Below are 56,957 nucleotides of genomic sequence, written 5' to 3'. Positions count from 1 at the left end.
CGTCATCGAGGACGCGGCCTGCGCGTCGGGCTCCACCTACAAGGGCAAGCCAGTCGGCGCGAACGCGTTGATGGCCGCCTGGTCGTTCCACCCGCGCAAGCTCCTCACCACCGGTGAGGGCGGCATGGTCACCACCGACGACCCCGACTGGGCCGTCCGGCTCAAGCGCCTGCGCGAGCACGGGATGAGCGTCAGCGCCGCGGACCGCCACAACGGCGGCAGCGCCGTCATCGAGCAGTACCTCGAGACCGCGTTCAACTACCGGATGACCGACATCCAGGCCGCGGTCGGCCTGGTGCAGCTGTCCAAACTGGACCTGATCATCGCTCGTCGCCGTGAGTTGGCCGCGCGTTACCACGAGTTGCTGAAGGACACCGGCGTCGAAGCGGTGCAGGACCCGGAGTACGGGACGACCAATTACCAATCCTTTTGGGTCTGGTTGCCGGAAGGTGGTCCGGACCGCCAGGAAGTCCTCTCCGGACTCGCCGAACGCGGTGTCAGCGCACGGCGCGGAATCATGGCGTCACACCTCGAACCCGCCTACTACGGCCACGACAGCGCGCCGCTGCCCGTGACGGAGGCCTTCACGGCCAAAACCCTGATCCTGCCGCTGTTCCACGAGATGACCGAGTCCGAACAGGACCAGGTCGTGTCAGCGTTGTCGGACACTCTCCACACATCCCGACTGACCGTGCGTGGTTGAAACATAAAGATTTCGAGATTGCCAGAACTTTTTTGTGTTGACACGTAACAGCTTCAACCAGATCGCCGACGTTCGGAGTAGCAGCCCTGTGCTGTCCAGCGTAGTGCGCGGATCACACACGGTAACTCCGTCCGAGAGGTGAAACCCAATGGTGGCTCAGCAGTCGCGTCTCGTGCGGGTGCTAGTGATCACGGCGTTAATAGCATCCACGATGTTCGTGCTCGGCGTGTTCAACGCCCCCAACGCCAATGCCGCCCCGTGTGACTTCCCCGTCACGAACAAGGTCGCGTGCGAGAACACGCAGACCGGCGCGGACGACTGGCAGGCGCAGTACCGGGACGACTCGATCCTCGGGTACACGACGGACATCAGCTACAACGTCGGTCAGACCGTCAGCTTCAAGATGCTGACCTCGGCGTCGTCGTACAAGCTCGATATCTACCGAATGGGCTGGTACAACGGCAAGGGTGCCCGCTACATGGGCACCGTGCAGCGCAACACCCCGCAGAACCAGCCACCCTGTCTGAGAGACGGGCCGACCGCGTTGATCGACTGCGGCAACTGGGCCGTGTCGCTCACGTGGAACATCCCGTCCAACGCGGTCTCCGGCATCTACTACGTGCGCATGACGCGCAACGACACCGGTGCCGAGAACGAGATGGCGTTCGTCGTCCGCGACGACAGCTCGACCTCCAAGGTGTTCTTCCAGACCTCCGACGCCACCTGGGTCGCCTACAACCGCTACGGCGGCAACAGCCTCTACTTCGGTGACGGCCCCGGCCAGGGCGGCAGCGCGTACAAGGTCAGCTACAACCGCCCGTACACCGGTGGCGACGGCGACGAGAACTTCATCTTCAACGCCGAGTACCCGATGCTCAGGTTCCTGGAGCGCAACGGGTACGACATGAGCTACACGACCGATGTGGACTCGGCGCGCCGCGGCAACCTGATCAAGAACCACAAGGTCTTCATGGCCGTCGGCCACGACGAGTACTGGTCGAACGAGCAGTGGAACAACGTGATGGCCGCTCGCGACGCGGGCGTGCACATGGCGTTCCTGACCGGCAACGAGATCTTCTGGAAGACCAAGTGGGAGAAGAGCATGGACTCCTCCCAGACCGACTGGCGCACCATCGTCTGCTTCAAGGAGACGAAGGGCACCCAGAACGACGGCGAGAACACCTGGACCGGCACGTGGCGCGACCCGCGCTACAGTCCGCCCCAGGACGGCGGCAGGCCGGAGAACGCGTTGCTCGGCAACATGTTCACCGTCAACGGCCGGCGTGACGACTCGCTGCAGGTGCCGGCCGCGTACGGCAAGATGCGGCTCTGGCGCAACACCGACCTGCAGAACCTCGCCTCGGGCACCACGTACACGTTCCAGCCCGGCACGCTGGGCTACGAGTGGAACACCGTGTACGACAACGGCTTCCAGCCCGCCGGCGTCGCCCAGATGTCGCGCACCACGGTCAACCTCGACGGCTACTACGCGCTGAAGAACTTCGGCGACGAGTACGGCGGCGGTCCCGAGACCCACGCGATCACGTACTACCGCGCACCCTCGGGCGCGCTGGTGTTCGGCGCGGGCACGGTCCAGTGGGCGTGGGGCGTCGACGACGAGCACGCGTTCCTCACCAACACCCCGACGTCGGACAAGCGGATCAAGCAGGCGACCGTCAACTTCCTCGCTGACATGGGCGTGCAGCCCTACCAGCTCTGGGGAGCCGACCAGCTGACGATCTCCGGCGCCATCAACGACAACGCCGCGCCCGGCGTGCAGATCACGAACCTCCCGGCGCAGTCGACGGTCGGCCAGCCCTACACCTTCAGCGGCACCGTGATCGACGCCGCCGGCAAGGTCGCGGGCGTCGAGGTCTCCACCGACGGGGGCACGCGCTGGCACTACGCGAACTGGCAAGCGGGCCAGACGACGTGGAGCTACACCTACACGCCGTCGCAGTCCGGCACCGCGCAGCTGCGGGTCCGCGCGGTCGACGACTCGCTGAACCTCTCCACCCCGGTGAGCGCGACGCCCGGCGTCGGTGCCCGCACCTGCCCGTGCGGCATGTTCTCCGGCCAGGAGGTCCCGAAGGTCACCTCCGCCGACGACAGCTCGCAGCTCGAGCTCGGCGTGAAGTGGAAGGCCGCGAGCAACGGCTACGTCCGCGGCGTGAAGTTCTACAAGGGCACGGGCAACACCGGCACGCACACCGGTTCGCTCTGGTCCGCGGCCGGCGACCTGCTCGCCACCGGCACGTTCGTCAACGAGAGCGCGACCGGCTGGCAGACGCTGCTGTTCCCGTCGCCGATCGCGGTGAACGCGAATACGACCTACATCGTGTCGTACTACACCCCGACGGGGCACTTCGCCTACGACAGCGGCGGGTTCTACCAGCAGCAGGCGTACATGGAGCCCATCACCGGCCTGAAGTCCGGTGTGGACGGACCGAACGGCGTGTTCCGCTTCGGCGCCGGCTTCCCGAACAACACGTTCGACAACACCAACTACTGGGTCGACGTGGTCTGGGCGACGGACCCCGGTCCCGACACCCGCGCACCGATCCAGACCGCGATGTCCCCGGTGTCCAACGCCGGTTCCGTCGCGCTGAACACCGCGGTGTCCGGCACGTTCGACGAGAACGTCACGCTCAGCTCGGCACAGGTCACCGTGACCGGCCCGAGCGGCGCGGTCACCGGCACGAAGACGATCTCGAACGACGCCCGCACGATCACGTTCACGCCGTCCGCACCGCTGGCGGCCGCCACGGCCTACACCGTCACGATGAGGGCGGCCGACGCGGCGGGGAACCTGTCCGCGCAGGCGAGCTGGACGTTCACGACGGGGTCGCCGAGACCGGCCACCTGCCCGTGCACGGTCTGGGACGACTTCGCGGGACCCGCGGTGATCGACTCGGGTGACACCGGCCAGGTGGAGCTCGGCACGAAGGTCCGCTTCGACGGCAAGGGCGAGGTGCTCGGCGTCCGCTTCTACAAGGGCACCGGCAACACCGGCACGCACACCGGTTCGCTGTGGACGGCCAACGGCCTGCTCCTCGCGACCGGCACGTTCTCCGGTGAGACCACGTCCGGCTGGCAGAAGCTGATGTTCAACTCGCCGGTCCAGGTGCAGGCGAACACGACCTACGTCGTGTCGTACAACGCGCCCAACGGCCGGTACTCGGTCACCTCCGGCTACTTCAACGGCCAGGAGGCGAGCTACCAGTCGCTGCACGCGCTGCAGAACGGCGCTGACGGCGGCAACGGCGTGTACAAGTACGGCACGGGCTTCCCGACCGGCTCGTACAACGCCACGAACTACTGGGTCGACGTCATCTACCGCAACGGCCTCAACGGTGACACCACGCCGCCGTCGATCACGAGCCGCACGCCGGCCGTGAACGCGACGAACGTGGGTCTCCAGAGCCCGCTCACGGCGACGTTCAACGAACCGGTCGACCCCGCGTCGGCGCAGATCTGGCTGACGGACCCGAAGGGCGCCAAGCTCACCGGCTCGGTGTCGCTGTCCGGTGACCAGAAGACGGTCACGTGGACGCCGACCGGCAAGCTCGTGCCCGGCACGCAGTACAAGGCGCACGTGGGCATCGCGGACGTCAACGGCATCGCGATGCCGGCGCCCGCGGAGTGGACCTTCACGACCACGACCACGCCGACCTGTCCGTGTTCGTTGTTCAGCACGGCGACCGTGCCCGATGAGACGTCCGCGGACGACTCGGGGGCGTACGAGCTCGGCGTGCGGTTCAGCCCGACGCAGTCCGGTCAGATCACCGGTGTCCGCTTCTACAAGGGATCCGGCAACACCGGCACGCACACGGGCTCGCTGTGGAGCGCCTCCGGTCAGCGGCTCGCGACCGGCACGTTCTCCGGTGAGACCGCGACGGGCTGGCAGACGCTGACGTTCGCGCAGCCCGTGGTCGTCAGCTCCGGCCAGACCTACACCGCGTCGTACACGACCACCACCGGCCACTACGCGGTGAACGGCGGGTACTTCGGCACGGGTCCGGTCAACTCCGGTCCGCTGACGGCACCGCAGGAGCAGAACGGCGTGTTCGTGCCCGGCTCCGGGTTCCCGACGATGACCTACGGCTCCGGCAACTACTGGGTCGACGTCGTCTACCAGCCCAACGCCGACAACGTGGCACCGGTGGCGCAGTCGCACACGCCGCTGACCGGCGCGACGGACGTGGCGCTGAACTCCACCGTCACGGTGTCGTTCGACGAGGCCGTCGACCTCAACTCGGCGCAGTTCGACGTCACCGACCCCGGTGGCGCGAAGATCGCCGGCACGAGGTCGCTCTCGGCGGACAGCCGGATGATCACGTTCACACCGGCGGCCAGGTTCGCGGCGTCCACCGTGTACTCGGTGAGCGTCAAGGCCGCGGACACGTTCGGCAACATGATGGCGAGCCCGGTCACGTGGTCGTTCACGACGGCGACGACGCAGACCTGCCCGTGCTCGCTGTTCAGCGCGGCGACGGTGCCGACGACCACCTCGGCCGACGACACCAGTCCGTACGAGCTGGGCGTGAAGTTCACCTCCAGCACCAACGGCCAGGTCACCGCGGTGAAGTTCTACAAGGGCGCCGGCAACACCGGCACCCACACCGGATCGCTCTGGTCCGCGGACGGCCAGCGCCTCGCGACCGGCACGTTCTCCAACGAGACCGAGTCGGGCTGGCAGACGCTGACGTTCAGCACACCGGTGTCGATCACGGCCGGGACCACGTACGTGGCCTCGTACACGACCACCACGGGTCACTACGCCGTGAACTCGGGCTACTTCGGGTCGGTGACCTCGCCGCCGCTGGCAGCCACTGCCTCGGCCGGTGTCTTCACCTCCGGCTCCGGGTTCCCGACGTCGTCCTACAACGGTGGCAACTACTGGGTCGACGTGGTGTTCCAGTGACCGCGACGCCGTTGCTGCTGATCGGAGCAGGGGGACTCGCCCGCGAGGTGCTCGCGGCGGTCCGCCTCCTCCCGGAGGTCTGGAACCCCGTCGGGGCTCTGGACGACTCCGCCGCCCTGCACGGCACCCTGCTCGACGGGGTGCCCGTGCTGGGCGGGCTCGACAGCCTCGGCGACCACCAGGACGCGGCCGTCGTGGCGTGCATCGCCAACGCACGGCGGCCGTTGTCCCGGTCGGGTCTTGTTTCCCGTCTCGGGTTGCCGGACGAGCGGTGGGCGACCATCGTTCATCCGGCGGCCGTGACGTCCGGCGCTTCCCTTGGCGCCGGAACGGTTCTGCTGGCCGGGGTCGTGATCACGACCCCGCTGTCGGTCGGCAGGCACGTCGTGGCGATGCCGCACGTGCTGATCACCCACGACGACGAGGTGTCGGACGGCGTCACGTTCGCCGGCCGCGCCTCGCTCGGCGGGGGAGTGTTCGTGGGGGAGTCCGCGTACCTGGGACAGGGAGCCATGGTGCGCGAGGGAGTGAAGATCGGCGCCGGTGCCGTGGTCGGCATGGGAGCCGTTGTCCTGCAGGACGTTCCGGCAGGAGAGACGTGGGCCGGCGTTCCGGCCCGCCCGTTGCGTGGGGAGAGCGCGTGATCGAGATTCCGCTGGTGGACCTGCGTGCCCAGCACGAGCAGGTGGCCGACGAGGTGGCCGACGGCTGGGCAGAGGTGCTCAAGACGACGGCCTTCATCAACGGCCCGCAGGTCGCCCGGTTCGAGTCGGAGTTCGCTGCCTACCAGGAAGTCCCGCACGCCATCGGTGTCGGCAACGGCACCGACGCCATCGAGCTGGCGCTGCGTGCACTGGGGGTCGGGCACGGCGACGAGGTCGTCCTGCCCGCCAACACCTTCATCGCCACGGCCGAGGCCGTCGCCCGCTGCGGCGCGACGCCCGTGCTCGTGGACTGCGTCGACGACACGCTGCTGATCGACGCTTCCGCAGTGTCCTCTGTGGTCACTTCGCGCACGAAGGCCGTCGTGCCCGTGCACCTCTACGGCCAGGCCGCCCCGGTCGAGCTGCTGCCCCACGGCCTACCGGTCGTCGAGGACGCCGCCCAGGCCCAGGGCGCCCGCCGCAACGGCGTCGCCATCGGCGGCCTCGGCGTCGCCGCCGCCACGTCGTTCTACCCCGGCAAGAACCTCGGCGCGTACGGCGACGGCGGCGCGGTCCTGACGACGTCCGACGCCATCGCCGAGTCGGTCAAGTTGTTGAGGGAGCACGGCTCGCCGCGCAAGTACGAGCACCCGGTGCTGGGCTTCAACAGCCGCCTCGACACGCTCCAGGCCGTCGTGCTGTCCGCGAAGCTGCGCCGCCTGGAGGGCTGGAACCAGGCCCGCCGCGCCGCCGCGTCCCGCTACACCGACATGCTGGCTTCCGTCGAAGGCGTCCGGACCCCGGTCGTCCTGGACGGCAACCTGCCCGTCTGGCACCTCTACGTCGTCCGCGTGCCGGACCGCGACCGCGTGCTCTCCGCTCTGCACGCCGCGGGTATCGGCGCCGGCATTCACTACCCGACGCCGCTGCACAAGACGGGCGCGTTCGCCTCCTTGGACGGCTCGTTCCCCGTCGCCGAGCAGTCGGCGTCCGAGATCCTGTCGCTGCCGCTGTTCCCGGAGATCACCGAGTCGCAGCAGACCCGAGTGGTCGAGGCGCTGACGGCGGCGCTGAGGTGACCGGCGTCCGCGTGCACCCGCACGGGTTGTGCGAGTCCACCGACGTGGGCGACGGCACGCGGGTGTGGGCCTTCGCGCACGTGCTGCCCGGTGCCCGGATCGGCCGGGACTGCAACATCTGCGACGGCGCGTTCGTCGAGTCGCGTGCGGTGCTCGGGAACAACGTGACGGTCAAGAACGGGACCCTCGTTTTTGACGGCGTCACGTGCGAGGACGACGTCTTCCTCGGCCCGAACGTGCTCTTCACCAACGACCTGCGGCCGCGGGCTCACGTGAAGAAGACCGGCGACGCCCTGGAGACCACCCTGGTTCGCCGGGGTGCCACTCTCGGCGCTGGTGCTGTGGTGGTGTGCGGGACCGTGATCGGTGAGCACGCCTTTGCCGCTGCCGGTTCGGTGGTCACGCGGTCGGTGCCGGCGCATGCGTTCGTCGCCGGCAACCCGGCCGTGGTCAAGGGCTGGGTCTGTGCCTGCGGTGCGCGGCTCTCAGACGACCTCTCGTGCCCGGAATGCGGCATCCGGCACGAGGAGACCCCGGACGGGTTGAAAGCGGTCTGAGGGACGTTTTCACCCGTACGAGCAGTCGGTTGGAGCCGCTTCAACACCTAGCGTCGCGCAGATGACCGCGATCATCTCCACTGCCTACAGCAGGGACCTGGGCGACGAGCTCCGGAGGCTCCGGGAGACCTGCACGAGGCTGGGCGGCCGCGCGATGGCCGCCCAGCTCGGGTGGGACCCGTCCAAGGTGTCGAACATCGAGAACGGCAAGGCGCGCGCGTCGGACATCGACCTCGCGCAGTACGTGGCGACGTGCGGCAAGGACCTGGACTTCCTCGAGGAGTTCCGCAGCCGCTACCGCCACGCCTTCGAGCCGTACATCGTGCAGGTACCCGAAAACCTTCGCACTCTCGCCATGACCGAATCGATGGCTACGAGCATCACAGCGTACGAGATCTTGTCTGTACCAGGCCTTCTTCAGACAGAGGCGTACGCACGCGCGATGTTCGAAGAGACCGGGTTCGAGTCGCCCGAGGTCATGGAGAAGGGCGTTGAGCTCCGCATGGAGCGCCAGACCATCTGGCGGCGGCCTTTCCGCCCTGACTGCGTGTTCTACCTGCATGAACTTGCGCTGCGGATGGACATCGGCAACGCCAAGATCATGGAGAACCAGTACCTCCGTCTGCTCTTCAACACGCACGTCCTGCGGATCGTGCCGACCCATGTCAAGGGTGCTGCGTTCCAGACGAAGTGCACACTGTTCGAGTTCGACAAGGCGCCACCTGTGGCTTACACGGACTCTGACCTGGCGAAGGTCTTCGCCCAGGATGCCGCAGCCATCCTGCGGTGCAGGGCGCTGTTCAAACGGCTGGATGCGGTCGCGTTGGATGCGGAACAATCGAAGGACAAGCTGGCCGAGTACGTCAGCGCACTTCGAGAGGACCGACATGACCCGCGAACGGATCTGGCGTAAGAGCTCCTACAGCGGTGGCACCCTCGACAGCGACTGCGTCGAGGTGTCACTCGCCCATGACGCGCTGGTCCGCGACTCCAAGAACCCGGCCGCCGAGGTCCTCACCTTCTCCACCCCGGCCTGGCAGCACCTGCTCAGCTGGCTGAGCTGACCAGCTTCCGCGTCCGGTCCGCCTCCTGCCGGGCGATCCGCAACAACGCCCCGGACACCCCCAGCAGCAGGAACGTCATCCCGGTGGCCACGCTGAAGCTCAACGAGTCGAACGTCGCCGCCCCCAGTGCCGAAGTCAGCATCGCCCCGACGAGGCACACGGCGAGCCCGCGCACGTTCTCGTCCTGGGACAACGACCGGGCTCGCAACGCGGCGAAGATCCCGCCCAAGAACAGCAGCACGTACGCGAGCAGCCCCAGATACCCGTTCTCGATCATCGTGAGCAGGTACTGGTTGTCGAGGATCGTGTACTTCGACGGCAGGAACGTGCCGAAGCCGCGGCCCAGCCACGGGTGCTTGGCGATCTCCAGCCACGCCCCGTCGTAGTCCTTCGTACGGCCCTGGAACGACGGGTCGTCCTCGATGTTGGAGAACATCGACGTCACCGTGCCGAACAGGCCCGGCACGACCGCCGAGGCGCCGCCCAGGAACACCGCGCCCACGCCCAGCAGCGGCAGGCCGCGCTTCCGTGGCAGCAGGATGCCCAGCACGATGCCCGTCACCACCAGGCCGATGATCGCTGTGCGGGACAGTGACAGGATCGCCATCAGGGCCAGCAGCGACAGCGCGGCCAGCCAGCGGCCGCTCGGCTCGCCGCGGTCCTTCGCCTGGAACAGGAAGTGCGCGGCGAACGGGACGCCGAGCACGCAGACCAGGCCGAACTCGATCGGGTGGTTCGTGGTGCCGGCCGGGCGGAAGAAGATCGACCGCGACTCCAGGGCCGAGTAGCCGTTGTCCTGCACGCGCAGGCCCGGCAGCGTGATGTACGACGCCAGGTCGAGGCCGATGCCGAACTGGATGAGGCCCACGAACGCGCCGACGGTCAGGCAGCCGACCATGACCCTGAGCATGCGGCTCAGGCGTTCGCCGCTGCGGATCGCGTCGATCACGAACACCGCGAGCGCCGACATCGCCACGATCCGGATGAGTGACGAGTCGGACACCGACAGCTCGTCCGCGGGCAGGTAGCGGCGGGTGGCGAGCGCGTACGTCATCAGGTGCAGCATCACGAACACGCCGAGCAGCGTGCGGACGGTGTTGCGGCCCTTGGCCAGGCCGAGGTGGTCGACGAGGTGCGCGGCGAACCACAGCACCGACAGGCACAGCGCCACGAACAGCGCCGGCGGCAGCGTGATGGGGACGAACGCGATCGTGAACCGGGCGGGAACGACGAGCAGCGCCAGCACGTAGAAGATCACGAGCGTGGCGCCGTCCGCGCGTTGCTGGGTCAGTCGTCTTTCGTCGGCCATGCCGGGTTCGTGGGCTTGGGCGCGGGGATGATGACCGTCTTCTGGTGGGCGTTCGGCACGCCCTGGGGACGCGCGGGCTGGCCGTTGCCGTTCGGCTGCGGTCGCGACGCGGGTGCGTGCGAGGGCACCGGCGTCGGCGGGGGAGTGTCCTTCTCGGACTCAGGCTCCTCGCCGGACTCCTTGTCCTTGCGCTTCTTCGCCCGGTTCATGATCGAGTCGGCGGCGAACGTCGAGGCGATGGTCAGCAGCAGCAACACGACCGTGGCCGCGCCGACGTACCGGACCTTGCCACCGATCTTCGCCGACGCCGTGGTCGGCTTCACCAGGATCTGCGCCGTGATGAACGTCTGCTCCGGCGCGTTCAACGCCTTCTGCTGCGCCGCGAGCTCGTTCACCGTCTTCTCGAGCACCTTGCCGACGAGTCCCTCCGCCGACTCGGCCGAGTCGGCCTCCGTCGAGATGAAGAGCAGCGGTCCGCCGACGGGGCCGGTGTTCGCGGTGTAGGTGGCCGTCGATCCCTTGCCCGCCAGCTCTTCCGCGGTCTTCGGGTCGCCCAGGATCTGCGTCAGGATCTGCGCGGTGGTCGTGAGGCTGCCGTCGAACTGCAGCAGCGGGTTGACCTTCACCACGTCCTCGGGCTTGGTCTTCTCCGAGTACCGGCCGCCGGCCGCGGGGGAGGTGAGGACCAGCACACCGCTCGACTCGTACCGGGTGGGAACGGTGACGTAGACGTACAGGGCGAGGACACCGGTGAGCAGCACTGCGGGCAGGGCGATGTACCACCGCCGCCGCAGCACTCGTACGGTTCCCCAGAAGTCCATCAAAAACCCCGATCCGCGGCTCGGTCTTGCGAACGCACTGTCCGCAGGGTATCGCCCACCTGGAAAATCGGGGTGAGCTGCCAACTGTTACAGCCGGTAGCGCGGCGGCGATGAAGGAGGGGAATCCAGGAGGCAGAATGCGTGTGCGACGACTGGCCGTGTCGGTTGCGGCCATCCTCGTTGTGATCGGCGGAACGGCGGCTTACGTTGTCACGGCCGCGACCGACGCCACCCCGCCCGCGGGCGCCGAGAAGGTGTCGCAGGCCAAGACCGGCGACCTGCTGTTCGTCGACCTCGCCGGTGGGCAGAACCGCGTCGAGAAGCTCGCCGAAGGGGGCGCACGCACCCCCACGGACCTCGCCTGCCAGCGGTTTTACGTCTCCGCCGGCACGAGCGTCTGCCTCAAGCTCTCCGGTCCCGGCCCGTCCTACGCCGCCGAGATCAGCCGCGACGGCAAGCCGGTCAAGACCGTTCCGCTGCCCGGCATCCCGAGCCGCGCGAAGGTCTCGAAGTCCGGCAACGTCGTCAGCTGGACGAGTTTCGTCACGGGCGACTCGTACTCCGTGCCCGGCGGATTTTCCACCCGGACGGGTTACTTCGACGTCCGCACGGGTGAAACGGTCGAGTCGATCGAACACTTCGCGGCCACTGTGGAGGGTGCTCCGCTCACCGCCAGTGACATCAACTACTGGGGCCTCACAGTCGGTTCCGACGACCTGACGTTCTACGCCACGCTCGCCAGCGGAGGATTCACCTGGTTGGTGAAGGGCGATCTCGTCAGCAAGTCCGTCACGTCGCTGCGCCGCGATGCCGAGTGTCCCTCGCTTTCGCCGGACGGCACCAAGGTCGCCTACAAGAAGCGCATCGGCCGGCTCGGGCCGTGGGACCTCGCGGTGCTCGACCTCGCGACCAACGAGGAGAAGCGGCTGCCGGGCACGGCGGGCATCGACGACCAGACCACGTGGCTGAGCAACACCGAGGTCGCGTTCGCCGCGGTGCCCAAGGACGCGCGGCTGCCCGCCGTTCACATCGCCCCCGCCGACGGTTCGAAGCCCGCGGAGGTCCTGATCCCCGACGCCACCTCGCCCTCGCCGGTGATGTAGCGGATCACGGGGCCAGCTCGCGGCCGAGCACCTTCTCCAGCTCGAGTCCTGCCGCATCCCAGGAACGTCCCTCCACACTGGACGCGGCCGCGCGGGCGGTCGCGTCGAAGTCCGGCGATGTGACCACTTCGGACAAAGCACGCGCCAGCGAGTGCGGGGTGGGTGCCGCGTACCGGACGTGGTCGTTGTCCAGGACTACGCGGTTGAAGTGCGCGTCGTTCACCACCGGGATGCATCCGGCGGCGAGCATCTCGTGCGGCACCAGAGAAACGTTCGTCATCGAGAGCGACAACCCGGCGAAGCAGCGGTTGTAGATCGCGTTCAGCTCGTCCGGCGTCACCAGGCCGTGGTCGACGAACTGCGGACCGAGCTGCCCGATCTTCTCGCCGTAGACGTGGATCTTGAGGTCCGGGTGCCGCTCGGCGAACAGCTCCAGCGCGAGCAGGCCGAGCTCGAACGCGCGCCGCGGGGCCTTGCGCCGGGCGTAGAAGACGATGCCGTCGCGCTGCTCGCCGCGCAGCGAGTACCGGTCGGCGTCGCAGCCGAAGTCGAAGTGGTCGGCGGGCATGCCGTGCTCGTCGAGGACCTTGTCCGCGAGGAACCGGCCGGCCGTGAAGCCGTGCATGCCCATCCGGTAGGTGTTCTCGGCGAGCGTGTACAGGCCGCCCTGCGGGTAGAACCACGGCTCGTAGTCCTGCACGAGGTAGAACCTCTTGCCCTGGCACGGGTCGTTGAACGCCGGATAGGCGGTGATCCACGCCGTCGCGAACACCGCGTGCGCGTCCGCCATCCCGTCCGTCACGTCGTGGATCGAGCCCTGGAAGAACGGGAACGCGGCGCGGATGCCGGGTTCGAGGTCGGCGACCGAGTTGCCGAACGTGTCGTACAGGTAGAGCTTGCACGTGTGGCCGACCGACTCCAGGTGCCGGATGAGCCGGAACATCGTCGTGTGGCCGCCGGACCCCTTGGACGGGGGAGTGGTCACCCAGTTGATCGTCAGCCGGCCGCCGGGCGGGATCGGCGGGATCCGCACGGGCTTGCGCTCGTCGACGTCGGCGCGGCGCACGTCCTCCATGCGCACGGGCAGGTCCTCGCCCTCGACGCCGAGCCGGCGGGTCGCGGCGGCGAGCAGCCGGGCGCCGAGCCGCTTCGGGCCCTGCTCCCGGACGATCTTCGTGACCTGCCTCAGGCGTCTCACGCGTTGGCCCTCTTCTTCAGCACGGCAAGGACTTCGTGTCTCATCGGGAACACCACGAGCGCGTAGGCGAGGCACGACAGCGCGCCGCCCACGAGGATCTGCAGCACCTCGCTGTCGATCACGTACCGCACCCCCAGCACCACGGCGACCATCAGCACGCCGCCGAGGAACGGCCGCAGCAACCGCGCGCCGAGAGCACCGGCCCGGATGCCGTAGGGCCGGAACGTGACGAGGTAGGCGGGCGTGATCACCAGGACCGCGACGATCACGTGCGCCGCCGCGACCCCGCGGATGCCGTCGAGGTGCGCGCCGAGCGCCAGCAACGGCACCAGCGCGCCCAGCCACACCAGGTGGATCCACAGGATCGCCTTGGACCGGCCGGCGGACGCCAGGAAGTCGTACCCGAGCTCCAGCGCCACCCGGACCGCGCCGAGCAGCACCAGCAACGCCAGCGCGGCCGCCGCGGGGGCCCAGCGCTCGCCGTAGACGACCCGGATGAGCGGGTCGGCCAGCGCGGCCAGCAGGACGCACGCGGGCACCGTGACGAGCGCCAGGAGCCCCAACGCGCGTCCGAACGCCTTCTGGAACAGCTCCGGGTCCTCGCGGACCTTCGAGAACGCGGCCAGCGACACGCTGCGGACCGGCGCGGAGAACGCCGCCACCGGCCAGCTCGCGAGGTTGAACGCCAGCAGGTAGAAGCCCAGCGGCACGGTGCCGAGCACCGCGCCGACGACGATGTAGTCGACGTTCATCACGCCGAAGATCAGCAGGCTCGACCCGGCGAGCGGCAGGCCGAACGCGAGCAGCTCCTTCGCCTGCGCGGGGTTCCAGCCCGGCCGGAACCGGTCCTTGGTGAGCCAGAACATGATGATCGCGGCGGACAGGTTCTGCGCGATCCGCTGCCACGCGAGGCTCCACGCGCCGAAGCCCATCAACGCGAGCACGACGGCGACGGCGGTGCCTGCCAGGAACGCGGCCGTGTCGGCGTAGAACTTGTGGTCCTGCCGGAAGTTGCGCTGCATCATCGCGCCAGGCACGGCGGTCCCGCCCGCGATGACCAGGGCGACGGACATGAGCTGGATGACGCCGGTGGCCTCGGGCGCGTCCATGGCGTTCGAGAACCAGGGCGCGCCCACGACGCAGATCAACGCGAGCAGGCCGCCGGACGCGAGGGACAGCGTCGTGACGGTCGGCGCCATCTCCTCGACCGGGCCGTTCGTGCGGACCAGCGCCGCGCTGACGCCGAGCTCGGAGACGCTCAGGACGATGTTGAGGACGACCAGGGCGACCGCGAAGACGCCGAACTGCTCGGGGGCGATCAGGCGGGCCAGCAGGATGCTGATGCCGACGGCGGCGAGGCGTTGGAGCAACGAGTTGATCGCGCTCCAGCGGATCGCCGAGGACACCCGGCCTTCGAGCTGCCCCTTGTCCTGCTCGACCGTGCTCACCACTCGCCCCGCCACTTCCACCGCTGCGTCCCGGCCCACAACTTCGCCCTCTTGTAGGCGTGCGGGGCGAGGAAGAGTTGCGTCCGGTTGAGGAAAGAGGGGCTGAACTTCTGGCGTCGCACCAGAGCGCGATGCTCCGGTAGCTCTTCGAGGTGCTCGTACGTCTCGCGCGCGAAGTCGAGCAGCTCCTTCTCGGTGCCGTCGAGCTGGTCGCGGTCGTGCAACCGGACGGCACGCCACAGCGCGTCGCCCGCGATGGCCTTGCGCGCCAACGTCCTCAGCCGCGCGGGCAGGCCGGGGTTCTGCTCCAGCACGAGGTCGAACACGTCCCGGCGCTGTTCGAGGTCGGCGAACACCGACTTGAACGTCGTGCGCATCATGGAGTTCTCGTGCACCCGGTAGTACGCGCCCGGCTTGCCGCTGACGTACCCGATGTCCGACACGGCGGCGATCCGCAGCCACATCTCCAGATCACCCGCGTGGGGGAGGTCCGAGCGGTAGCCGCCGACCTTCTGCTGGACCTTCGTGCGCACCACGACCTCCGGTGAGGAGATCACGTTGCGGCTGCTGCGGAAGCGGTTCTCGATCCACTCCTCGCCGCGCCAGACCTTCGACGTGGTCGGGAGCTGCGTGACCTTCGGCAACGCGTTGTGGTCGCTGTAGTACACAACGCGTCCGTAGACCATGCCCACTTCGGGGTTCTGCTCGAAGACGGCGGCCGCGCGCTGCAACGCTCCGGGCGCCAGCAGGTCGTCGGCGGACAGCAGCACCGTGTAGTCGGCGCTCGCCCAGTCGAGCAGGCCCTCGTTGTAGGTCGCGATGTGCCCCTTGTTCACCTCGTGCCGGTAGCCCTCGACGCGCTTGTCGGCGGCCATCAGCTCGGCCATCACCTCGGGGGTGTTGTCCGACGAGGTGTCGTCGATCACAAGCACGCGCACGTCCACGCCGGGCTGGTCCAGCACGCTGCGGACGCATGCCGGCAGGAAGTGCGCGTAGTTGTAGCAGGGGATCACGACGTCCACTGTGGGAAGCGTTGGCACAACCTGGGTATCGGTCTGCGCGCACATTCGTTAGCGGAACGTTTTGGGTCCATCAGGCGATGTACGCGATGACCGGAGTAAGGGGAGTCATGGCCGACCACGTCATCCTGACGCGCTTCAACCTGCCTTCGAAGGGCGCCGAAAGTTACGTCCGGGCAAAGGAAGGATGGCTGACCGAGCGCGTCGCGCTGTTCGAGCGCTACTGCCTGCCATCGGTTCTCGCGCAGACGGACAAACGGACGCGGTGGCTCATCTACTTCGACCCCGAATCACCGCAATGGCTCAAGGACAAAATCGCCTCCCACGGTGACGCGTACACGCCCGTTTACCGCGCGGAAGTGTCGCGGCAGGAGCTGAGATCGGACATCCGATCGCTGTTCCCGCGCACCGGTTCGGAACTGATCACCACCAACCTCGACAACGACGACGGTCTCGCCGTCGACTTCGTCGAACGCCTCTGCGCCGCGCCGCGCCCGACCACGACGGCGGCGTACTACCTGGTCAACGGCCTGATCAAGTCGCCTGGCGGCCTGTACCACCGCGTCGACCGGCACAACGCGTTCGTGTCGCTGCGCGAGTCGTGGGACGAGCCGGTGACGTGCTGGGCGCACTGGCACAACCACATGCACCTGCACTTCCCCGTCGTGGAGCTGGGCGGCGCGCCGGCGTGGCTGCAGGTCGTGCACGGCGGCAACGTCTCCAACCGCACGCGCGGCCGTCTCGTGTCGCCGGCGCCGTACCAGGCGGCGTTCGGCGACTCGCTGGACGACGTGTCCGCGCCGGGCTCGCTCGCGAAGGCCCAGGACCGGCTGGTCGACCAGCCGGTCCGGTTCGTGCGCGACTCCGGCCGGGTGGCCGCGAAGAACGCGGCCATGAAGGTGCTCGGCAAGGGCGGCTTCGAGAAGATCAAGCAGAAGCTGGCTGCTCGCGGTTGATTCCGTAACTGATGACGAGCGTCACGGTGAGTGCCACCAGCGCCACCGTGACGCCGGTCGAGATGCTGGAGTACTGCAGGAGCAGTCCAAAGGCGACAGACGAGACGAGCCGTCCCAGAGCCTGACCCGTCTGCACGACCGACAGCCCGGACGCCCGCAGCGACTCCGGCGCCGACTCGCTCACCTTCGCCGACAGCACGCCGTCCGTCGCCGCGTAGAACAACCCGTGCAGCAGCAGAGCCGCGACCGCGATGCTCTTCCCGCCCTCGGGGATGAACAGCAGCGCGTACACGCCCAGCAACAACCCGTGGCCGATCAGGAACATCCGCCAGCGGCCGATCTTGTCGGAGAGCTTCCCGAGCGGCGCGGCGGCCGCGAGGAAGACGACCGCCGTGCCGAGCGGGAGCAGGGGCAGGAAGCCCAGCGAGATGTTCGTGGCCTTCTGCACCAGCACGTAGACGAACGCGTCCGACACCGTCGCGAGCCCCAGCAGCCCGGCCGAGATGGTCGTGCGGCGGAACTGCCGGTCGGTGAGGAGCCCGAGCCCCGCGCGGAACGACGGCCGCGGGCCCTTCGGCTTCTCGGTCTTGGGCTCGCGCACGAACGACACCAGCACGATCAGCCCGATGACCGCGAACGCCGCCGACACCGCGAAGATCGGCCCCGGCACCATGCCGATCTGGGCGAGCAGCAGGAACGTGATGAGCGGCCCCAGCAACGCGCCGAACGTGTCCATGCTCCGGTGCACGCCGAACGCCGCCCCGAGCCGGTCCTCCGGCGTCGCCAGGGAGATCATCGCGTCGCGCGGGGCGGTCCGGATGCCCTTGCCCGCCCGGTCGGCGGCCATCAGCGTGCCGATGCCGAACGGTGAGGCGCCCACCAGCGGGAAGAACAGCTTGGTGGCCGCGGACAGCCCGTAGCCCGCGGCCGCGACGGCCTTGGGCTTGCGGAACTTGTCCGAGATGCCGCCACCGACCAGCCGCAGCACGGCCGTGGCGCCCGTATAGATGCCGTCGAGCAGACCGAACTGCGCGTACCCCAGCTGCAGCGTGAACAGCAGGTACACGGGCAGGAACGCCGTGATCATCTCGGCGGAGATGTCGGTCAGCAGGCTGACCGTGCCGAGCGCGAAGACGGTGCCCGGCAACCGCTTGCGGAAGTCGGTCTTCGAGGGGCGGGACGAGGCGACGTACATGAGTTGACCTACCAGCTGAGCGTTTGGTGCCACACCTCGAGCGACAGCAGCGTCCAGATGCGCGGCTGCTCGTTGCGGTCACCCGAGTCGTGGTCGTCGAGCAGCGACCTCACCGCGGCCCGGTCGAAGGTCTTGCCCACGAACGACGTGGGCCCGGTCAGCAGGTCGTACGCCATGTCCCGCAACCCGTCGCGGAACCAGGCGTCCAACGGCACCTTGAAGCCCGACTTCGGCCGGTCGACGACGTCGGCCGGCAGGTGCTTGCGCGCGACCTCCTTGACGACCCACTTGGTCGTGCCGCCGCGCACCTTCACGCTGCTCGGCAGGGAGAACGCCAGCTCGGCCACCCGGTGGTCGAGGAACGGCGGCCGCAGCTCCAGCGAGGCGGCCATCGACATGCGGTCGCCGCGCTCCAGGAGGTTGTCGGCGAGCCACGTGTGCGAGTCGGCGTAGAGCATGCGCCGCAACGCGTCCCCGCGCCCGTTCTCGTACGGCGCCAGCACCGACCGCGTGGCGGGCCCGCCCAGCAGCGCGGCCCGCTCGGCCACGGTGAAGGGCGCGAACCAGCCGCGCATGCGTTCGGCGTAGGACGGCTCGGCGATGGCGCGCAGCGCGATGCCCAGTCGGGCCTTGGACGCCGGCAGCGCCTTCTCCAGCCGTTTCAGCGCGAACGACGGCGCGACGCCTGCCAGCCGGGTGGCCTGCGCGAACCGGTACTTCGGGTAGCCGCCGAACAGCTCGTCGCTGCCCTCGCCGGACAGCACGACCTTCACGTCCCTGCGCGCCAGTTCGGCCAGCCGGAACACGGCCACGTCGGCGGGCTCGGACAGCGGCGCGTCGCGGTGCCAGGACAGCTTCGCCCAGCTGTCGCGGAAGTCGTCGGCCGTCACGATCACGTTGTGGTGCCGGCTGCCGACGATGCCGGCGACCTTCTCGGCCCAGTGGATCTCGTCCACGCGCGGGTCGCCGAAGCCCGCGGAGAACGTGTGCAGCTCCGCGTCACCCCGTTCCCGCGCCACCAGGGCCGTGATCAACGACGAGTCGACGCCGCCGGACAGGTAGGCCCCGACCGGCACGTCCGCGACCAGGGCGTCGCGCACGGAGGCCGTGAGCGCCTCGTCGACGAGCCGCACGGCCTCCTCAGGCGTCACCGACCGGATCTCCGACTCGCGCGGCAGCTCCCAGTACGGCTCGGTGCGCACCTCGCCGGACGCCGTGACGACCAGGTGGTGGCCCTGCGGCACCTTCCGGACGCCGCGCACGAGCGTGTACGGCGCGGGAACGGACCGGTGCGCCAGGTAGTCGTGCAGTGACTCCTGGTCGACCTCCGCCGCGCCGATCGCGGGCAGCAGCGCCTTGATCTCGGACGCGAACGCGAACATCGCCGAGTCCGCGTAGTAGTACAGCGGCAGGATGCCCAGCCGGTCGCGGAACAGGTGCGTCTCGCGCGTCGCCTCGTCGTGGATCGCGTAGGCGAACTGGCCGCGCAGCTTCGCCACCGCGGACGGGCCGTGCTGCTCGTACAGCGCCAGCAGGACCTCGGTGTCACCGTTCGTGCGGAACGGGTACGCGAGCTCCGTGCGCAGCTGCTGGTAGTTCAGGATCTCGCCGTTGAACGCGATCGTCGTCGTGCCCGACGCGCCCGCCATCGGCTGCGGCGAGCCCGCCAGGTCGATGATCGAGAGCCGGGTGTGGGCGAAGCCGATCGAGCCCTCCGACCAGAACCCGCTGTCGTCCGGGCCGCGGTGGTGCAGCCGCTTCGCCATCTCGGCGAGCAGCTCACGGGAGACGGGCGCGCCGTCGAACCGTCTGACGCCTGCGATTCCGCACATGGCTACCGTTCCTCAGCGAGCTGCATCAGTTCACGGGCGCGGGAGTCCCAGGACGCGGTCAGGACGGCCGCACGGCGTTCGGCGGGCGTCTTCAGGCCGCCGTCCTTGAGCGTGCGGCGGATCTGGTCGATGAAGTCGGCCTCGCCGGACGCGATCCGGATCACGTCGCCGTAGCGCTCGACCTCGGGGAAGTCCGTGGACACGACGGCCAGGCCGAGGGCCAGGTACTCCTTCATCTTGATCGGGTTGGCGTGCTTGATCCAGTCGTTGTCGAGCCACGGCATCAGCGCCACGTCGAAGCCGGAGCCGTAGCCGGGAATGTCCTCGTAGGACCGGAAGTCCAGCCAGTGCACGTTCGGGTACTTGGCGTAGCGCTCCATCGAGCAGGTGGCGTCGCCGATCAGCACGACCGACGCCTCGGGGAACTCCTGCGCGACCTTCTCGATGAGGTCGAAGTCCACCAGGTAGTCGTCGAGGCTGCCGAAGAACCCGATGCGCGGCCCGGGGATCGACGCGATGTCCGCCGGCAGCTCGGTGCGGCGGGTGAAGTGGTCGACGTCCACTCCGTGGTCGAGGAAGTGCGCACGGTCACCGGTGAGCGCGGACTCCTCGTCCTGCAACGCCCGTGAGACGTACAGCACGGTGTCCGAATTGGACAGCAGCTGGTTCTCCAGCCCGGCGATGGTGCCCTGGTCGGCCTCGGGGAACGCCGAGTGCCGGTCGGAGCGGTTGAAGATCAGTCCCTTGGTCCTCATCGGCTTCACGACGTCCCACGCGGTGGGGATCGTCGCGACGACGACCGGCGTGCCCATGCGCAGGAAGAAGCACACCGCGCGGACCTGCGTCCTGACGAGGACCGAGTTCAGCTTGCGCAGCCACGGCTTGCCGTAGAACGGCAGGGGAGCGGGCGTCATGACGTAGAAGTTGGGCGTCTCGGGGATCGGCTGCCGCACGAGCATCGCGACGCTCTTGGCCTTGCGCAGGATCCTCCGCAGGAACTGCGTGCTCCTGCCCGGTGACGGCATGCGCAGGCCGATGCTGTTGACCAGCAGCACCTTGCGGTGCTTCGCGACCCGGCGCAGGAGCTGGAAGTCCGAGTGCGCCCGGTTGTGGTACCACCAGTCCTGTGCGCTGAAGCACAGGTAGCTGGGCCCCTCGGAGGCCACTTCCTCCGGCCAGCGCCGCATCCCGAACAGTCCCTTCAACGCCGTGCGGTGCTTCGGCGACCGCGCGCGAAGCCCTTCGTTCGCGACCATGGCGAGCCACATGAGGAAACCGGCGAACCGCCCGTGCAGCTCCCGGTGCAGGCGGACCTTGTTCGACGTGAGCATCGACCACAGGCGGGCGTTCGTGGAGACCTCGCCGCCGATGTGCGTGACCGTCGCGCGCGGCTCGAACCACACGCCACCGGCCCGCACCATGTACTCGGTCTCCTCCGAATAGAGGAAGTACCGTTCGTCCAGAAGGCCGTGCTTCTCGATGGTCTCCCTGGTGATGAGCCAGGCACAGCCGGTGGCCCAGTCGGCGGCGTGCGCGCCCTGGTAGGCGACCGGGGCGGTGACCGTCTCACCCAGACCGATCCGGCCGGCCCTGCCGCCGCCGACGAGCGCCTCGGCGAACGCACCGGCGACGCGGGGCTTGCGGCGCAGCGAGTGCGACAGGGCACCGCTCTCGTCGACCAGGCGGGGAACGGTGATCGGCTTGTTCGCCGCGCGGAGTGTCGCGACGGCTCCGGGGTGCAACCGGATGTCCGCGTTCAGCACGAGGATGTCGTGCCCCTCGGTGGCTTTGATGCCGAGATTCACGCCCGCCGCGAATCCACCGTTGACGGGACTGCGCAGGATTTCCACACCGGGGCGAGTGGCGGCGGCCACAGTGCCGTCGGTGGAAGCGTTGTCGACGACGACGACCCTGACGTCATCGGGCAGCGAGTCCAGGCATCCGGCGATGACCTGTTCGCTCTGGTACGTGACGATGACCACCGCGACAGGTGACCGCTCCACAACCGCTCCTCGCTTTTCGGGCCGACGTCCGCTACATCGAGCAATCTGGAACTCCCGTTACGAGATCCGGTGCGCCTGTAACCGTTTGGCTCTCCGGAACGAGAACAAGGGCGTGACGTCATCGCCGCACGTGTTGATCATCGTGCAGAACCTCCCCGTGCCGCTGGACCGCCGGGTGTGGCTGGAATGCCGTGCCCTCACCGCCGCCGGGTACGAGGTTTCGGTGATCTGCCCCAAGGGTCCGGGTGATCCCGCGTACCAACTGCTCGACGGAGTGCACCTGTACAAGTACGCTCCGCCGCCGCAGGCCGAGGGCGCGTTGGGCTACGCGTGGGAGTTCTTGTACTGCTGGGTGCGCACGGCGTTGCTGAGCGTGAAGGTCCGCGCCCGCAGGCGGTTCGACGTGATGCAGGCGTGCAACCCGCCGGACACCTACTGGGCACTCGCGTTGCTGTGGCGTCTCGGCGGCGTGAAGTTCGTCTTCGACCACCACGACCTCAACCCCGAGGTGTTCCTGTCGCGCTTCGGCGAGCCCCGGGGCGTCGCGGGCAAGCTGCAGTACAAGATCCTGAAGTGGCTGGAGCGCAGGACGTTCCGCACGGCCGACCGGGTGACGTCGACCAACACCTCGTACCAGAAGATCGCGTGGACGCGCGGTTCCGTGCCTCCCGAGCACACCTCGGTCGTGCGGTCGGGCCCCGACACGACCGTGATGCGGCCTGTCGAAGGCGTGGACGAACTGCGACGCGGTGGCAAACATCTGGTGGCCTATCTGGGAATCATGGGCCCGCAGGACGGCGTCGACGGCGTGCTCGAGGTGGCCCGCAGGGTCATCTTCGACCGCGGCCGCACCGACGTCCGGTTCGCGCTGCTGGGCTTCGGCGACTGCCTCGAGGACCTGAAGCTGCAGGCCAAGGCGTGGGGCCTCGGTCCGTACGTCGAGTTCACCGGGCGGGTCGGGCCCGAACAGATCACGCGCTACCTGTCGACCTCCTCCGTTGGTTTGGGCCCGGATCCGTTGTCGCCTTTGAACGACGTGTCCACTATGAACAAGACCATGGAGTACATGGCCTACGCGCTGCCGGTCGTCTCGTACCGGTTGACGGAGACCGTGGTGTCCGCCGGCGACTGCGCCGTCTACGTCGAGCCGGGTGACGTCGAGGCGTTCACCACGTCGTTGCTCGACCTGCTGGACGACGCGGAGCGCCGCGCACGCCTCGGCTTCGAGGGCCGGCGCCGCTGTGAGGCGGAGCTCGACTGGCGCCCGCAGGCCGAGAACTACGTGGCGGTGTTCGACGGGCTCACCGGCTTCGTCTCGCGCGGCCCGTTCCCCGACGGCAGGCCCGAGCTCGGCGCGGGCACCGACCAGTGGGGCAACAAGATGATCGACGTGAGCGACGACGCCGTGCTCCGCGCGTTCGCCGTGACCCGAACGGGAGAATGATGTTCGTCAGAAGGATCGCCGTCGTCGGCACCGGCTACGTCGGCCTGACCACCGGTGCCTGCCTCGCCTCGCTCGGCCACAGCGTGGTCTGCGCGGACGTCGACGCCGCGAAGGTCGAGCGGCTGTCGCGCGGCGAGGTCGACATCCTCGAACCCCGCCTCGCCGAGCTGGTCGCCGAAGGCCTCGCGTCCGGCCGCCTGTCGTTCGTGCTCGGCGCCTCGGCCGCGGTGGCCGACGCCGAGGTCGTGTTCCTCTGCGTGCCCACGCCGATGGGCGTCGGCGGCATCGCCGACCTCGCCGCCGTCGAGTCCGTTGTGGACGAGACCCGCGAGCTGCTGCCGTCCGGCTGCGTGATCGTGAACAAGTCCACCGTCCCCGTCGGCACCGCCGTGCGCACCGCGGAGCTGCTGCGCCGCGACGACGTGGCCGTCGTGTCGAACCCCGAGTTCCTCCGCGAGGGCTCGGCCGTGCACGACTTCCTGAACCCCGACCGCATCGTCGTCGGCTGCGACCAGCAGGACGCCGCCGAACGCGTCGCCGCGCTGTACGCCCGCCTCGGCGCGCCGACGGTGCTGACCGACGCGGCCTCGGCCGAGATGGTCAAGTACGCGGCGAACTGCTTCCTCGCCATGAAGCTCTCGTACGTCAACGCGGTGGCGGAGCTGTGCGAGCGGCTCGGCGCGAACATCACCGACGTCACCGAGGGCATGGGCTACGACAAGCGCATCGGCCAGGCGTTCCTCAACCCCGGTCCCGGCTGGGGCGGTTCGTGCCTGCCGAAGGACACGCACGCGATGCTCCAGGTCGCCGACGCCGCCGACTTCGAGTTCCGCCTGCTGCGCGCCACGATCGACACCAACGAGCGCCAGCGCCAGCGGATGGTCGAGAAGGTGCGCCTCGCGGTCACCGGCAAGCGCGGCGGCTCGCTCTCGCACGTGCGCCTCGGCCTGCTGGGGCTCACGTTCAAGGCGGGCACGGACGACCTGCGCGACTCGCCGGCCCTGGCCGTGGCGGCGATGCTGAAGCAGGCCGGCGCCGAGCTCGTCGGCTACGACCCGGCGCTGCCCGGTGGCCGCGACCTCGGCTCGGTGTCCGTTGTGGACGATCCGTACCAGATGGCGAAGGACGTCGACGCGCTCGTCGTGCTGACCGAGTGGCCGGACTTCCGCTCCCTGGACTGGGCACGACTCGCCGACACCGTGCGGCAGCCGGTCGTCGTCGACATGCGCAACATCCTGGACCCCGACGTGATCCGCCGTGCGGGCTTCACCTGCACGTCGCTCGGGCGTCGCTGAGTCCTGTCAGGACAGTCGAGCCGTCCCGCCCCGCGAGGGGTGGGACGGCTCCGTCATGTCGCGGCCCTGGCGGCCGTCACCACCGCGGCAGGTCCGGCCCGCTCGTGGTGATGCCGGCGAAGACGTCGGTCTCGGGCAGCGGCGCGTCCGTGATGTCGATCGCCCGGAAGTAGTGCTCCTGCAACGAGAAAGCCCCGTGCACCTGCTGGCTCGCGTGGCACTGCAACGCCTTGCGCTTGACGTCCGCGACCTCGCTGATGTCGATGGTCGTCGACCCGTCCTTGGCCGTGAGGTAGAGCTTGGCCGGGATGCCGGTGCGCTCGATGGCGATCGTCGCGACCCGGTTCGCGTGCACGTGGTCGCGGTGCGAGCTGTAGTGCGTGACCACCACCTGCGGCTGGAAGTGCTCGATCAACGCGGCCAGCCTGCCCGCCGCCGTCTCGACGGGGATCGTGCAGAACCCGCCCTCCGGCACCTCGCCGGTGTGCCCGGAGTCGTGGTAGCCGAGCAGTTCGAGGTCGGTGATCCCCAGGGCGTCGCACGCCGCGTACAGCTCGGCCCGCCGGTGCGCCGCCACCGCCTTGGGGTGGTGCCCGACCTCACCGGGCGTGGCCCCGTTGGGAGCGTCGTCGAACTCGCCGTTGGTGCACGTCACCACGACGGTTCTGGCGCCCTGCCGGGCGTAGTGGGCGAGCAAGCCCCCGGTCGACGTCGACTCGTCGCCGGGATGGGCGTGAATCGCGAGCAAGGTTCTCGGTCCTGCGAACTGCACGCGGCGAACGTACCCGGAAACTAATGTTCGGTGGGTGACCGACTTGCCGTCCGGCTCCAAGCCGGTGGAGAACTCGCTGCCCGCCGGGCTGAAGCCCCTGGAGCTCGCCCATCACCTGCAGTCGCAGATCCAGCGTGGACACGCGTATGCGCGGTCACGAAAGCACCGGTTCCGCTGGAAGTCCGTTGCTGTCCGACTGACCACATTGGTGCTTTCGGCGGTGTCCACGATCATCCTCGGACTGCAGAACCTGGACCCGTGGACGGGGACGGCGTTCTCGCTGGTCGCGGTGGTGACGGTGGTGTCCGCTTTGGAGCCGTTCTTCGCCTGGCGGTCGTTGTGGGTGTTGATGGAGGACGCGTCCTACCGGTTCCACCGGTTGGAGGATGATCTGTCCTACTACGTGGCGTCCACTCCGGTGGATCAGGTGGATCCGGAGCGGGTTCGGGCGATGTTCGTCGAGTACCAGGAGATCTGGGACTCGTTGAGTTCGCGGTGGTTGAAGTTTCGGGATGCCGGGTGAGGTCCAGCGTGGTCGCGTTGGGGTCGGGCGGGTTCCAGCGTGGTTCTGCCTGTGTGGTCCGTGTCTGTTCCAGCGTGGTCGTGCACCTCGGACGAAGCGAGGGTGTTCATCGCCGCTCCGCGACGATCGCGATTGGGGCTTGACTTCGGGGCCCTTGCGAGGCGCTGGTTCGGCCGGAAAAGGCCGGATGCTCCGCAACCGGCCGATCCACAAGTGGTAGCACCTCGCACCCAAAGTCAAGCCCCAATCGCCAAACCACGAGTGGGTACACCGCTACCCATCGACGCAAGGTCTGCACGGCTCGCCTTCGGCATCGCGGTCGCGAGTGCGTGGGGGGTTGTTACTGCTCGCCTTCGGCATCGCTTGGGGCCTCGGCTTCGCCGTTGGCGTGCGTGCACCTTCCGTTCCCGGCGCGACGCAGCGCCGGACCATGTGCGGCCCGGCGCTGCATCAGGGGTGAGCTGTGGTGACAGCGTGAGCTGCGGTTATGGAGTGCCTGCCGGCTTGCCCTTGGCGTCCGGCGCGTTCGGGTCGAGCAGGAAGTTGTCCTGCCAGACCGCCCACTTGTAGCCCACGCCGTTGGCGGTCACGTAGGCCGCGCCCCAGCCCGAGCCGGTGAAGCGGTTGTTGATGGACCTCATGTTGCGGCCGTACTGGTTGCCGTGGCTGGACTCGAGGCCCAGCTGGTAGCCGCCGCCCTCCAGGAGGTTGCCCTCCACGGTGACGTTGTCGATGTCGGCGCCGTAGGTCTGGATGAACAGCGCGCCCGTGTCCTGGCCGGTGGAGCAGTCGATGCGGTTGTTGCGGAAGGTCAGGGTGCGGTTCGGGTTGCGGTCCAGCGGGAAGTCGCGGACGGTCGCGCCGTCGTTGTGGGCGTCGCCGGCTGTGCGCAGGCCTCGGACGTAGTTGCCCTCGGCCAGGCCGTTCAGGGAGTTGCCGGTGTTGTAGAAGCAGATGCCGGAACCCATGCCGGTGATGTAGTTGCGCTGCAGGGTTCCTACGCCGAGGAAGGCGCACGACTTCGCGATCGTCGAGGCGGAGAGCTTGGAGCCGTCGATGTTCGAGTCGCGGATGGTGATCGGCGCGCCGGTGACCTGGCACGAGTTGCTGCCGCACGGGCCGTTGGTGGTGACCAGCGGGGCGGCCTCGTCGAGCCTGGTGGGGCGGATGCAGGACTTCTCGACGGTGATGTTGCCGGCGAAGAGGACCAGGGGCTGCTCGATGCGCTTGCCCGAGATGACCGTGCCCGCGGCGGGGGAGGCGGGGCCGGTGTAGGCGGGCAGGGCGTCGCAGCTCAGGCCCTGGGCGGCCAGCCCGGTGTTGGCCTGGGTCAGCTTCCAGCCGGGGGAGCCGGACGGGGCGGGGGAGCCCGTGTTGGCCGGCGGCTTCACGGGGCCGTTGGTGGCGGACTGCGTGGTGGTGCTGGTGGGGGCCGCCGAGCTGCTGCTCGGGGTTGCTGAGCTTTCGGTGGTGCTGGTCGAGGTGGCGCTGGTGCTCTCCGCTACTGGTGTCGGTTGGGCCGCCTTGGTCGGGGTGCAGGCGGCCAACGCGATGACACCACCGGTCAGCAGTACGGCCAATCTCAGTCTCACGGCTGGTTCTACCTCCACGCGCGTTCACGACGGGGGACCGTGAACTCGCTGATTGTGTCGTCGGCCGTTGCGGAATGTGTACAGAACTCGTGCGACCGAGTTTGTACCAGGGGCCGTTGAACGGTGAGCACACTGCACGTGACGACGTGTGGAGTCAAGCTGATCCTGTTGTGTCGCAACATCATCTTCCCGCCCGGTAGGAATGCTCCATCCGTGTGAGCAGGTAGATCACGGTTTTATCACCGAGCCATCCGATTTTTTGATGTGTGAGATCAGCGACCCGTGAATGTCGCCTGGCCGGGACCGTCCGTGAGGAAGCTGTGCACAGCGCGTGGCAGATCTTCGGTCTCGAACAATGCGGAGGCGATCGTCGTGACGTGGGCGTCGGCTTCGGGCACGCCGCCGTTCTCGAAATGGGCGAGGACCTGTTTGGTCGCAAAATGCGCCTGCGTCGGACCGGTCGCGAGAGATGCCGCGAACCGTTCCGCCGCGGCCGCGAAGCCCTCGTCCGGGAACACGCGGTTGACGACGTTCCACCGTTCGAGGGTGGCGGCGTCGTAGAGGTCGCCGGTCATCACGAACTCCTTCGCGCGGCCGACGCCCGCTCGGGCGGCCAGGCGCTGCGTGCCGCCCATGGTCGGCGTCAGGCCCACGACCTTCTCGACGAGCCCGAAGCGGGCGCTCTCGGCCGCCACGATCAGGTCGCACGCCACCGCCAGCTCGAACGCCCAGGTCAGGCACAGGGCGTGGGCGGCGAAGACGGTCGGGATCGGCAGCGCGGCGAGGCGCTGGGGGAGCAGCAGCATGCGGTCGAACAGCGCCTGTGCGTCCTCGCGGTACTCCTGCGCCGCGAACAGCGACACGTCCACGCCGCCGGACACGACCCGGCCGGAGGCGTTGACCAGCAGCGCCCGCGCGTTGCCCAGCTCGTCCAGGGCGTCGTGGAACTCGGCGTCGAGGTCGAGCGAGTAGAGGTTGAGCGGCGGCGCGTCGATCGTGATGATCGCGAGCTCGGCCCGGCGGGTGAGGTGGATCTTCAAAGCTGGCTCACAACCAATCGCGGCGCTTGAACATGAGGTACAGGAAGTAGGAGAGGCCGAGGATGCCCGCCGTCGACACCCAGAAGCCCCAGGGCTGCTGGAAGCCCGGATACGGCACGTTCATGCCGTAGTAACCGGAGATGGCGGTCGGCACGGCGATGATCGCGGCCCAGCTGGTGACCTTCTTCATGATCGAGTTCAGCCGGTTGCCCTGGACGGCGACCTCGGCCTCGCGCAGGTTCGTGACCAGCTCGCGCATCGACTCGGTCAGCTCGGCGGTGAACAGCGCGTGGTCCTTGACGTCGAGGTAGTAGGGCGTCATCACGTCGTCCACCAGGTCGTGCTCGCGGTGCAGCAACGACCCGAGCAGCTCCCGCATCGGCAACGCGACCCGCCGCAGCTGCACCAGGGCGCGTCGCAGCTGGAGCGCCTTGCGGCCCACGTGCGGCTTCTCGTCGTAGATGCGGTCCTCTAGGGCCTCGATCTCGTCGTCGAGCCGTTGGGCGGCGGTGTAGTGGCCGTCCACCACGTCGTCGAGCAGGCCGTGCAGCAGGAACCCGACCCCGCTCGACGCCAGCGTCGGCGCGCTGTCCCACCGCCGCAGCACGCCCGTGAGGTCGTAGTCCTCGCTCTCGCGCACCGTCACGAGCGCGTTGCGGGTCACGAACACGTCGACCTCGCACGTCTTGACCTCGTGCGACTCGTACCGCACCGCGTAGACCGAGAGGAACAGGTGGGTGGGGTAGCGGTCGACCTTGGGCCGCTGGCGCTCGGAGAACGCGTCCTCGATCGCCAGCTCGTGCAGGCCCAGGTCGTCGCGCAGCAGTCCGATCTCGGCCTCCGAGGGCGCGCACAGGTCGAACCAGACCACCGCGGACTGATCTTGGAGGTGCTGCGCGACGTCGGCGACCGGGAAGTCCGAGCCGACGAGTTCGCCGTTGCGGTACAACCGTGTCCGACCCATGGGTGAAAGCCTACGTAGATCTACTCAGATGTGAGGTTTGAGCCCGAGTTCCCGCTACCCTCGATCCGGTGAAGGTGGACCAACCACAACGCATAGGCGACTACCTGCTCCTGGGCAGGCTTGGTCGTGGTGCCATGGGAACGGTCTACCTGGGACAAGGCAGTGACGGGCGGCAGGTCGCGGTCAAGGTGGCCCGTGCCGAGCTGGCCGACGACCCGCGCTTCCGGGAGCGGTTCCGCCGCGAGGTGCAGATGGCCCGCGCGGTCGGCAGCGCCGGCACGGCGGCGGTCGTCGACGCCGACACGCGCGCCGCACGCCCGTGGATGGCCACGGAGTACGTGCCCGGCCCGACGCTGCAGGAAGCCATCGAACGCCACGGCCCCCTGCCGGAGCACCACGTGCGGCGACTCGCCGAGGGGCTGGCCGAGGCGCTCACCGCGATCCACCGGGCGGGCCTCGTCCACCGCGACCTGAAGCCGTCCAACGTGCTGCTGGGCGCCGACGGCCCGCGCGTCATCGACTTCGGCATCTCCCGCGCGATGGAGCACACCGCGCTCACCGAGACCGGCATGGTCTTCGGCACGCCCGGCTTCCTCTCGCCCGAGCAGATCACCGGCCAGGAGGTCGCGTCCCCGTCCGACGTCTTCGCGCTCGGCGCTGTGCTCGTCTACGCGGCGACCGGCAAGGGCCCGTTCGGCGAGGGCCCGACCGCCACACTGCTCTACAAGGCCGCCCACGGCGAGCCGGACATCGAGGGCGTGCCCAAGTCGCTGCGCCCGCTCGTGCAGAAGTGCATGCACCGCGACCCGGCCAAGCGCCCGGAGCCGACGGAGGTGACGCGCCTGCTCTCGCAGGTCGTCACGACCAAGCCGCCGGCCACCAAGGTGCCGGCGCCGATGACGCCCGCCGCGGCGACGTTCTCGACGTCGCGGTTCGTGCCGATGGCGTGGGGCCTGCTGAACCTCGCCGCCGCCCTGCTGGCCGCCGCGATCGCCGACCCCGCCGCGAAGGCGAACGGTGCCACGCAGCTGCTCGCGCTGGCCGCGTTCTGCGTGCTGGTCGTGCGCGGGGCCCGGTTCTTCGCCGCGGCGGCCCGCAGCAAGGTCGTCATCGAGATCAGCCGCGAGGGCATCGCCACCACGCGCAACGGCAAGTTCCACCAGTACTGGTGGTACGAGCTGGCACGGGTGCGGGTCGTGCCGCACAAGAAGCGGCCGTGGGTCGTCGTCTGGCTCAAGGACCCGGCACCGCGCCGGTTCTTCGGCGCGAACCACGGCGGTGTGCGGGTGTTCCCGGTCGCCCACGAGCGGTCCAGGCGGCGGCGCGAGCGCGACGTGGCCGAGCTGCGCGCCGCCCTGGCCTGGTACCTGCCGAGGTCCTACGACGGGCGCTGATCGGTCCACTCGTAGGTGATGGTGCCGGACACCGCCACCTCGCCGTCGGGCAGCCGGTTCGTCACCGTGGGCCGGCGGTCCTCGAACCCGCTCACCAGTCCCGTCGCCGGGTCGACCGTGTACCGGACGCGGCCGCCGTCGGTCAGCACCGTGCCGTTGTCCCAGCGGATCTCGGGGGACAGCACGAGCCTGCGGTACAGCTCCGCCCTCTCCTCGTTCGTGGTGAACGGGGACAACATCGCCGAGAAGGCGTCATCGAGCTTCTGCCGCGGTTCCGCGCGCAGCTGCAACCAGGCGACGCCCTCCTCGCACGGGGTGGAGGAGCAGAACGAGTTCCACAGGGCCGGGCCGCTGTACTCGTCCGGTTTGACGTCGTGCTCTGCCGACTGCATGCCCTGCACGGCGCGATGCCTGCCGGTGTACCTGCGGTAGGTCACGACGATCTCGTCCGCCGCGGTGGGCAGCCACACCTCGATCTCGAACTCGAACGCCGTCGCCCTCCTGCCGTCGGGGGACGTGAGCGCCTGCCACACCACGTACTTCACGTGCCGGTACTTCCGCGTCGGCTTCGGCGCCAGCTCCACCAGGGTCGCTGCCTCCTGCAACGACGTGGCGGGCGTGGTCGGCAGGGTGGCGGGCGCGTCCCGGTGGACCGGCCGCAGCAGCACCACCAGCCCGGTGATCATCACCACCGCCACGGCCGCCGCCGCGATGCCGAGCCAGCGGGTCGACCGGGGCTTCGGCTCCTCCTTGAAGAGCTGCTCGCGCAGCCGGGCCAGGCGCGCGTCGTCGCTGCCCCGCACCGCGTAGAGCTCGGCGAGGTCGTCGTCCAGCACGTCACGCATGTTCCACTTCCTTCAGCTTGGCGCGCAGGCGGTGCAGGCGGGACCGCGCGGTGCCGGGGTTCAGGTCGAGCGCCTCGGCCGCCTCCTGCACGCTCAGCCCCGCGAGCGAGACGAGCAGCAGCAGGTCGCGGTCCGCCTCGGACATCTTGGCCAGCGCGCCGGCGATGCGGCGCAGGTGGGACCGCGCGTCGATGCGGGCGACGACCGAGTGCTCCAGCGACTCCGCGACACCGAGGTCGACGCCGTAGCGCTCGGCGGTGCGCAGCAGGCGGGTCTCGCGCTTGGCGTGGCCGCGCAACAGGTTCGTCGCGATGCCGTAGAGCCAGCCGACGACGCTGCCCTTCACCGGGTCGTAGGTGTCCTCGCCGCGCATGGCGGCCAGGAAGGTCTCGCTGACGAGGTCGTCGGCGACGTCGGCGCCCACCCGCCGCGCCAGATATCGGTGCAGCGGGTGGGCGTGCTCGTCGAACAGTTCCGCGAACATCACGTCCCCACTTGGCCCTCCGCAGACCCGGTGTTGCAGTGATCTGAATCACAGTGGACGGGCTTTCGATGATGATGACATGACGAAGTGGACCGTCAGGGTCGCCGATGCCGCGCGTTCGCCGCTCAACCGCGAGTACAACGCGGAGATGATCAGCCGCTACTGGGGCCGGCCGACGGACGATGCCGAGATCGACGCGTACGAGCAGGGCGAGCAGAACCACGACGTCCCGGTGTTCCTCGTCGTGTCGCGCGACGGCGAGGACGCGGGGTGCCTCGGCATGAGGTTCCTCGGCGACGGCGTGGGGGAGCTGACGCGGATGTTCGTGCGGGTGCCGTTCCGCGGTCAGGGCGCGGCATCGGCGTTGCTGGTCGCGATGGAGGCCGAGGCCCTGGCCCGCGGCGTCACGGTGCTGCGCCTCGACACGCGAGCCGACCTCGTCGAGGCGCGCGCCCTCTACGCCAAGCACGGGTTCGCCGAGATCGGCCGCTACAACGACGCCGAGTACGCCGACCACTGGTTCGAGAAGCGGCTGTTGAGGCTAACGCCCGCTGGTCCGGTCGCGATGTCCTGAACAGGTCGGGATGGATCGCGCCAGGAGGCTCTCAAAATGCGGTTACGTCCACTGGTGATGGCTGTCGCCGTCACCACGGCACTGGTGGTGAGCCCCGCCTCGGCGGCTCCCGCCGGACGGGTGCTCGGCTACGTCGCCAACAACGGCGGCGGGGTGTCGGTCATCGACACGGCCACGAACGCGGTGTCCACGACGATCTCCGACAGCGGCGGCAACTCGCCGTACATGGCGGCGGTCGCCTTCGACGGCACCCGCGGTTACGTGACGAACTCCGTGCAGAACACCCTCACGGTCATCGACACGCCGACCAACACGGTCGACAGGTCCGTCCCCGTCGGCAGTCACCCGGCGGGCGTCGCCGTCGCTCCCGGCGGTGGCTTCGTCTACGTCACCAACTACGGCGACGGCACGGTGTCCGTGGTCGACACGGCCACGCTGACGGTCACCGCGACCATCACGGTCGGCCAGAACCCGGACGGCGTGGTCGTCACCCGCGACGGCAAGGCCGTCTACGTCACGCACGACGTCGTCGGCCCGAGCAGCGTCTCGGTCATCGACACCACGGCCAACGCGGTCGCCGCCACGATCCCGGTGGGCAGCACCTCCACCGCGATCGCCGCGTCCGCCGACGGCGCCCGGATGTACGTGGTGAACAAGGGCTCCGACACCGTCTCCGCGATCGACACCGCCACGCGCACCGTCGTCGGCACCGCCGCCGTCGGCTTCACCCCGCACGGCATCGCGCTGGCGCCGAGCGGAACCCGCGCGTACGTGACGAACAGCGAGTTCGACTCGGTGTCCGTGGTCGACCTGACCACCATGACCGAGCTGCAGAAGATCGCGGTCGGCGACCGCCCGATCGGCGTGGCCCTCACGCCCGACGGCGCCAGCGCCTACGTCACGAACTTCAACAGCAACACGGTGTCGGTCATCGACACGGCGTCGAACACGGTCACCGGCACCATCGCCGTCGGCCAGCGCCCGGTGGGCATCGCGGTGAACTTCGTGCCGCCGGCCCCGTCGAAGCTCGTCGCCGGCACCGCGCTGTTGCAGCTGCGGCTCCTCGGCTTCACGGTCAAGGGCCTCAACGCCACGCTGACCGAGAAGCACACCGGGGCACCGGTCGCCGGTCAGAAGGTCGTGTTCCAGACCGTGAAGGGCACGCCGTTGTGCACCGCGACGACCAACGCGTCCGGCAAGGCCGTCTGCGACTCGCAGGTGCCGCTGCTGGTCGGTCTGTCGACGCTGCTTCAGGGCTTCACGGCGTCGTACGCGGGCAACAACGAGCACGGCGGCGCGTCGGCCCACGGGTACATCACGCTGCTGTGAGTGTCAGGCCGCGGCCGGCAGGTCGGCCCGGAGCGCGTTGACGTAGTCCGAGCAGGACTGCTTGCAGGCGACTCCGTGGACGACCTGCCAGCCGGCGGGCACCTGCAGCACCGCGGGCCAGATCGAGTACTGGCCCGTTGGGCTGACCAGCACCAGGAACATGGTGTGAGCCTGAGCGAACGGGGAAGTCATGCCCCCAGGGTGACGTGCGCCACCTAGGGGGCGGCTATCCCCGCGCTCGAGCTCTCACCCGGAAGCCTGGTTCCCGATCTTCGGCCACGTGTGATTACGTGGGGGCGTGACTGTGGAACAGGTGGTCCTCCTGGCCGAGGACGGTTCGGCCATCGGCGTCGAGGACAAGGCCGTGGTGCACCACGCGGACACCCCGCTGCACTTGGCGTTTTCCAGCTATGTCTTCGACTCGGACGGCAACACGGTGCTGACACGCCGCGCGTTGCACAAGAAGACCTTCCCCGGCCTGTGGACGAACACCTGCTGCGGCCACCCGGCGCCCGGCGAGGACATCGCCCAGGCCGTGGTGCGCCGCCTGCGGGACGAGCTCGGCATGGCGGTCTCCGAGCCCGAGCTGCTGCTGCCGGCCTTCCGCTACCGCGCCGAGATGGACGGCGTGGTCGAGAACGAGATGTGCCCGGTGTTCCGGGTCCTCACCGACGACGACCCCACGCCCAACCCGGACGAGGTCGACTCCACCGAACGGGTGGCGTGGACGAAGTTCGCCTCCGACGTCCTCGACGGCACGCGCGAGATCTCGCCGTGGTCGCGTCTGCAGGTCGCCGAGCTGGTGAAGCTCGGGCCCGATCCGCTGGACTGGCCGGTCGCGGACCGGGCAGGGCTTCCCGAGGCGGCGTCACCACTGCGGTAGGCGCTTCTGTCGAACGGCGGGTGGTCGCGCGGACGTGCGACCACCCGCCTCGGCTCACCACTCCAGCGAGCCACCGTTCTGGTACTCGATGACACGGGTCTCGAAGAAGTTCTTCTCCTTCTTCAGGTCCATCATCTCCGACATCCACGGGAACGGGTTCTCCGTCTGCGCCCACACCGGCTCCAGGCCGAGCTGCGCGCAGCGGCGGTTCGTGATGAACCGCATGTACTGCTCGCACAGGTCGGCGTTGAGCCCCAGGATCCCGCCCGGCATCGTGTCGCGGCCGTAGGCGATCTCCAGCTCGCACCCCTCGGCGAGCATCGTGCGCACCTCCTTCTGGAACACGTCGTTCCACAGGTGCGGGTTCTCGATCTTGATCTGGTTGATCGCGTCGATGCCGAAGTTCAGGTGGATCGACTCGTCGCGCAGGATGTACTGGTACTGCTCGGCGATGCCGACCATCTTGTTGCGCCGGCCGAGCGACAGGATCTGCGCGAACCCCGTGTAGAACCACATGCCCTCGAAGACCACGTAGAACGCGACGAGGTCCTTGAGGAACGCCTGGTCCTTGTCGGGCGTGCCGGTCTTGAACTCCGGGTCCTCCAGGTGCTGCGTGAACTGCAACGCCCACGCGGCCTTGTCCGTGATGGACGGGATCTCCCGGTACATGTTGAACAGCTCGCCCTCGTCGAGGCCGAGCGACTCGCAGATGTACTGGAACGTGTGAGTGTGCACGGCCTCCTCGAAGGCCTGCCGCAGCAGGTACTGGCGGCACTCGGGGTTGGTCAGGTGCCGGTACACCGCGAGCACGATGTTGTTGGCCACCAACGACTCCGACGTGGCGAAGAAGCCGAGGTTCCGCTTGATCATGCGGCGTTCCTCGTCGGTCAGCCCGTCCTTCGACTTCCACAGGCCGATGTCGGCCTGCATCGAGACCTCGGTCGGCATCCAGTGGTTGTTGCAGCCGTTGAGGTACTTCTCCCACGCCCAGTGGTACTTGAGCGGCAGCAGCTGGTTGACGTCGGCGCGACAGTTGATCATCGCCTTGTCGTCGACGCTCACCCGTGCGGCGCCGGCTTCGATGTCGCTCATTACTGGCAGGCCTCGCAGTCGGGGTCGGTGATGGAGCAGTTCGGGTCGGTCACGGCGACGGGGGAGACGGCGTTGAGCTTGCCGTCGGTGCCCTGCAACGTGGACTTCTCCACGTGGGTCGCGCTCTGCGTGCGCAGGTAGTAGGTCGTCTTCAGCCCGCGCAGCCACGCCAGCTGGTACAGCTCGTCGAGCTTGCGGCCGCTCGGCTGGGCCAGGTAGAGGTTCAGCGACTGCGCCTGGTCGATCCACTTCTGCCGGCGCGACCCCGCCTCGACCAGCCAGGAGCTGTCGACCTCGAACGCCGTGGCGTACAAGGCCTTCAGATACGGCGGCACGCGGTCGATCGCGCCGAGGCTGCCGTCGTGCAGCTTGAGGTCGGAGATCATCCGCTCGTCCCACAGCTTGCGCTGCTTGAGCGCCCGCACCAGGTCGGGGTTGACGACGGTGAAGTCGCCGGACATGTTCGACTTCACGTACAGGTTGCGGTAGAGCGGTTCGATCGACTGGTTCACGCCGGTGATGTTGGCGATCGTCGCGGTCGGCGCGATGGCCATGACGTTCGAGTTCCGCATGCCGCTCCGGGCCTTGGTCCGCACGGCATCCCAAGCCAATGTGGACTCGCGGTTCACCTGGAGCTCGCCGTCGGCGCGGCTCGCGGCGAGGATCTCCAGCGAGTCGATCGGCAGGATCCCCCTGCTCCACAACGATCCGTCGAACGACTCGTACGCGCCGCGTTCCCGCGCGAGATCGGCGGACGCCTCGATGGCGTAGTAGCTGATCTCCTCCATGCTGCGGTCGGCGAACTCGACGGCCTCCTGCGACGCCATCGGCGTGCCGAGCGTGAACAACGCGTCCTGGAAGCCCATCAGCCCCAGGCCCACCGGCCGGTGCCGCAGGTTGGAGTTCTTCGCTTCCGGGATCGTGTAGTAGTTCACGTCGACGACGTTGTCGAGCATCCGCACGGCCGTCCGCACGGTCTTCTCGAGCCGCGCGTGGTCGATGCCGCCGCCGGTCACGTGCCGGGCGAGGTTGACGCTGCCCAGGTTGCACACCGCGACCTCGTCGACCGCGGTGTTGAGGGTGATCTCCGTGCACAGGTTCGACGAGTGCACGACCCCGCTGTGCTGCTGCGGCGACCGCAGGTTGCACGGGTCCTTGAACGTGATCCACGGGTGGCCGGTCTCGAACAGCATGGTCAGCATCCGCCGCCACAGGTCGACGGCGGGCAGCCGGCGGAAGACCTTGATCTCGCCGTTGTCGGCCTTCTCCTCGTAGGCCCGGTACTTCTCGGCGAACTCCGCGCCGAACGCGTCGTGCAGGTCGGGCACCTCGTCGGGGGAGAAGAGCGTCCACTGACCACCGGCGCGCACCCGGCGCAGGAACTCGTCCGGCACCCAGTTCGCGGTGTTCATGTCGTGGGTGCGGCGGCGCTCGTCGCCGGTGTTCTTGCGCAGGTCGAGGAACTCCTCGACGTCGATGTGCCAGGTCTCGAGGTAGGCGCAGACCGCGCCCTTGCGTTTTCCTCCCTGGTTGACCGCCACCGCCGTGTCGTTCGCGATCTTCAGGAACGGCACCACGCCCTGTGACTTGCCGTTGGTCCCCTTGATGTGCGCACCGATCCCGCGCACCGGCGTCCAGTCGTTCCCCAGCCCACCGGCGAACTTCGACAGCAGCGCGTTGTTGCTGATGCCGTGGAAGATCGAGGCGAGGTCGTCGTCCACGGTCGTCAGGAAGCACGACGACAGCTGCGGCCGCGTGGTGCCCGAGTTGAACAGCGTCGGCGTCGAGCACATGAAGTCGAACGACGAGAGCAGCTCGTAGAACTCGATCGCGCGGGCGTCGCGGTCGTCCTCCTGCAGCGCGAGACCCATGGCCACGCGCATGAAGAACGCCTGCGGCAGCTCGTAGCGGCGGTCGTCGTGGTGCAGGAAGTAGCGGTCGTACAGCGTCTGCATGCCCAGGAACTGGAAGTTCAGGTCACGGGACGCGTCCAGTGCCGCGCCGAGCCGGGCGAGGTCGAAGTCCGCGAGCCGGGGGTCGAGCTGGCCCAGCTCGATGCCGTGGTGGACGAACGAGGCGAAGTACGACGGGTAGCGCTCGGTCATCTCGGCGTGCGTCAGCGGCACTCCGCACGCCTCGGTGCGCAGCTTGTCCAGCAGCAGCCGGGCGCTGACGTAGGAGTAGTCCGGGTCGAGCTCGACCATCGCGCGGGCGGCCATGATCGGTGCCAGGGCCAGCTCGGCGTCGGTGATGCCGTCGTAGAGGTTCCGCTTCGTCTCGGCGAGGACCGCCTCGGCCGAGGCGTTGGGCAGGTCGGCACACGCTTCGTGGACGACCCCTGATAGTCGGTCCAGCGGTGTCGGCTGGTCGGGCACGCTCTCTCCTCGCGAGCAAGCCCGAGAGAACGCGTGCGCGCGCCGGTGGACACGCCACCGGTGCACACAGCCGCCCTCCCTCGGGGCACCGTGTAGTGCGCGCAGGCTTGCGCGCACACCAGTGGCAGGTCTTCGGACTCGTGGGCGCCGGGCACGCTCCTACCGGCCGTCGCTTCCCAGGCCTGGGCCCAGTGCTTCGTTGACGGCTTTCGTTCCCACTCACCGCTGCGGGGCAGTCCCGGACTTCCACCGGGTTCCCTCTTGCCTCACCCGCCCGTTGCTCCGGGCCGGTGAACCACCAGCGCGGCAGATACTACATGTGGTGGTGGCCGCTTGATCACCACCCAAGATGCGCGTGTCACGCGCCGGCGATCAAGGCGACTCCGAGGACCGTCATCACGGCGGCGACCACGCCGTCGAGTACCCGCCACGCGCGCGGCCTCGCGAACAGCGGGCTGAGCAGGCGGGCGCCGAACCCCAGTGCGACGAACCACAGGACGCTCGCCGTCACCGCGCCGACCCCGAAGAGCCACCGGCCGGCCGCGATCGACCCGAGCAGGAACAGCGTGTCGAGGTACACGTGCGGGTTGAGCCACGTCAGCGCGAGCGCCGTGAGCACGGGTCGTCCGGACGGTTCGCCGGAGACATCCATCGAGGACGGCCGCAGTGCCCGCCGGGCCGCCAGGAACCCGTACCCCAGCAGGAAGATCCCGCCCACGACCGCGGCGGCGGTGACCAGCGACGGCCACTTCCGCACGACCGCACCGAACCCGGCGACGCCCACCGCGACCAGGATCGCGTCCGAGACGGCGCAGACGGCGACCACCTTCGCCACGGCGTGCCGTCGAAGTCCTTGGCGCAGCACGAAAGCGTTCTGCGCGCCGATCGCGACGATCAGGGTCATCATGGTGCCGAAGCCGAGGAGGAGGTCAGTCACACCGCAGAACGGTATTGACGCGTTTTAGATGAGAACAGCTAAAGATTCTTACGTAGCATTAGCGCTCGTGATGGATCTCGACCTGGTGCGCACGCTGCTGGCCGTCGTCGACGCGGGCACGTTCGACGCGGCGGCCGCGGCGTTGCACGTCACGCCCTCCGCTGTCTCGCAACGGATCAAGGCCCTCGAACACCGCACCGGCCGGGTGCTGCTGGTGCGCGCCCGCCCGGTGCGGCTGACCCCGTCGGGCGAGGTGCTGGTCCGCTACGGTCGCCAACTGCTCGCGCTCGACCAGGACCTGGACGCGGCGCTGGGCGAGGACGCCGTCGTGCGCGTGCCGGTCGCCGTGAACGCCGACTCGCTCGCCACGTGGTTCCTGCCCGCCCTGCAACGGGTTCTGCCGGAGCTCAGGATCTCGTTCGACCTGCACCGCGAGGACCAGGACCACACGACGGCGTTGCTGCGCCAGGGACTGGTGATGGCGGCGGTGACGTCGTCGAAGGAACCGGTCGCGGGCTGCGAGGTGCGCAAGCTCGGCCACATCCGTTATGCCGCAATGGCTTCGCCGTCCTTCGTGGAACGGTACGAGAGCGGCCCGCTGAAGTCGTGGCTGCCTCAGGCGCCGGTCGTCGTGTTCGACCGCAACGACGACCTGCAGGACAGGTTCGTGCGCACGCTCACCCGCGGCCGTGGCGCGTCCGAGCACCGCCACTACGTGCCGTCGTCCGAGGTGTACGTGCGGGCGATCGTCGCGGGCCTGGGCTGGGGGATGGTGCCGCCGCAGCAGTTGCAGGACGGCCTGGTCGACCTCGCGCCGGGCCGCGTGGTGTCCGTGCCGCTGTACTGGCAGCAGTGGAAGCTCGACTCGCCGGCGCTCACCGCGGTGGCGCAAGCCGTGTCAGCAGAGGCGGCGGAAGCGCTCAAATAGGAGTTATCGTCTCCTGCCATGACCGGACGGGAGCTGGATCTCAACGGGAAGGTCGCCGTCATCTACGGCGGCGCGGGCAGCATCGGCGGTGCCATCGCCGCGGCGTTCGTCCAGGCGGGTGCCGAGGTCCACCTCGCGGGCCGGACCGAGGCGACGCTGCGCGCCAGGGCCGAGCAGCTCGGCGCGCGGTACGCCGTGGTGGACGCTCTCGACGAGCGGGCGGTGGACGAGCACGCCGCCACGTTCGACCGCCTCGACATCTCCGTCAACGTGACGACCGACAACGACGTCCAGGGCACGCCGATGGTCGAGATGAGCGTCGAGGACTACCTGAGCCCCGTCGTCTCGGCGGTCCGGTCGAAGTTCCTCACCGCCAGGGCGGCCGCACGGCACATGACCAGGCAGAAGTCGGGCGTCATCCTGTTCTTCGGTGGCACCGGCGACGCGAGCGCGCACCGGGACTGGCAGCTCGGCGGGTTGCTCGCGGCGTTCGACGCGGTCGAGTCGATGCGCCGCCAGCTCGCGGTGGAGCTCGGGCCGCACGGCGTCCGCGTGGTGACGTTGCAGACGGCGGGCGTGCCCGAGTCGGTGCCGGAGGACTTCCGCGGTCAGGTCGAACCCGACATGCTCCGGCGGTCGCCGCTGACCAGGGTCGCGACGCTGGAGGACGTGGGCAGGGCGGCGCTGTTCGCGGCGTCGGACTGGGGTCGCACGATCACGGGCGCTCAGGTCAACATCACCTGCGGCAGCGTGCTGACCTGAGCGGTTCCTGTCAGGTTCCTGAATGCAGGAACCCCGCGCGTTCACCGGGGCGTTGACCGTTATGTGCTGATTCCTCGACTAGCCGCCGCCGGCGGTTCCCTCGCCGTCGTCGCCACGGTCGCGATGGTCGGCCTGCTCGACCTGACCATCGGTCCGATGCGCCGCACGATCAGCGAGTACGCGCTGGGCGACTACCGCACGGTGTTCGACGTCGCCGTGCTGCTGCTCGCGTTCGGGTCGCTCGCGATCCTGCTGGCCCTCGTGCACAAGGGACTGGCCAGGTGGCGGTCGGCCGGCTCGGTCGCGCTGGTCCTGTGGTCGGTCGGCCTGCTGCTCGTCGTCGCGTTCCCGAAGACGAACTGGGCGATGGGCACCAACGAGCTCAGCGGCAGCATCCACCGGTTCGGCAGCATGGTCGCGTTCGTGAGCCTGCCGATCGCGATCATCCTGCTCGCGCGGCCCTGGACGCGGCACGACGTGTGGGGGCGACACGCCAGGTGGACGATGGCGTCCGGATTGGTGAGCGTTGTCGCATTCATGCCGATCTTGTACGCCATTGCGATGGGGATGACGTCCGGCGTTCGGTGGTGGCGCGTGTTCCCGTTGGGCTACATCGAGAGGATCTTGCTCGTGGCCGAGGTCGGCGCCGTGCTCGTCGTCGGGCTGTGGGCCATCGCGGCCAGTAGGGTTGCGCCATGGCGAGTTGGGGAGACCTCGCGGATTACGTCCGCGCCGAGTACGACGTCATCCACGACGAGGGCGAAGAGCTGAGGATCCTCTTCACCTTCGGGGAGGACGAGGACGAGGACGAGCGCACGCAGGTCGTGATCATCGTCAGGGAAGTGCTCGACAAGATGCACGAGTGGGTGCAGATCGCCTCTCCGTGCGGCCTCGCGTCGCAGGTGGACCTCCGCGCCGTGCTCGAGGAGGTCGGAGCCTCCACCGTCGCGTGCGGCCTCGCGATCATCGGCGAGCACGTGGTCGTGCGGCACTCGCTGCCGCTGGCCGACCTCGACATCCACGAGTTCACCGATCCGCTCCAGCTGCTCGCCGGCACGGCGGACACGCTCGAGGAGCAGTTCTGGGGAGGAGACGGCTACTGATGTTCGACCTGACCCCCGCGGCCGACCGGCTGGCAGGAGTGGTGCGCGGCGTGACGGACCGCGACCTCAAGGCGCCGACGCCCTGTCCCGAGTACGCGGTCGCCGACCTGCTCGACCACGTGCACGGCCTTGCGCTCGCGTTCACGATGGCCGCGCGCAAGACGCCGGTGACCGGCAGCGGGACGGGCGACGCGGCCCGGTTGCCGCTCGACTTCCGCGAGTCGATCCCGGCGCGGCTGACCGAGCTCGCGCAGGCGTGGCGGGCACCGGAAGCCTGGGAGGGCATGACCGCGGCGGGCGGCGTCGACCTGCCCGGCGAGGTGGCGGCGGCCGTGGCGCTGGACGAGATCGTCCTGCACGGCTGGGACCTCGCCCGCGCCACCGGCCAGGACTTCGAGGTCGAGGAGGACCTGCTCCAGGTCGTCCACGGCTTCGTGTCGTCGATCGGCCCCGACGACCGCGACGGCTCGCTCTTCGGAGCCGCGGTGGAGGTCGACTCGACCGCGCCCGTGCTCGACCGTGTCCTGGGCCTCAGTGGCCGCGACCCGAAGTGGAGCCTAGGTTAGGCTCTCCTAACGTGAGAGCGATGACGGTGCAGGTGCGGGCAGGGCTGGGCGTGGGTCGCCTGGCCGCGGCGATGGAGTCCCTGGTGGAACTGCATCCCGAGCTCCGCCGATCCGGCTTCGCCCACCACGAGGTGGCCGACCCCGCCGCCGCCACCCCCGCCGCCCTCGCGGAGGCGGAGGCGGGGCTCGACCTCCAGACAGGCGTGCTGATGCACGTCGTGTGGCTCGACGCCGGACCCGCGCGGTCGGGGCGGATCGTGCTGGTGCTGCACGACGTCGTGGCGGACCGGCTGCCGCGGATCCTGCCGTGGCTGGCGCAGGCGTGGAAGCAACCCGCGCTGGTCAGCTGAGCCGCGGCGTCGCCCGGCTCAGGGGCGTCGCCCGGAAACCGGTCCCGCGCTGACCTTCCGCGCCACGAACACGTGCTCGCGCCCCGGCCGGTCCGGCGCGTCCCGCACGTCCACGACCTCGAACCCGCACCCCGCCAGGCTCTTCTCGACCTCGGGCCGCGAGCGGAACCGCAGCGTCGAGTCCGAGGTGACCACCGAGCCGTCCGGGAACGTGTAGGTGTGGCGGAACGAGACGAACGGCAGGCCCACACCGACCAGTTCGAGCTGCTCCCGCACCCCGGCACGCACCCGCGGCTCCGCGCGCGACCAGTCCTCCCAGGCCCGGCGTTCCGGCCGGCGCGTCTCGAACACGAGGTGGCCGCCCGGCCGCAGCGCGCGGTGCACGGCTCGCAGGGCGTCCTCCCAGTCGTCGCCGAGGAACACCTGGGCCACGTTGCCCGTCATCGTCGCCAGGTCGACCGACATCGGGGGCAACGTCGTCGCGTCGCCGTGGATCCAGGTGACCCGCGCGTCCTTGGCCCGCGCGACCTCCAGCGAGGCCAGCGCCGGGTCCACCCCGATCACGGTGCGGCCGGACGCCGCCAGCTCGACGGCCAGGCACCCCGTGCCGCAGCCGACGTCGAGCACGGTCGTGGCCCTGACCTCGTCGGCGATGCCCAGGTACAGCTTCAGGTCCTCGCGCGGTCCGTCGAACGCGTCGTACAGCTTCGCGAGCCGGGGGTCGGCGAAAATGGCGTCAGGCATGCCACATCCCCGGTCCTGCGACGAACGGCATCAACAACTCGATCACCTCGCGGTCAGGTCGTCCGTTGAGTTCTTCTTCCGCGACCCGCCGCGCTATGCCGGCCAGGAAATCGGCCACCTGCACGCGTGCGTCGTGCTGAGAGTCAACCAGAGTCAGGCTGCGCAGTCGTGGGGCGAGCTTCTTGAGCTGCCGGATGCGCCCGTCGGTGAGCGACAGCTGCTGGTCGTGGACGATCGACACCGCCCCCTGCCACTGCGCGACCGCGCGCAGGATCGCCGGGAACAACGGGTCGAGCGCGCCCCTCGGTCCGCGGGCGCGCAGCAGGTCGTTGTAGAGCTCCAGAGGCCCGCTCACCGCACCGAACTCCGCGCGCACCCGTGAGGCGAGGAACCGCCGCTTGTCCACGAGCTGCACGCGCGCCTTGCCCGCGAGCGGACCGTCGGGCCCGAGGAACCACAGCAGCACCCAGCGGTTCTTCTGGCGCAGCAGGTGGTTCGCCTTGTACTCCACCGCCGGCGACTTGATCATCTCCCGCAGCGACTCGACGCACGCCCGCGCCTCCTCGTGCGTGAACCGGACCCCGGCGTGCGCGAAGACCGCCGTGACCCCGCCGACGAGCTTCTCGCCCTCGGACCCCGACTCGTCACAGGCGATCTCCATCAGGACATCCGGAAGACCGGGCCACGCGCGCGGAACGGCAGGTGTGCGCCCGCCGGGATCAGGAACGCGTGCTCGCGGCGGATCCGCAGCACGTCGCAACCGCCGTCGGTGATGACCAGAACCGGGCCTGCGGAGGGGAAGTCGTCGGCGCGTTCGAGCAGGTCGACTCCGGGCTGCAGCACCGTGCCGCCGCGCCCGCGCACCGTCACCCTGCCCGCGATGTCCTCGACGGGCACGTACCCCGCGTCGTATGCCATCGCGTCACAGAAAACCACGCGTGCGGCGGGCACGTCACGTGCCGCGGCGTAGGAGGCGATCGCGCCGAGAGCCTTGCCCAGCAGCTTCGGGTCCATCGACCCGGACGTGTCCAGCACGACGCCGAACGTCGGCCGCGCCTCCAGCGACTCCGGCCGCACCCACCCCGGCCGCGGAATGTCCGGAGTGGACGCCTGCCGGCGGGACGCCCGCGCGTACGAACGGCGCTTCTCCGCGGCGGGAACGAACTCCTCGAACCACCGCGCCAGCTGGGCGTCCCACGACAGCGGCGGGTGCTCCAGCGCGCGGATCTCCTCGACCAGTCCCGCGGGCAGCAGACCGCGCGAGGACGTGTGGTAGCTCAGACCGGTCAGCAGCGCGCGCCGGTAGAACTCGTCGAGGTCCGTGACGTCGGAGGGGCCGCGAAGTGGCTCTCCGAGCAGGTCGCCCTGCCTGCCCCGCAACGTGAGCAGCTTGCGGTACCGGCGCAGGTCCACCGCGATCCGGTCGTAGACGGACTCCGCGGACAGCCCGCGCAGCTCCGGGTCGTGCAGCACGCCCCGGGGAGGCGACCCGACGCCCATCTCGACCAGCCAGCCGTTGACCACGAAGTCGGCGGCGATGTTCCACAGGTGCGGGTCGCGCCCGCCCGCCCGGTCGCCGTGCCGCAGCGCGGCGTGCAGCATCTCGTGCGCGAGGACGAACCGCCACTCCGGCTTGGTCAGGCCCGCCAACGGGTTCACGTAGATCTCGGCCGACGCCGCCGACACCGCCGCGATCGAGATGTCCCAGCCGCGCGCCAGTTCGGCGTCGGCCACCACGGTCATCGTCGACGCCAGCGCGCCCAGCAGCGGGTAGTTCGACACGAACCAGCCGAGCGCGAGGTCCCACTCGGTCTTGACCGGCCGCGCGTCAGTCAGCGACGAACGCGCGCCACCCGCCACGTCGATCGCGGCGACGGCGGCGTTGGAGAGCCCGGCGGCGAACCGGTTCGCCCACTTCTCGGGGTTCTTCGACTCCTCGCCGCGCACGCACCGCCCCGGTTCCCAGGAGAACGGGCGCGTGCCGAACTTGAGCGCCGGCTGGAAGTCCAGCACCTCGTCGCAGTCGAAGGTGCCGAAACCCAGGTGCAGCAGGCAGTGCGCGAAGACCCACGTCCACTCTTCCTCCCCGGCCTTGCGGGCCGGGTGGGCGAGCAGCATGCCGTCGAGCGTGATGTCCGCCCACGGGTGGTCGGACTGCCTGCGCACGTACGTGCTGAGGGCGGCGAACAGCGGATGCGAGTTGATCCGCCGGTCCGCCGCCGCGAACGCCAGCGCCGCCTGGTCGACCTTCGGACGCCGCGTCATCGCCGGAGATCCGTCATGTCCGTGCGGCCACCAGCCGCGGCAGGTCGCGCGTCACCTCGACGAGGAACCACGCGGGCAGCACCGGGTTGCCGTCGTCGTCGGCCGCGATCACCATCTGCGCGATCTCCAGCGACAGCTCGGCCAGGTCGAGCAGCAGCGCCTTGCCGCGGTGCGCGAGCTGCTTGCCCGCCGCCGGCGCGTGCGCCTTGTCGTGCGGCAGCTCCTTCACCAGCCGCGCCCGGAACGCCTCGGCGAGGAAGTAGAGCAGGTCGCGGTCCTGGGGCGCGGACGGCCAGCGGGCGTCCCCGCGCAGCACGGCCTCCAGCCCGTAGGCGTGCCGCACGGTCTTCACGTACGCCTTGAACATCGACGCGTGGTTCGCCGTGACCGTGCCGAACGCCAGCACTCCGAGCACGTCCTCGGAGATGCCCTCGCCGAACGAGTGCAGCGCGTCGGACAGCATGTGCCAGCCGCGCGGCGTGGAGAACGTCTCCTCGACCTTGGGCGCGGCGCTCCACAGGTGGTCGGGCCGCTGCGTCAGGTACTCCAGCACCCACGGGTGGATGCCGTTCTCCCGCGCCCACGCGAGCCAGTCCTTCGCCGACGCCGTGAGGTGCACGTGCACCATGCGGTTCACCAGCGCGGACGCCATCGGCCGCGCCAGCGCGTTGTCGACGGCCCGGTTGCCGGCCCCGATGACGATCGAGCCCTTCGGCAGCTCGTAGGAGCCGATGCGCCGGTCGAGGATCAGCGAGTAGAAGGCCTTCTGGACCTCGGGGCTGCTCGCGTTGAGCTCGTCGAGGAACAGGCAGTAGGGGTCGTGGCGCGCGATGGTCTCGGGCGGCGCGAACCGGGACCGGCCGCCGACCAGTTCCGGCACGCCGATCAGGTCCTCCGGCGCGAGCTGCGTGCCCAGCAGCGTCACGCACTCCAGGCCCAGCTCGGCGGCGAACTTCCGGACGAGCGAGGACTTGCCGATACCCGGTGCTCCCCAGAGGAAGACCGGCCCGACGACGGCGACGTGCAGCAGCACCTCCGGAAGCTGTGCTGGTGTCACGGTGACTGTGGATCGCATCAGGAGTCGAGGATGCCCCACCCGAGTTGTTCCGGTCGCCCGAATTTGTTGACACGGGCAGAGGTCTGGTGCTGTGATCTGTCCCACCACTGATAGGAAACCTTCCTAACTAAATCGCCGCCACTGTTCACCTCATCCTTGGAGGCACCTGTGGCCAGACCCCTGCTGTTGCTCCTGCCCGCGGCGTTGGCGCTCTCCCTGCCCGCCGTCGCGGTCGCCGCCCCTGTCCAGTACCAGGCGGAGAACGCGACGATCGCCCACGGCGTCGTCGAGTCGAACCACGCCGGCTTCACCGGCTCGGGCTTCGTCAACTACGACAACGAGGCCGGCAGCTCCGTCGAGTTCACCGTGACCGCGGCGAGCGCGGGCCCGGCGACGCTCACGTTCCGCTTCGCCAACGGCCAGACGGCCAACCGCCCGATGGACATCTCGGTGAACGGCTCCGTGACGGCGCCCGCCCTCGCGTTCCCGAGCACCGGCGCGTGGACCTCGTGGACCACGCGCAGCATCGCCGTCACCCTCACGGCGGGCACCAACAAGATCAAGACGGTCGCCACCACGTCCAACGGCGGCCCGAACCTCGACCGCATCGACGTGGACGCCGCCTCCGGCACCCCGGACACCGTCGCCCCGTCGATCCCCGGCACCCTGCGCTCGACCGGCACCACGTCGTCCTCGGTCTCCCTGGCCTGGGACGCGTCCACCGACAACGTGGGCGTGACGGGCTACGTGCTGTCCAACGGCCAGACCGCCACCGGCACCACCCACACCGTGACCGGTCTGACCCCGGACACGAGCTACACCTTCACCGTCCAGGCCCGTGACGCGGCCGGCAACCTCTCCGGCGCCTCGAACGCCATCACGGTCCGCACCCTGGCAGGCTCAGGCGGCTCCAGGCCGCACGACGTCAACGGCCTGCTGCGCGTCTGCGGCGTGCAGCTCTGCAACCAGTACGGCAAGCCGATCCAGCTGCGCGGCATGAGCACGCACGGCATCCAGTGGTACCACCAGTGCGCCAAGTCGGCCTGGTGGGACGCACTCGTGAACGACTGGAACGCCGACTTCATCCGCGTGGCCATGTACATCCAGGAAGACGGCTACGAGACCGACCCGCGCAAGTTCACCGACCTGATGCACGGCTACATCGAGGAAGCCACCCGCCGGGGCATCTACGTCCTGGTCGACTGGCACCAGCTCTCTCCAGGCGACCCGAACTACAACCTGGCCCGCGCCAAGACGTTCTTCACCGAGATCGCCCAGCGCCACAAGGACAAGACCAACATCATCTACGACATCGCCAACGAGCCCAACGGCACCTCGTGGGCCCGCGTGAAGTCCTACGCCGAGCAGATGATCCCGGTGATCCGGAACATCGACCCGGACAGCCTGATCGTCTCGGGCACCAACGGCTGGTCGACCTTCGGCCACTCCGACGGCGAGGACCCGTCGGTGGTCCTCGGCAACAAGGTCAACGCCACCAACTTCATGTACTCCTTCCACTTCTACGCCAACTCGCACAAGCAGGCCTACATCGACGTCCTGAACCGCGTCTCGTCCGAGGTCCCCGTCTTCGTCACCGAGTTCGGCACGCAGACCGCGTCCGGCGGCGGCTCGAACGACTTCACGACGTCGCAGAAGTACCTGGACCTGATGGCCTCGAAGAAGATCTCCTGGGCCAACTGGAACTACTCCGACGACGGCCTGTCCGGCGCGGTGTTCAAGACCGGCGCCTGCTCCGGCAACACGTTCGCCGGGACCGGTGTGCTGAAGGAGGCCGGGGTGTGGGTGCGGGAACGCATCCGTACCCCGGACAACTTCCCGACGAGCTGACGCAGGGCAGTGGGCGGTGCGGCGAGATCTCGGCCGCGCCGCCCTTTCCGCTGGACTGCCAACGGCGAAGCCGAGGCCCCAAGCGATGCCGAAGGCGAGCAGAAATAACCCCCGCACTTCTAACCGCGATGCCGAAGGCGAGCCGTGCAGACCTTGCGCCGATGGGTAGCGGTGGGCCCACTCGTGGTGTGGCGATTGGGGCTTGACTTTGGGTGCGAGGTGCTACCACTTGTGGATCGGCCGGGTGCGAAGCATCCGGCCTTTTCCGGCCGAACCAGCGCCTCGCAAGGGCCCCGAAGTCAAGCCCCAATCGCAATCGTCGCGCAGCGGCGATGAACCCAGGTCTTCGTCCGAGGTGCATGACCACGCTGGAACAGACACGGTCCAACGCACGGTGACCACGCTGGAACTCAGGCCAACGAACTCACCCGGTAACCGGCCAAGAGTGCACCGGCTCATTCGCATGCATCAAATCCACATAAGTCCGCAACATGGTCCGCAAAGCATCAGCCCGATCCATGTGCGAGTGGTCGTAGTGCCGGTGGAACTCCCGAGCCTGCCAGGTCGCGCCATTCACCCCACTCAAACACCGCTGCTCGATCACCCCGAGCAACCGATCCCGCTCAGCGGAGTCGACCCCCCACCGGATCAACCCCTCGTGCGCCAACGGCAACAACCGCCGCAACACCAGCTCCACCACGGGAACAGTCCCCACCCCGGGCCAGTACATCTGCGCGTCCATCCCGTTCCGAGAAGCCGCGTTGAAGTTCTCCTCAGCAGCCTGAAAACTCATCTGAGACCACAGTGGACGCTCATCCTCGGCCAACGCCCGCACGAGCCCGAAGTACAGAGCAGCATTGGCCAGCGTGTCGACGATCGTGGGACCGGCCGGCAGCACCCGGTTCTCCACTCGCAGGTGCGGCTTGTCCCGCACCACGTCGTACACGGGCCGGTTCCACCGGTAGATGGTGCCGTTGTGCAGCTTCAGCTCGCTCAACGACGGGGTGTCGCCCTTGTCGAGCACGGCGAGCGGGTCCTCGTCGTCGGTGATCGGCAGAAGCGCGGGGAAGTAGCGGACGTTCTCCTCGAACAGGTCGAAGATCGAGTTGATCCACCGCTCGCCGAACCACACGCGCGGGCGCACGCCCTGGGCCTTCAGCTCGTCGCCGCGGGTGTCGGTGGCCTGCTGGAACAGCGCGATGCGGGTCTCCCGCCACAGCTCCTTGCCGAGGAAGAACGGCGAGTTCGCGCCGACGGCCACCTGCACGCCCGCGATCGCCTGGGCGGCGTTCCAGTAGGCGGGGAACTGCTCCGGCGAGACCTGCAGGTGCAGCTGCGTGCTGGTGCAGGCCGCCTCGGGGACGATCGAGCTCGACGTGAGGTGCAGGCGCTCGACGCCGTCGATGGAGATCTGCAGGTCCTCGCCCCGCGCGGCCAGCACCTGTTCGTTGAGCAGGGCGTAGCGCGGGTTGCCCGACAGCAGGTCGGGGGAGATGTCGCCGGGGCGCAACGTGGGCAGGATGCCGTTGATCACCATGTGGGCGCCGACCCCGCGCGCCTTCTCCTCCGCGGAGTTCAGGCTGCGGCGGACGGTCTCCTCGAACGACGTGATGCCGCCGCCCGCCAGCCGGCGCGGGGCGACGTTGATCTCGATGTTCCACTGGCCCAGCTCGGTCACGAAGTCGGGGTCGTCGATGACCTCCAGCGCCTCGTGGTTCTTCATCGCCGGATCGCCGTGCTCGTCGATGAGGTTGATCTCGATCTCGAGGCCGGTCATCGGCCTCTCGAAGTCGAAGCGCGCCTCGCGCAGCATCCGCGCGAACACGTCGAGGCACCGGCGCACCTTGGTGCGGTACCGAGTGCGGTCCTCGCGCGTGAACTCGTGCCTCGCGACGTCCTCGCCCATGGTGGCCTCCCGGCGGTCGAGGGTTAAGCCCACCACTCCATACCCCGGTTGATCAAGCCTGACACCCTGGTCTTTCGGCCAGGACGTCAGGCGGGCACCGCGATGGCCGTGACCAGCACGTCGCCCTGCACGAGCCAGCGCCCGGCGAACCCGGCGACCGGGGCGTCCGGCAGCAGGATCCGCGAGTGGAACGTGCCGTCGGCGGACAGCGTGATGTCGGCGTCCTCGAAACCCAGCCACCGCCGCGTCACCGGGAACCAGGCCTTGTAGGTCGACTCCTTCGCGCTGAACAGCAGCCGGTCCCAGCAGATCTTCGGGTCCTCCGCCCGCAGGCCCGGCATCCGGTCCAGCTCCGCCTGGATCGCGATCGCCCCGAGCACGCCTTCGGGCGCGGGCGCGTGCGGCTCGGCGTCGATGCCGATCGTCGCGAAGTCCGTGTCCCGTGCGAGGGCCGCGGCGCGGTAACCGGCGCAGTGAGTCAGGCTGCCGACGAGCCCCGCCGGCCACTGCGGCTCGCGCTTCGGGCCGGACAGGATGGGGACGGGGTCGACGCCGAGCTGCCGCATCGCGTCGCGGGCGCACGCGCGAGCCGAGCCGAACTCGGACCGGCGCTTGGGCACCGCGTTGGCGACCAGCGCCTCCTCCTCGGGGAAGAGGTCGGCCGGTTGCCCGTCGTCGTACCGCTCCGCCGCCGCGATGGGCGGGGGAAGAAGCTGTTCCAGCACCTCTACGACTCCCGCAGCACGTCGTGCAGCTTCACCCTGGTGGTGCCGCGTGGTTTCCACTCGCGCGGGTAGCCGAGCGAGACCTCGTCGAAGCGCACGCCGTCGTAGTGCGTCGTGCGGGGGATGTGCAGGTGGCCGTAGACCATCTCGGCGACGTCGAACCGCTTGTGCCAGTCCGCCGTCAGCGCGGTGCCGCACCAGAGCGCGAACTCGGGGTAGCGCAGCACGAACGTGGGGTCGCGGACGAGCGGGTAGTGGTTGATCAGGACCGTTCGACCGCTCACCGCGGCGAGGCGCTCCTCGGTCTCCGCCACCCGCGCCCGGCACCACGCCTCGCGGGACGGGTACGGGTCGGGGTGCAGGAAGTACTCGTCGGTGCACACGACGCCCGCCTCGCGCGCGATGGCGAGCGCCGACTCCACGTCCGTGGCACCCGGTGGCCGAAAGGAGTAGTCGTACCCGAGGAACAGTGGACAGACGGTGACCGGCCCCCCGTCGCCCTCGAAGACGGCGTACGGGTCCTCGGGAGTGAGCACGTCGAGCCCCCGGCACAGCTCCACGAGCTGCTTGTAGCGCATCTCGCCGCGGGACTGGTTGGGGTCGTCCTTGGTGGTCCAGAGCTCGTGGTTGCCCGGCGACCACACGACCTTCGCGAACTTCGGGCGGAGCTGCGCGAGCGTCCACTCGACGTCGGCGAACTTCTCGCCGATGTCGCCGGCGACGATCAGCCAGTCCTCGGGGCCCGGTGCCGTGATCGCCTTCACCACGTCGCGGTTGTCCTGGTAGGAGACGTGCAGGTCGCTGGTCGCCCAAAGCTTCACCTTCGAACGGTAACCCGAGCGTCAACGATCTTGCGGTCGAACCCGGAGGTGTCCACCGGCTGGGCGCCGCGCCACCCGATCGTGGGAGCGGTACCACGACCGGTTATCCGTTCGTCGCAGACAGTGCGCCACTCGTCTCAACTGGGACGGCCGTGCATCGTGACCGCACGCCCGTTCATCGCCCCGTTCGACCCGACCACTTACCTGCTCTGTAACCGCCTTCTTACTGTGAGCGCTGTCATCAGACGGAAAAGTCCTGGCGGAGGACCACACCATGGCCGACTCGCAGTACGCACGCACCCCTGACCCGCGGCTCGCGCGGCAGGTCCCGTCCCGCCAGGTGCCCCAGCGCCCCGTACCGCCGCGCCAGGGCCAGGTCCCGGTCCGCTACGGCCAGCCGGTCGACCCGAGGCTGGCGGCGAACCCGTCCTTCCGCCGCACCGTCGGCGCCGAGATCGTCCGCGGGGCCCAGCCGCAGGGCTACGCCGTCCCCCAGCGCCGCTCGACGGCCGAGGAGACGGCCCTGGCCACCCTGCTGCGCTCCCGCCAGCGCGCCGAGTCCCTCCGCCAGGACCCCCGGCCCGCCGACGCGCAGCGCCAGGACTCCTGGACCCGCACCCCGGTCTGGCCGGAGCGCACCGAGGGTGGTCGCGGCGACGTGATCGACCAGCTCTCCGCCCGTCTGGTGTCCCCGAACCTGTGGGCGGTCGTCGAGCCGCTGATCCCGCCGGCCAAGGTGCGCCGGCAGGGTGGTGGCCGTGGTCGCGTGTGCAACCGGTCGGTGTTCACCGCGATCGTGTTCGTGTTGTCTTCGGGCTGTGCCTGGCGGCACCTGCCCGCTTCTTTCGGCGTGACCGTTCCCACGGTGCACCGGCGGTTCCAGGAGTGGACCGACCTCGGGCTGTGGGTGCGGTTGCGCAGGGCCGCGGCCGAGGGGGCCTGCGGGACCGACGAGCTCGACTGGATCCGGGCCGTGCTGGATGCGGCTGATCGGCGGGCGGCGAAGGCTGCCGGGTGAGGTTGTCGGTCTCGGGTGCCGGGGGCGTTTCCCTTTTGGGGGGAGCGCCCCCGGTGCTTTTGTTCCTGCGTGGTCGCCATTGCGGTTTTGTGGCTGATCCAGCGTGGGCGTGCACCTCGGACGAAAGACTGGGTTCATCGCCGCTCCGCGACGATTGCGATTGGGGCTTGACTTCGGGGCCCTTGCGAGGCGCTGGTTCGGCCGGAAAAGGCCGGATGCTTCGCACCCGGCCGATCCACTAGTGGTAGCACCTCGCACCCAAAGTCAAGCCCCAATCGCCTAACCACGAGTGGGTTCACCGCTACCCATCTGTGCAAGGTCTGTACGGCTCGCCTTCGGCATCGCGGTCGCGAGTGCGTGGGGGGTTGTTACTGCTCGCCTTCGGCATCGCTTGGGGCCTCGGCTTCGCCGTTTCCGTGTGCGGTTACATGCCGTTGATGCCCGCCTGGTACTTCGGGACCCGCACGGTGATCTTCGTGCCCAGCCCGGTGGCCGTTTCCACCACCAGGCCGTACTCGTCGCCGTAGACGCGGCGGAGGCGTTCGTCGATGTTGCCCAGGCCGATGCCCGCTGACTCGTCGACTTGGCCGGCCAGGGTGCGGCGGAGTTTCTCGGGGTCCATGCCGATGCCGTCGTCCTCGATGGTGATGTGGGCCTCGGCGCCGCCGTCGTTGGCGTAGATCTGGATGTGGCCGGGCTCTACCTTGCCCTCCATGCCGTGCCGGACGGCGTTCTCGACCAGGGGCTGCAGGCAGAGGAACGGGACGGTCACCGGGAGGACCTCGGGTGCTACCTGGAGGGTGACCTTCAGGCGTTCGCCGAAGCGGGCTCGTTCCAGGGCCAGGTACTGGTCGATCGAGCGGAGCTCCTCGGCCAGGGTGGTGAAGTCGCCGTGGCGGCGGAAGGAGTAGCGGGTGAAGTCCGCGAAGTCGAGCAGGAGGGTGCGGGCGCGTTCCGGGTTGGTGCGGACGTAGGAGGCGATGGCGGAGAGCGAGTTGTAGATGAAGTGCGGGGAGATCTGGGCTCGCAGGGCGCGCACCTCGGCCTCGACCAGGCGGGTCCGGGAGCGGTCCAGCTCGGCCAGTTCCAGTTGGCCCGCCGCCCAGCGGGCCACCTGGTTGGTGGCGCGCACCAGGCCTGCTGAGGCTTCACGGGAGTAGGCGGCCAAGGTGCCGACCACGCGTCCCTCGACGGTCAGGGGGGCCACCACGGCGCAGTTGATCGGGCAGTTCGGTTCGGCGCAGCCTATGTCGAAGGCCTGGGTGCGGCCCGTCAGGAAGACGTCCTCGGCCTGGGACATGGCGTCGGCGGCGTGGTGGTCGGAGACTCCCTCCCACGCCACCACCTCCGTCTCGTCGGTCAGGGCGAGGGCCGGGGTGTCCAGGAGGGTGCGGAGGTGTCTGGCCGACTTCTTCGCGGCGTCGGGGACCAGGCCCGCACGCAGGGGAGGGGCGGCGGACCAGGCTGTGTGCAGGGTCTCGTAGGTGACGCGTTGCGCCTCGGTGGAGAGCGAGTGCTTGGTGCGCGTGCCCCGCCACAGGACGAGCACGGCGGCTCCGCCCACGACCAGGATCGCCGCGGCGGTGAGGAAGTCCTGCATGTCACGCCACCTTCTAGCTTCGCTCGTGGCCCGAGGACGAGGAGCCCGAGCCGTCCAGCCCGAGGTTCTCGGGAGCGTGGAGCTTGACCATCGTGCGTTGCACTCCCGGTGGCACGTGGCGCTGGGTGAGCAGCGAGACCACGTACATCACCGCGAAGCCGAGCGGCACCGTCCACGCGGCAGGACGCGAGAGCAGCACCTCGAACCAGGCGTCGCCGGTGTCGGCGAACATCGTCACGAGACCGGCGGTCAGGGCCGGGACGCCGCCGGCGAGCATGCCCGCCACCGCGCCCACGGTCGTGATCCTCGGCGACCAGATTCCCAGCAGCAGCAACGGGCACAGCGACGACGCCGCCACCGCGAACGCCAGGCCCACCATGTCCGCCACCGGCATGCCCGTCGACACGAACGTCATCGCCAGCGGCACGATCCCGGCCAGCACCGCCGAGATCCGGAACCCGCGCACGCCCGCGAGCCGCAGCACGTCCTGCGACAGGACGCCCGCCAGCGACACGACGAGGCCCGAGGACGTCGAGAGGAACGCCGCGAAGGCGCCGCCCGCCACCAGCGCGCCGAGCAGTTGGCCGCCGATGCCGTCGATCACCCTGGCCGGCAGCACCAGCACCACGGCGTCGGTCTGGCCGGTCATCAGCAGTTCCGGCGTGTAGATGCGGCCGAGCGCGCCGTAGATCGGCGGCATGAAGTAGAAGACCGACAGCAGGCCGAGGACGATCAACGTCGTGCGGCGCGCGGCCGTGCCGTTCGGGTTGGTGTAGAAGCGCACGATCACGTGCGGCAGGCCCATCGTGCCCAGGAAAGTCGCGATGATGAGCGAGTACGCGCCGTACAACGGGAAGTCCGCGCCGCTCGACATCGGCAGCGACCACAGCGCATTGGTGTTGTGGGCCATTGTGGACAGATGGGGGACCGGCGCGTCCTTGGGGAAGACGAACTCCGAGCCCTGGCCGATGCGGTGGTAGCCCTCGCTCAGCGTGATGTCCTGGTTCTGGAAACGCACGCCGTCGACTTCGCCGGTGCCTTTGACCACGAGCGGCTTCTCGGCGTGGATCGTGGTCTGGCGCTGGAACGCGACCTCGGTGTCCTGCCGGAAGGCCGGGAACTCCGGCTCGGTCAGCGACTGGGCGCCGTTCACCTGCCACGCCACGACCAGGAACACGATCGGCACGGTGATCGCCGTGAGCTTGAGCCAGTACTGGAACGCCTGCACGAACGTGATCGACCGCATGCCGCCGGACATCACGTTCACCGTCACGACGACCGTGACGATCAGCGCGCCCACCCAGTCCGGCGCGCCCGTGACCGTGTTCAGCGTCAGGCCCGCGCCCTCCAGCTGCGGCAACAGGTACAGCCAGCCGATCGCCAGCGCCAGGATCGACGCGACCGCGCGCACCATCCGCGACCGGAAGCGCGCCTCGGCGAAGTCGGGCAGCGTGTAGGCGCCGGACCGCCGCAACGGCGCCGCGACCATCGTGAGCAGCACGAGGTACCCGGCCGTGTAGCCGACGGGGAACCACAGCATGTCCGGCCCGTAGGCGAAGATCAGGCCCGCGATGCCGACGAACGACGCCGCCGACAGGTACTCGCCGCCGATCGCCGACGCGTTCCACCACGGCGACACGGTGCGGGAGGCGACGTAGAAGTCGGACGTGGTCCGGGAGACGCGCAGGCCGTAGGTGCCGACCAGGATCGTGCCCAAGACGACGACCACCACCGCCACGACGGCGTACCCACTCGTCATGGACGTTCGACCAGCTCCGCGAACTCGCGCTCACTGCGTTCGGCCTGCCGCACGTAGAACCAGCCGGCCAGCAGCAGCATCGGGCAGGTCGCCACGCAGAGCAGGAA

At 69.2% G+C, this 56,957-nt stretch carries 51 protein-coding genes, 1 pseudogene and 1 riboswitch (2 of these 53 only partly in view); of the genes and pseudogenes, 24 read left to right on the top strand and 28 right to left on the bottom strand.

The features are described from left to right. The 7 genes from ACFWV3_RS16195 to ACFWV3_RS16165 all read left to right on the top strand — a co-directional run. Window positions 1-703, top strand: the 3' portion of a protein-coding gene (locus tag ACFWV3_RS16195; RefSeq protein WP_382412004.1) for a DegT/DnrJ/EryC1/StrS family aminotransferase. It extends 440 nt beyond the left edge of the window; only the last 703 of its 1,143 coding nucleotides appear in the window; the start codon falls outside the window, past its left edge; the stop codon is at window positions 701-703. Between the two features lie 148 nt (window positions 704-851). Further along, window positions 852-5,627: a DUF4082 domain-containing protein gene (locus ACFWV3_RS16190; RefSeq protein WP_382412003.1), complete on the top strand. Its 4,776-nt coding sequence runs from the start codon at window positions 852-854 to the stop codon at window positions 5,625-5,627. Next, window positions 5,624-6,271 carry an acetyltransferase gene (locus ACFWV3_RS16185; RefSeq protein ID WP_382412002.1) on the top strand — a complete coding sequence of 216 codons (648 nt, stop codon included), beginning with the start codon at window positions 5,624-5,626 and terminating at the stop codon, window positions 6,269-6,271. Before ACFWV3_RS16190 ends, ACFWV3_RS16185 begins: the two co-directional genes overlap by 4 nt. After that, window positions 6,268-7,350, top strand: a complete 1,083-nt coding sequence (locus ACFWV3_RS16180) for a DegT/DnrJ/EryC1/StrS family aminotransferase (protein ID WP_382412001.1) — start codon at window positions 6,268-6,270, stop codon at window positions 7,348-7,350. Before ACFWV3_RS16185 ends, ACFWV3_RS16180 begins: the two co-directional genes overlap by 4 nt. Beyond that, entirely contained in the window at window positions 7,347-7,907 is a 561-nt protein-coding gene (locus ACFWV3_RS16175; RefSeq protein WP_382412000.1) for an acyltransferase, read from the top strand. The genes ACFWV3_RS16180 and ACFWV3_RS16175 overlap by 4 nt, the downstream gene beginning before the upstream one ends. A 61-nt stretch (window positions 7,908-7,968) precedes the next feature. Next, window positions 7,969-8,820 carry a helix-turn-helix domain-containing protein gene (locus ACFWV3_RS16170; RefSeq protein ID WP_382411998.1) on the top strand — a complete coding sequence of 284 codons (852 nt, stop codon included), beginning with the start codon at window positions 7,969-7,971 and terminating at the stop codon, window positions 8,818-8,820. After that, a complete protein-coding gene (locus ACFWV3_RS16165; protein WP_382411997.1) occupies window positions 8,795-8,971 on the top strand; it encodes a DUF397 domain-containing protein in 177 nt (58 codons plus the stop codon). Before ACFWV3_RS16170 ends, ACFWV3_RS16165 begins: the two co-directional genes overlap by 26 nt. Here ACFWV3_RS16165 and ACFWV3_RS16160 read toward each other — a convergent pair. Then, a complete protein-coding gene (locus ACFWV3_RS16160; protein WP_382411996.1) occupies window positions 8,955-10,280 on the bottom strand; it encodes an O-antigen ligase family protein in 1,326 nt (441 codons plus the stop codon). The genes ACFWV3_RS16165 and ACFWV3_RS16160 overlap by 17 nt on opposite strands. Next, entirely contained in the window at window positions 10,259-11,101 is an 843-nt protein-coding gene (locus tag ACFWV3_RS16155) for a hypothetical protein (protein WP_382411995.1), read from the bottom strand. Before ACFWV3_RS16155 ends, ACFWV3_RS16160 begins: the two co-directional genes overlap by 22 nt. A gap of 137 nt (window positions 11,102-11,238) precedes the next feature. Here ACFWV3_RS16155 and ACFWV3_RS16150 point away from each other — a divergent pair, with 137 nt between their 5' ends. After that, the gene (locus tag ACFWV3_RS16150) at window positions 11,239-12,204 is read left to right on the top strand and encodes a hypothetical protein (protein WP_382411993.1); all 966 of its coding nucleotides are present in this window, start codon (window positions 11,239-11,241) and stop codon (window positions 12,202-12,204) included. Window positions 12,205-12,208: 4 nt separating this feature from the next. Here the strand turns inward: ACFWV3_RS16150 and ACFWV3_RS16145 are convergent, their stop codons facing one another. From ACFWV3_RS16145 to ACFWV3_RS16135, 3 genes are read right to left on the bottom strand one after another with little or no spacing between them, the layout of a single operon-like run. Then, the gene (locus tag ACFWV3_RS16145; protein WP_382411992.1) at window positions 12,209-13,402 is read right to left on the bottom strand and encodes a glycosyltransferase family 1 protein; all 1,194 of its coding nucleotides are present in this window, start codon (window positions 13,400-13,402) and stop codon (window positions 12,209-12,211) included. Continuing rightward, window positions 13,399-14,850, bottom strand: a complete 1,452-nt coding sequence (locus tag ACFWV3_RS16140) for a lipopolysaccharide biosynthesis protein (protein WP_382411990.1) — start codon at window positions 14,848-14,850, stop codon at window positions 13,399-13,401. The genes ACFWV3_RS16145 and ACFWV3_RS16140 overlap by 4 nt, the downstream gene beginning before the upstream one ends. Further along, window positions 14,847-15,872, bottom strand: coding sequence for a glycosyltransferase (locus tag ACFWV3_RS16135; protein WP_382411988.1), 1,026 nt, complete (start codon window positions 15,870-15,872; stop codon window positions 14,847-14,849). The genes ACFWV3_RS16140 and ACFWV3_RS16135 overlap by 4 nt, the downstream gene beginning before the upstream one ends. A 107-nt stretch (window positions 15,873-15,979) precedes the next feature. Here ACFWV3_RS16135 and ACFWV3_RS16130 point away from each other — a divergent pair, with 107 nt between their 5' ends. Then, on the top strand, window positions 15,980-16,825 hold the full coding sequence (locus ACFWV3_RS16130; protein WP_382411986.1) for a glycosyltransferase: 846 nt from the start codon (window positions 15,980-15,982) through the stop codon (window positions 16,823-16,825). Here the strand turns inward: ACFWV3_RS16130 and ACFWV3_RS16125 are convergent. From ACFWV3_RS16125 to ACFWV3_RS16115, 3 genes are read right to left on the bottom strand one after another with little or no spacing between them, the layout of a single operon-like run. Then, the gene (locus ACFWV3_RS16125; protein WP_382411984.1) at window positions 16,797-18,020 is read right to left on the bottom strand and encodes an MFS transporter; all 1,224 of its coding nucleotides are present in this window, start codon (window positions 18,018-18,020) and stop codon (window positions 16,797-16,799) included. The two genes, ACFWV3_RS16130 and ACFWV3_RS16125, sit on opposite strands and share 29 nt — an antisense overlap. Window positions 18,021-18,028: 8 nt before the next feature. Then, window positions 18,029-19,852 (bottom strand): asparagine synthase (glutamine-hydrolyzing), encoded by a 1,824-nt coding sequence (gene asnB / locus ACFWV3_RS16120; protein ID WP_382411983.1) that lies wholly within the window; start codon window positions 19,850-19,852, stop codon window positions 18,029-18,031. Between the two features lie 2 nt (window positions 19,853-19,854). After that, window positions 19,855-21,855: a glycosyltransferase gene (locus ACFWV3_RS16115; protein WP_382411982.1), complete on the bottom strand. Its 2,001-nt coding sequence runs from the start codon at window positions 21,853-21,855 to the stop codon at window positions 19,855-19,857. A 112-nt stretch (window positions 21,856-21,967) separates the two neighbouring features. Here ACFWV3_RS16115 and ACFWV3_RS16110 point away from each other — a divergent pair, with 112 nt between their 5' ends. Further along, window positions 21,968-23,299: a glycosyltransferase family 4 protein gene (locus tag ACFWV3_RS16110; RefSeq protein WP_382411980.1), complete on the top strand. Its 1,332-nt coding sequence runs from the start codon at window positions 21,968-21,970 to the stop codon at window positions 23,297-23,299. Beyond that, entirely contained in the window at window positions 23,299-24,594 is a 1,296-nt protein-coding gene (locus tag ACFWV3_RS16105) for a UDP-glucose dehydrogenase family protein (RefSeq protein WP_382412339.1), read from the top strand. Before ACFWV3_RS16110 ends, ACFWV3_RS16105 begins: the two co-directional genes overlap by 1 nt. A gap of 76 nt (window positions 24,595-24,670) precedes the next feature. Here the strand turns inward: ACFWV3_RS16105 and ACFWV3_RS16100 are convergent, their stop codons facing one another. Beyond that, window positions 24,671-25,366, bottom strand: coding sequence for a PIG-L deacetylase family protein (locus tag ACFWV3_RS16100; RefSeq protein ID WP_382411979.1), 696 nt, complete (start codon window positions 25,364-25,366; stop codon window positions 24,671-24,673). Window positions 25,367-25,400: 34 nt separating this feature from the next. On the opposite strand from ACFWV3_RS16100, the gene ACFWV3_RS16095 reads away from it, so the two are divergent. Further along, window positions 25,401-25,889: an SLATT domain-containing protein gene (locus ACFWV3_RS16095; RefSeq protein ID WP_382411978.1), complete on the top strand. Its 489-nt coding sequence runs from the start codon at window positions 25,401-25,403 to the stop codon at window positions 25,887-25,889. Between the two features lie 485 nt (window positions 25,890-26,374). On the opposite strand, the gene ACFWV3_RS16090 is transcribed toward ACFWV3_RS16095, so the two are convergent. The 3 genes from ACFWV3_RS16090 to ACFWV3_RS16080 all read right to left on the bottom strand — a co-directional run bounded on the left by ACFWV3_RS16090 (window position 26,375) and on the right by ACFWV3_RS16080 (window position 29,485). Beyond that, entirely contained in the window at window positions 26,375-27,481 is a 1,107-nt protein-coding gene (locus tag ACFWV3_RS16090; RefSeq protein ID WP_382411976.1) for a hypothetical protein, read from the bottom strand. A gap of 272 nt (window positions 27,482-27,753) precedes the next feature. Then, the gene (locus tag ACFWV3_RS16085) at window positions 27,754-28,521 is read right to left on the bottom strand and encodes an enoyl-CoA hydratase/isomerase family protein (RefSeq protein WP_382411974.1); all 768 of its coding nucleotides are present in this window, start codon (window positions 28,519-28,521) and stop codon (window positions 27,754-27,756) included. 7 nt (window positions 28,522-28,528) lie between these two features. After that, complete coding sequence (locus ACFWV3_RS16080) at window positions 28,529-29,485, bottom strand: magnesium transporter CorA family protein (RefSeq protein ID WP_382411973.1); 957 nt, start codon at window positions 29,483-29,485, stop codon at window positions 28,529-28,531. Between the two features lie 68 nt (window positions 29,486-29,553). Here ACFWV3_RS16080 and ACFWV3_RS16075 point away from each other — a divergent pair, with 68 nt between their 5' ends. Next, the gene (locus ACFWV3_RS16075) at window positions 29,554-30,879 is read left to right on the top strand and encodes a serine/threonine-protein kinase (protein WP_382411971.1); all 1,326 of its coding nucleotides are present in this window, start codon (window positions 29,554-29,556) and stop codon (window positions 30,877-30,879) included. Here ACFWV3_RS16075 and ACFWV3_RS16070 read toward each other — a convergent pair. Both ACFWV3_RS16070 and ACFWV3_RS16065 read right to left on the bottom strand, forming a co-directional pair. Next, complete coding sequence (locus tag ACFWV3_RS16070; protein WP_382411969.1) at window positions 30,864-31,724, bottom strand: hypothetical protein; 861 nt, start codon at window positions 31,722-31,724, stop codon at window positions 30,864-30,866. The two genes, ACFWV3_RS16075 and ACFWV3_RS16070, sit on opposite strands and share 16 nt — an antisense overlap. Further along, complete coding sequence (locus tag ACFWV3_RS16065) at window positions 31,717-32,208, bottom strand: RNA polymerase sigma factor (RefSeq protein WP_382411968.1); 492 nt, start codon at window positions 32,206-32,208, stop codon at window positions 31,717-31,719. The genes ACFWV3_RS16070 and ACFWV3_RS16065 overlap by 8 nt, the downstream gene beginning before the upstream one ends. Window positions 32,209-32,287: 79 nt before the next feature. On the opposite strand from ACFWV3_RS16065, the gene ACFWV3_RS16060 reads away from it, so the two are divergent. Both ACFWV3_RS16060 and ACFWV3_RS16055 read left to right on the top strand, forming a co-directional pair. Next, on the top strand, window positions 32,288-32,782 hold the full coding sequence (locus ACFWV3_RS16060) for a GNAT family N-acetyltransferase (protein WP_382411966.1): 495 nt from the start codon (window positions 32,288-32,290) through the stop codon (window positions 32,780-32,782). 36 nt (window positions 32,783-32,818) lie between these two features. Further along, entirely contained in the window at window positions 32,819-34,111 is a 1,293-nt protein-coding gene (locus tag ACFWV3_RS16055; protein ID WP_382411965.1) for a YncE family protein, read from the top strand. 3 nt (window positions 34,112-34,114) lie between these two features. On the opposite strand, the gene ACFWV3_RS16050 is transcribed toward ACFWV3_RS16055, so the two are convergent. Beyond that, window positions 34,115-34,303, bottom strand: a complete 189-nt coding sequence (locus ACFWV3_RS16050; RefSeq protein ID WP_382411964.1) for an MbtH family protein — start codon at window positions 34,301-34,303, stop codon at window positions 34,115-34,117. Between the two features lie 112 nt (window positions 34,304-34,415). Between ACFWV3_RS16050 and idi the strand changes: the two genes are divergently transcribed. Next, a complete protein-coding gene (gene idi, locus ACFWV3_RS16045) occupies window positions 34,416-34,994 on the top strand; it encodes an isopentenyl-diphosphate Delta-isomerase (RefSeq protein ID WP_382412337.1) in 579 nt (192 codons plus the stop codon). Between the two features lie 54 nt (window positions 34,995-35,048). Here the strand turns inward: idi and ACFWV3_RS16040 are convergent, their stop codons facing one another. From ACFWV3_RS16040 to ACFWV3_RS16030, 3 genes are all read right to left on the bottom strand, one after another. Continuing rightward, window positions 35,049-36,086, bottom strand: a complete 1,038-nt coding sequence (locus tag ACFWV3_RS16040) for a ribonucleotide-diphosphate reductase subunit beta (RefSeq protein ID WP_382411963.1) — start codon at window positions 36,084-36,086, stop codon at window positions 35,049-35,051. Continuing rightward, complete coding sequence (locus ACFWV3_RS16035; protein ID WP_382411962.1) at window positions 36,086-38,461, bottom strand: ribonucleoside-diphosphate reductase subunit alpha; 2,376 nt, start codon at window positions 38,459-38,461, stop codon at window positions 36,086-36,088. Before ACFWV3_RS16035 ends, ACFWV3_RS16040 begins: the two co-directional genes overlap by 1 nt. Before the next feature lie 105 nt (window positions 38,462-38,566). Next, window positions 38,567-38,776: riboswitch (cobalamin riboswitch) on the bottom strand. Between the two features lie 43 nt (window positions 38,777-38,819). After that, a complete protein-coding gene (locus ACFWV3_RS16030) occupies window positions 38,820-39,368 on the bottom strand; it encodes a LysE/ArgO family amino acid transporter (RefSeq protein ID WP_382412336.1) in 549 nt (182 codons plus the stop codon). A 100-nt stretch (window positions 39,369-39,468) separates the two neighbouring features. Between ACFWV3_RS16030 and ACFWV3_RS16025 the strand changes: the two genes are divergently transcribed. The 6 genes from ACFWV3_RS16025 (at window position 39,469) to ACFWV3_RS16000 (ending at window position 43,107) form a co-directional block, all read left to right on the top strand. Next, window positions 39,469-40,326, top strand: coding sequence for a LysR family transcriptional regulator ArgP (locus ACFWV3_RS16025; RefSeq protein ID WP_382412335.1), 858 nt, complete (start codon window positions 39,469-39,471; stop codon window positions 40,324-40,326). 18 nt (window positions 40,327-40,344) lie between these two features. Continuing rightward, window positions 40,345-41,088 (top strand): SDR family oxidoreductase, encoded by a 744-nt coding sequence (locus tag ACFWV3_RS16020; protein ID WP_382411961.1) that lies wholly within the window; start codon window positions 40,345-40,347, stop codon window positions 41,086-41,088. A 63-nt stretch (window positions 41,089-41,151) separates the two neighbouring features. Beyond that, window positions 41,152-41,859: a DUF998 domain-containing protein gene (locus tag ACFWV3_RS16015; RefSeq protein ID WP_382411960.1), complete on the top strand. Its 708-nt coding sequence runs from the start codon at window positions 41,152-41,154 to the stop codon at window positions 41,857-41,859. Beyond that, a complete protein-coding gene (locus ACFWV3_RS16010; RefSeq protein WP_382411959.1) occupies window positions 41,784-42,191 on the top strand; it encodes a hypothetical protein in 408 nt (135 codons plus the stop codon). Before ACFWV3_RS16015 ends, ACFWV3_RS16010 begins: the two co-directional genes overlap by 76 nt. Further along, window positions 42,191-42,757: a TIGR03086 family metal-binding protein gene (locus ACFWV3_RS16005; protein WP_382411958.1), complete on the top strand. Its 567-nt coding sequence runs from the start codon at window positions 42,191-42,193 to the stop codon at window positions 42,755-42,757. The genes ACFWV3_RS16010 and ACFWV3_RS16005 overlap by 1 nt, the downstream gene beginning before the upstream one ends. A 20-nt stretch (window positions 42,758-42,777) precedes the next feature. Next, window positions 42,778-43,107 (top strand): hypothetical protein, encoded by a 330-nt coding sequence (locus ACFWV3_RS16000; protein WP_382411957.1) that lies wholly within the window; start codon window positions 42,778-42,780, stop codon window positions 43,105-43,107. Window positions 43,108-43,125: 18 nt separating this feature from the next. On the opposite strand, the gene ACFWV3_RS15995 is transcribed toward ACFWV3_RS16000, so the two are convergent. The 4 genes from ACFWV3_RS15995 to ACFWV3_RS15980 are packed head-to-tail and all read right to left on the bottom strand — an operon-like array spanning window position 43,126 to window position 47,173. Further along, complete coding sequence (locus ACFWV3_RS15995; protein ID WP_382411956.1) at window positions 43,126-43,851, bottom strand: class I SAM-dependent methyltransferase; 726 nt, start codon at window positions 43,849-43,851, stop codon at window positions 43,126-43,128. Then, entirely contained in the window at window positions 43,844-44,512 is a 669-nt protein-coding gene (locus ACFWV3_RS15990) for a DUF3800 domain-containing protein (RefSeq protein ID WP_382411955.1), read from the bottom strand. Before ACFWV3_RS15990 ends, ACFWV3_RS15995 begins: the two co-directional genes overlap by 8 nt. After that, window positions 44,512-46,116 (bottom strand): hypothetical protein, encoded by a 1,605-nt coding sequence (locus ACFWV3_RS15985; protein ID WP_382411954.1) that lies wholly within the window; start codon window positions 46,114-46,116, stop codon window positions 44,512-44,514. The genes ACFWV3_RS15990 and ACFWV3_RS15985 overlap by 1 nt, the downstream gene beginning before the upstream one ends. Before the next feature lie 13 nt (window positions 46,117-46,129). After that, a complete protein-coding gene (locus ACFWV3_RS15980) occupies window positions 46,130-47,173 on the bottom strand; it encodes an ATP-binding protein (protein WP_382411953.1) in 1,044 nt (347 codons plus the stop codon). A 168-nt stretch (window positions 47,174-47,341) separates the two neighbouring features. Between ACFWV3_RS15980 and ACFWV3_RS15975 the strand changes: the two genes are divergently transcribed. Continuing rightward, the gene (locus ACFWV3_RS15975; RefSeq protein ID WP_382411951.1) at window positions 47,342-49,021 is read left to right on the top strand and encodes a cellulase family glycosylhydrolase; all 1,680 of its coding nucleotides are present in this window, start codon (window positions 47,342-47,344) and stop codon (window positions 49,019-49,021) included. A 424-nt stretch (window positions 49,022-49,445) separates the two neighbouring features. On the opposite strand, the gene ACFWV3_RS15970 is transcribed toward ACFWV3_RS15975, so the two are convergent. From ACFWV3_RS15970 to ACFWV3_RS15960, 3 genes are all read right to left on the bottom strand, one after another. Beyond that, window positions 49,446-50,927, bottom strand: coding sequence for a glutamate--cysteine ligase (locus ACFWV3_RS15970; RefSeq protein WP_382411949.1), 1,482 nt, complete (start codon window positions 50,925-50,927; stop codon window positions 49,446-49,448). Window positions 50,928-51,013: 86 nt separating this feature from the next. Next, window positions 51,014-51,652, bottom strand: coding sequence for a 4'-phosphopantetheinyl transferase (locus tag ACFWV3_RS15965; protein ID WP_382411948.1), 639 nt, complete (start codon window positions 51,650-51,652; stop codon window positions 51,014-51,016). Window positions 51,653-51,654: 2 nt separating this feature from the next. Then, entirely contained in the window at window positions 51,655-52,473 is an 819-nt protein-coding gene (locus ACFWV3_RS15960) for a metallophosphoesterase family protein (RefSeq protein WP_382411946.1), read from the bottom strand. Window positions 52,474-53,131: 658 nt separating this feature from the next. Here ACFWV3_RS15960 and ACFWV3_RS15955 point away from each other — a divergent pair. Then, a pseudogene (locus ACFWV3_RS15955) lies at window positions 53,132-53,479 on the top strand (transposase); the annotation flags it as partial. A gap of 436 nt (window positions 53,480-53,915) precedes the next feature. Here the strand turns inward: ACFWV3_RS15955 and ACFWV3_RS15950 are convergent. The 3 genes in view from ACFWV3_RS15950 to ACFWV3_RS15940 are tightly spaced (at most 13 nt apart) and all read right to left on the bottom strand, a layout consistent with a single transcriptional unit that may run on beyond the window. Next, the gene (locus tag ACFWV3_RS15950) at window positions 53,916-55,091 is read right to left on the bottom strand and encodes a sensor histidine kinase (RefSeq protein WP_382411944.1); all 1,176 of its coding nucleotides are present in this window, start codon (window positions 55,089-55,091) and stop codon (window positions 53,916-53,918) included. A 13-nt stretch (window positions 55,092-55,104) separates the two neighbouring features. After that, window positions 55,105-56,850: a cation acetate symporter gene (locus tag ACFWV3_RS15945; RefSeq protein ID WP_382411942.1), complete on the bottom strand. Its 1,746-nt coding sequence runs from the start codon at window positions 56,848-56,850 to the stop codon at window positions 55,105-55,107. Beyond that, window positions 56,847-56,957 carry the final stretch of a hypothetical protein gene (locus ACFWV3_RS15940; RefSeq protein ID WP_382411940.1) on the bottom strand. Its footprint extends 294 nt past the window's final position, so the window shows 111 of its 405 coding nt (coding positions 295-405); the start codon falls outside the window, past its right edge — the gene reads right to left on this strand; it ends in the stop codon at window positions 56,847-56,849. Before ACFWV3_RS15940 ends, ACFWV3_RS15945 begins: the two co-directional genes overlap by 4 nt.

Origin of the sequence: Lentzea sp. NPDC059081, assembly GCF_042738015.1 — a bacterium.
In the GTDB taxonomy this organism is placed as follows: Bacteria; Actinomycetota; Actinomycetes; order Mycobacteriales; family Pseudonocardiaceae; genus Lentzea.
The sequence above is the reverse complement of the archived record's forward strand: the minus strand, read 5'-3'. Positions and strand labels throughout refer to the sequence as shown.

Excerpts from the sequence above, each read along its gene's own strand:
- ACFWV3_RS16190 (WP_382412003.1), top strand. The coding sequence starts at position 852 with ATGGTGGCTCAGCAGTCGCGTCTCGTGCGGGTGCTAGTGATCACGGCG.
- ACFWV3_RS16170 (WP_382411998.1), top strand. The coding sequence starts at position 7,969 with ATGACCGCGATCATCTCCACTGCCTACAGCAGGGACCTGGGCGACGAG.
- ACFWV3_RS16165 (WP_382411997.1), top strand. The coding sequence starts at position 8,795 with ATGACCCGCGAACGGATCTGGCGTAAGAGCTCCTACAGCGGTGGCACC.
- ACFWV3_RS16160 (WP_382411996.1), bottom strand. The coding sequence starts at position 10,280 with ATGGCCGACGAAAGACGACTGACCCAGCAACGCGCGGACGGCGCCACG.
- ACFWV3_RS16155 (WP_382411995.1), bottom strand. The coding sequence starts at position 11,101 with ATGGACTTCTGGGGAACCGTACGAGTGCTGCGGCGGCGGTGGTACATC.
- ACFWV3_RS16150 (WP_382411993.1), top strand. The coding sequence starts at position 11,239 with ATGCGTGTGCGACGACTGGCCGTGTCGGTTGCGGCCATCCTCGTTGTG.
- ACFWV3_RS16130 (WP_382411986.1), top strand. The coding sequence starts at position 15,980 with ATGGCCGACCACGTCATCCTGACGCGCTTCAACCTGCCTTCGAAGGGC.
- ACFWV3_RS16125 (WP_382411984.1), bottom strand. The coding sequence starts at position 18,020 with ATGTACGTCGCCTCGTCCCGCCCCTCGAAGACCGACTTCCGCAAGCGG.
- asnB (WP_382411983.1), bottom strand. The coding sequence starts at position 19,852 with ATGTGCGGAATCGCAGGCGTCAGACGGTTCGACGGCGCGCCCGTCTCC.
- ACFWV3_RS16105 (WP_382412339.1), top strand. The coding sequence starts at position 23,299 with ATGTTCGTCAGAAGGATCGCCGTCGTCGGCACCGGCTACGTCGGCCTG.
- ACFWV3_RS16080 (WP_382411973.1), bottom strand. The coding sequence starts at position 29,485 with ATGGGTCGGACACGGTTGTACCGCAACGGCGAACTCGTCGGCTCGGAC.
- ACFWV3_RS16070 (WP_382411969.1), bottom strand. The coding sequence starts at position 31,724 with ATGCGTGACGTGCTGGACGACGACCTCGCCGAGCTCTACGCGGTGCGG.
- ACFWV3_RS16065 (WP_382411968.1), bottom strand. The coding sequence starts at position 32,208 with ATGTTCGCGGAACTGTTCGACGAGCACGCCCACCCGCTGCACCGATAT.
- ACFWV3_RS16060 (WP_382411966.1), top strand. The coding sequence starts at position 32,288 with ATGACGAAGTGGACCGTCAGGGTCGCCGATGCCGCGCGTTCGCCGCTC.
- ACFWV3_RS16055 (WP_382411965.1), top strand. The coding sequence starts at position 32,819 with ATGCGGTTACGTCCACTGGTGATGGCTGTCGCCGTCACCACGGCACTG.
- ACFWV3_RS16050 (WP_382411964.1), bottom strand. The coding sequence starts at position 34,303 with ATGACTTCCCCGTTCGCTCAGGCTCACACCATGTTCCTGGTGCTGGTC.
- ACFWV3_RS16040 (WP_382411963.1), bottom strand. The coding sequence starts at position 36,086 with ATGAGCGACATCGAAGCCGGCGCCGCACGGGTGAGCGTCGACGACAAG.
- ACFWV3_RS16030 (WP_382412336.1), bottom strand. The coding sequence starts at position 39,368 with ATGATGACCCTGATCGTCGCGATCGGCGCGCAGAACGCTTTCGTGCTG.
- ACFWV3_RS16025 (WP_382412335.1), top strand. The coding sequence starts at position 39,469 with ATGGATCTCGACCTGGTGCGCACGCTGCTGGCCGTCGTCGACGCGGGC.
- ACFWV3_RS16020 (WP_382411961.1), top strand. The coding sequence starts at position 40,345 with ATGACCGGACGGGAGCTGGATCTCAACGGGAAGGTCGCCGTCATCTAC.
- ACFWV3_RS16010 (WP_382411959.1), top strand. The coding sequence starts at position 41,784 with ATGGCGAGTTGGGGAGACCTCGCGGATTACGTCCGCGCCGAGTACGAC.
- ACFWV3_RS16005 (WP_382411958.1), top strand. The coding sequence starts at position 42,191 with ATGTTCGACCTGACCCCCGCGGCCGACCGGCTGGCAGGAGTGGTGCGC.
- ACFWV3_RS16000 (WP_382411957.1), top strand. The coding sequence starts at position 42,778 with ATGACGGTGCAGGTGCGGGCAGGGCTGGGCGTGGGTCGCCTGGCCGCG.
- ACFWV3_RS15995 (WP_382411956.1), bottom strand. The coding sequence starts at position 43,851 with ATGCCTGACGCCATTTTCGCCGACCCCCGGCTCGCGAAGCTGTACGAC.
- ACFWV3_RS15990 (WP_382411955.1), bottom strand. The coding sequence starts at position 44,512 with ATGGAGATCGCCTGTGACGAGTCGGGGTCCGAGGGCGAGAAGCTCGTC.
- ACFWV3_RS15985 (WP_382411954.1), bottom strand. The coding sequence starts at position 46,116 with ATGACGCGGCGTCCGAAGGTCGACCAGGCGGCGCTGGCGTTCGCGGCG.
- ACFWV3_RS15970 (WP_382411949.1), bottom strand. The coding sequence starts at position 50,927 with ATGGGCGAGGACGTCGCGAGGCACGAGTTCACGCGCGAGGACCGCACT.
- ACFWV3_RS15950 (WP_382411944.1), bottom strand. The coding sequence starts at position 55,091 with ATGCAGGACTTCCTCACCGCCGCGGCGATCCTGGTCGTGGGCGGAGCC.
- ACFWV3_RS15945 (WP_382411942.1), bottom strand. The coding sequence starts at position 56,850 with ATGACGAGTGGGTACGCCGTCGTGGCGGTGGTGGTCGTCGTCTTGGGC.